Consider the following 57671-nt stretch of genomic DNA (forward strand, 5'->3'; position numbering starts at 1 on the left):
ACGGCCAGTTGCGCATGGCGGACGCCACTGCCGAGAAGGGCGCGGTGGCGATCAAGGCCGGCAGCCTGGAGGCCCAGGGCGCGGTCTACGCCGGCACCGATCTCAAGGTGCAAACCCGGGGCGACCTGAGCAGCCAGAAAACCCTCGCCGCCCGGGACCGCATCACCCTCGACAGCGGTGGCCAACTGAGCAACAAGGGCATCATCGAAGCCGGGGTCAATGCCGATAACTCTCGCAACGCCAACGGCGACATCAGCCTCAACGCCCGGGATCTCGACAACCGCGGCAAGAGCATTGTCGCCAGTCGCGACCTGACCCTGAACATGGCCCAGATCCTGGACAACCGGGGCGGGACCCTCAGTGGCCAGCATCAGGTGAAGGTCAGCGCCGGTACTCTGGACAACCAGAACCAGGGCCGAGTCCTGAGCAGCGACAGCCTGGTGCTGCAGGCCACCCAGGTGCTGAACCACAACGCCCTGATCACCAGCGACGGCCAACTCAAGGCCGAGATCGGCCACCTGGGCAATCGCCATGGCGAGCTCAGCAGCCTGAGCCGGGTTCGCCTGCAACTGGCGGCGCTGGACAACGTCGCCGGGTTGGTGATGGCCGGTGAAACCCTGGATATCAACGCCAGCGGGGCCATCGACAACCGTGGCGGTGCCCTGGGGGCGGAGCGCTTGCTGAAGGTGCAGGCCGCATCCCTGGACAACAGCAAGGCCGGTAACCTGCGCAGCGAGAAGCGCCTGGAGGTCCAGGTCGCCGGGCGTCTCGACAACCAGGACAGGGGCTTGATTCAGGCTAACCAGGCCATGGAAGTACAGGCCGGGCAACTGGACAACCGCAAGGGCAGGATTTCCGGCAGCGACACCCTGGTGGTGCGCGGTGAGAGTGCGGACAACCGCGGTGGGGTGATACGTGCCGATCAGGCCCTGGGCCTGCACAGTCGTGACGTGGATAACCGCGACAAGGGCCGCCTGGAAAGCCGGACCGCCGTCACCGTCGAAGGCAACCGCCTGGACAACAGCGGTGGCCTGCTCAGCGCCACTTCAACCCTGACGCTGAACAGCGGCGAGGTGCTCAACCACGCTGGCCGCATCGCCAGCAAAGGCGAACTCCATGCCCAGGTGGACAGCCTTGCCCAGCATGGCGGCGAGCTGGTGGCCGAAGGCACTCTGCATCTGCAGGGCCAGTCCCTGGATAACCGGGACCAGGGCCTGGTGGCCTCCCTCAAGGCCCTGACCCTGGACGTCGTCGAGGTGGATAACCGTGGTGGTGCACTGTCGGGCCAGGGGGAAGTGCAGGTCAACGGCCAGGGGCTGAACAACAGTGATGGCGGCAAGGTCCTGGCGGACCAGCGCCTGCTGCTCCAGGTGGCCCGGGTCATCAACCAGAACCAGGGGCTGTTGTTCAGCAAGCAAGGGCTGACCCTGAGTGGCGACAGCCTGGACAACAGCGGCGGCCAGCTGGTGAGCCAGAAGCCGTTGCTGCTGACCCTGAGCGCAGCCCTGGACAACCAGCGCGGCCTGATCAGCGGCGAAGACCTGCTGACCCTCAAGGTTGGCAGCCTGGACAACCGCGGCGGACGCCTGACCGGTGCCCGGGCCCTGAGCATCGACAGCCGCGGGGCGCTGCTCAACCAGGGCGGCTCGATCGTCGCCGAGCAGGGGCTGACCCTGGACAGCATCAGCCTGAACAACAGCGACAAGGGCGTGATCAGCGCCAAGGCCGATGCACGCCTGGGCACCGGCGCTTTCGACAACAGCCAGGGCGGCAGCCTGACCAGTGCCGGGCAGTTGACCCTGACCACTGCCCAACTGACCAACAACCAGGGCCGGATCGGCAGCGACCAGGCCCTCAATGCCAGCATCACTGGTCTGCAGCAGCAGGGCGGCGAGCTGTTCAGCAACGCCGACCTGACCTTGGACCTGAACCATGGCCTGCTGGACAACCAGGGCGGCAACCTGCACACCCCGGGGCAGTTGTTGTTGCGCAACCTCGACCGGGTGGACAACCGCAGCGGTGAAATCTCCGGGGCCAAGGCCTTCAGCCTCAACGCCCGGGAACTGGACAACGGTGCCGGCAAGCTCCTGAGCAATCAGGCCCTGACCCTGCGCATCGAGCAGGCCCTGGCCAACGTCAAGGGGCTGATCTCGGCTGCAGCCATCGACAGCCGCAGCGCCAGTCTGGACAACCGCGACGGCCAGTTGCACAGCCGTGGCGACAGCCAACTGCAGGTCAGCGGGCACGCCGACAACCAGGGCGCAATACTGCTGGCCGAAGGGCAGATGACCCTCAAGGCCGCCAGCCTGGACAACCGCCAGGAGGGGCTGGTGGGCGCCACCCGCGCCCTGGACCTGCAGGTCGGGCGACTGGATAACCGCGGCGGTGAAGTGTCGAGCCGGCAGATCGACCTGAGCGGCGAGCGCCTGGACAACAGTGACCAGGGCCGCCTGCTGGCCAGTGGTGACCTGACCCTGAAGGTGGCCCGGGTGCTCAACCAGAACCTGGGCCTGATTTCCGCGGACCAGGACCTGAGCCTCAGCGGCATCGGCCTGGACAACCGGGGCGGGCAACTGGTGGGGGGCCAGCGCCTGGACCTGGAACTGGGTGAAGACCTCGACAACCGCAAAGGCCGGATCAGCAGCGAAGGCCGCCTGGCGATCCAGGCCCGCAACCTGAACAACGACCGGGGCAGCCTGTCCAGTGGTGGTGCCTTGCAGGTCAGCGCCGGGCAGGCCCTGAGCAACCAGGGCGGCAAGTTGTTGAGCGACGCGGGCCTGACCCTGGCCAGTGCCCGGCTGGACAACCAGCAGCAGGGCATCATCAGCGCCAAGGGCCGGCTGTCACTCACTACCGGAGCGCTGGACAACAGCCAGGGCGGCAACCTCAACAGCGGTGATGAACTGAGCCTGAACGCTGCCCAGGTCAACAACGAGCAGGGCAGCATCGGCAGCGCCAAGGCCCTGACGGCCTCGGTCACCGGGTTGCAGCAGCAGGGCGGCAAGCTGTTCAGCAAGAGCCGCCTGAGCCTGGACCTGAACCACGGCACCCTGAACAACCAGGGCGGCCTGATCAATGCCCCCGGTGTGCTACTGCTGAGCAACCTCGGCGCGGTGGACAACCGTCAGGGGGAAATCTCCAGCCAGCAGGCTTTCGAACTGGCCGCCCGCAGCCTGGACAACAGCGCCGGGCAGTTGCTCAGCAACCAGGCCCTGACCTTGCGCATCGAGGGCGCGCTGACCGCGCTCAAGGGCAAGATCGCCGCCGCCGCGTTGCAGATCGATGCCGCTAGCCTGGACCACAGCGGCTCGCTGCTCAGCGACAGCGAACTGGACCTGCGGGTCACTGGCCCGTTGCGCAACCAGGGCCTGATCCAGGCCGCCGGGCCGCTGCAGATCAGCGCCAACGGCCTGGACAACCAGGGTGGGCGCCTGCTCGGCGGCACCCGTGTGGGCATCGACCTGGGGCCCCAAGGCTCGGACCTGGACAACCGCCAGGGCCTGATCAACACCCAGGGCGTGTTGAGCATTGCCGGGCTGCGGGACCTGCAGAACCAGGCCGGGGAAATCTCCAGCACCCAGGGCTTCAACCTGGCCGGGCGCAGCCTGGACAACAGTGGCGGCAAGCTGATCAGCCACCAGCAGCTTGGGGTCGAGGCCGTGAACCTGGGCAACCAGCAGGGCCTGATATCCGGCTGGCAGGGGCTCAAGGTCAGCGGCGGCAGCCTGGACAACCGCCAGCAAGGTACCTTGTCGAGCCTGCTGGGGGATCTGAATATCGACCTCAGCGGCGCCTTGCTCAACAGTGCGCAAGGCGGGCTGGCCAGCCAGGGTCAGCTGACCCTCAAGGCCGCGAGCCTGGACAACAGCGACAAGGGCATCGTCACCAGCAAGGGCGAGCAGCAACTGATCCTTGGCAGTGGAGGTTTGAACAACGCCCGGGGCGGGCTGATTGAAAGCAGCGCCAGCCTCGACATCGGCGCCGGCGACCTGGACAACCAGGGCGGCCGACTCAGCGCCGTGGGCGGCCTGAACTTCACCGGCAATAGCCTGAACAACCAGGGTGGCAACCTGCGCGGTGAAGGCGCGGTGACCCTCGATCTTCTGGGTGCCCTGGTCAACACCCAGGGCAAGCTGGCCGCCAGCGGCCCGTTGCTGCTCAAGCGTTCCAGCCGCATCGACAACCAGGACGGGCAGTTGGTCAGCCAGAACCTGATGACTCTGTTCAGCAACAGCCTGGACAACAGTAACCGCGGCACCCTGGCCGCCAACGGTGCGCTGCAGGTCAACGTCAGTGGCGAGGTGCGCAACCAGAATGACGGCCTGATCTACAGCCGCGACGCCGGCCTGAGCCTGAGCGCCGGCAGCCTGAACAATGCCAAGGGCGCGATCCAGAGCGCCAAGGCCCAGACCCTGGCAGCGACCGGGGGCATCGATAACCAGGGCGGCAAGCTGATTGCCGAGGATGGAGACCTGGACATTCAAGGCGCCAGCCTGGATAACCGCGCGGGTGTACTGTCCAGCCTCAAGGGGCTGTTCCAGGCCCGGATATCGGAGGTGCTGAACAACCATGGCGGCCAGGCCGAGGCCCAGCGCCTGGATCTGCAAGCCCTGGCCGGTTTCGACAACGGCGCCGGACGCATGGCGGCCAAGGGTGGCGACTTGCTGCTCAATGCCGGCAGCGCCGGGGTGGATAACAGCCACGGCGGGCTGTATGCCAGCGGGCGGGTCAAGGCCAGCGGCAATCAGCTCGACAACAGCACCGGGCAGATCAACGGCCAGCACATCGACCTGGATTTCAACGGTTCCCTGGTCAACCAGGGCGGCCTGATTGAAAGCCGCGAGAGCCTGGCGCTGCGCGGCGCCAGCCTGGACAACCAGGGCGGCAAACTGCGGGCCCTGGCCCCTGGCGGCAAGACCGACCTGCAGATCGGCGGGCTGTTCGACAACCGCAACGGCCTGCTGGAATCCGCCAACACCGACCTGACCCTGGCGGCGTCGGGTTTCCTCAATCAGGGTGGCAGCCTGCTGCACCTGGGCGAAGGCAACTTCGATATCGCCACCGGCAACGTGATCAATGCCGGCGGCAGCCTGGTCACCCGGGGCGGGCTGACGCTGACCGCCGACAGCTGGACCAACAGTAGCGTGATCCAGGCCGGGCGCCTGAACCTCGACGTCAACCACTTCAGCCAGACCGCCGCTGGCCAGTTGCTGGCCAGCCAGCACTTGCAGGCCCGGGGCGGCAACTGGAACAACGACGGGCTGCTGGCCAGCGATGGCAGCCTGGACCTGCAGATCGGCGGCACCTATTCCGGTAATGGCCGGGTATCCAGCCTGGGCACCCTTGGCTTTGGCGCGGCCCAGCTCAACCTTGGCGCCGCGGGCAGCATCGCCGGTGGCGGCGGTACCCAGGTCACGGTCGCCGGGCAACTGAACAACGCCGGGCGCCTGACCTCCAACGCCGGACTCTCGCTGAATGCCGGCGGCGTGCTCAACACCGGCACCCTGGGCGGCGCCCAGGGCCTGAGCCTGACCACCCCGACCCTGGTCAACGACCACGGTTTCGTATTCAGCGGCCAGAACGCCAGCCTCAACGTCAACACCCTGACCAACAGCTATGGCGAGTTCTACAGCCTTGGCGGCCTGACCGTGGCCGGCATGGCGGCAGGCACCTCGGCCCAAAACCTGAGAAACATCTCCGGCAACATCCAGAGCGGCGGCGATATCAATATCGCTGCACTGGATCTGGTCAACGACCGGGAAAAATACGAAGCCAGCCAGCAGATCACCGATGGCCGCATGACCATCCGCTGCGTCCAGCACTGCGGCGGTGGCGCCAGTTGGGTCCGGGGGCCGGTGTTTATCTACCGGACGGTGGAAGGCGTGGTGACCAGCGACTCGCCGCAGTCGACCCTGAACGCGGGGGGCAACCTGACGGTCAACAGCACCAGCTTCCTCAACCGCTACAGCACCGTGTCGGCAGGCAATGACCTGAGCATCACCAGCGGCACCATCACCAACCAGGCCTCCCTGGTGGCGTCCGGTTCTTCCGGCTATGAAGTCGGCGCCGGGGTCAAGATCAATCGCGGGCTGTTCTTCCAGCTGGCCCGTGACGTGCAGGCCTATGACCGGGCGCACCCGCAGGGCAGTGCCTTCAACCAGGAGGACTTCGCCGCCCTGGTGGCCAAGTTCAACCCGGGGATCTTCTATGGCATCGACCGGCCGGTAGAGACCTCGACCCTGAGCTCTTCGGCGGCGCCGGCCATCATCCAGGCCGGTGGCAAGGCCCGGCTCACGGCAGCCAACGACATCAGCAATATCAGCGTGGTCAAGAATGCCATCGCCGTGGGCGGTAGCACCCGCGACACGGCGGTGGGCGCCTCCAGCAAGCCGCTGATGGTAGTGCTCCACTCCCAGCTACCGCCGGATCTGGCGCAGCAGCAGGTCAACCCCCTGAGTCTGCCCAACTTCAGCCTGCCATCCGGGCAGAACGGCCTGTTCCGCCTGAGCGGCCAGGGCGGCGCAGCGCAGCCCTCGGCCCCGGCGCAGAGCTGGAGCATAGGCGGCGCCAGCCTGGAACTGAGCACTCGCCAGGCCGGTCCGGAGCCGGTCCAGCCCCGGGAACTGAGCAACCGGCCGCTGCCGCAAGTGGCCCTGGGCGCTCGCGACCTGAACCTGGTTGATCACCAGGCCACGGGCATCGATGGCCGCGCAGCGACGGTGCAGGTGAACGCCGTGGCCGGGGATTCGCCGGGGGGCGTGCTGCTGCCCACGGGCAGTGCTGGCAACCAGAGCGTCAACCGCGTCCAGGGCCTGCCGGACAGCAGTGTGCGCAGCAATCCGCACAAGTACCTGATCGAGACCAACCCGCTGCTCACCGACCTCAAGCAGTTCATGGGTTCGGACTATCTGCTGTCGAAACTGGGCTACGACCCGGACCAGAGCGCCAAGCGCCTGGGTGATGGTTTTTACGAGCAGCGCCTGATCCAGCAAGCGGTCACGGCCCGTACCGGCCAGCGTTTCCTCGATGGCCAGAATAGCGATGAGGGCATGTTCAAGTACCTGATGAACAACGCCATCGCCAGCAAGGATTCGCTCAACCTGGCAGTGGGCGTGACCCTGACCTCCCAGCAGGTGGCGGCCCTGACCCACGACATCGTCTGGCTCGAAGAGCAGGAGGTGAACGGCGAGAAGGTGCTGGTGCCAGTGCTGTACCTGGCCAACGCCAACAACCGCCTGGCGCCCAATGGCGCGCTGGTCCAGGGCCGCGACGTGACCCTGATCGCCGGCAAGGACCTGGTCAACTCCGGGACCTTGCGCGCCAGTGAGAACCTCAGTGCCACGGCGGGGACTGACCTGATCAACGGTGGCCTGATCGAGGCGGGCAATCGCCTGAACCTGCTGGCCGGGGACAACGTGGTCAACCAGTCCGGCGGTATTATCGCCGGGCGTGACGTGACGGTCCGCGCCCTGGCCGGGGACGTGATCAACGAGCGCAGCATCACCACCTTCCAGAGCAACCCTGGCTCCACTACCCAGCGCCTGGACTACGCCGACAACGCCGGGCGGATCGAGGCCCGCAACGACCTGAATGTCGGTGCCGGTCGCGATATCAATAACATCGGCGGGGTGCTGAGCAGTGGCGGCGACACGACCCTGATCGCTGCGCGCGACGTCAACCTGGTATCGGCCCAGGAGCACGACAAGCTCACCCGCGACCGCTACCTCAACGAAAGCATCACCCAGCACGGTTCAAGCGTCAGCGTCGGAAGGGATCTGGCGGTCAGCGCCGGACGCGACCTGACGGCAGTCGCCAGCCAGATCGAGGCCAAGCGCAACATCGCCATGGATGCGGCGGGTGACCTGACCCTGGCCTCGGCGGCGGATGAGCAGCACAGCTACTCCAAGACCAAGAAGGTCACCCGCCAGGAAGACCATGTCAGCCAGGTCGGCACTTCGCTGACCGCCGGCGCCGATGTGGTCCTCAGTGCCGGCAAGGACCTGAGCCTGATCTCCAGCCGTATCAGCGCCGGCAACGAAGCCTACCTGGTGGCCGGTGACAACCTGGAGTTGCTGGCGGCCCAGGACAGCGACTACTCGCTGTACGACATGAAGAAGAAGGGCAGTTGGGGCCGCAAGAAGACCCGCCGTGACGAGGTGACCCAGGTCACCAACATCGGCAGCGAGATCACGACTGGCGGCGACCTGACCCTCAAGAGCGGCGGCGACCAGAAATACCAGGTGGCCAAGCTGGAAAGCGCCAAGGACCTGACCCTGGACAGTGGCGGCGCGATCACCTTCGAGGGGGTCAAGGACCTGCACGACGAAAGCCACACCAAGAGCAACAACAATGCCTTCTGGAATTCCTCCAAAGGCCGCGGCAACACCGATGAAACCCTGCGCCAGAGCAGCCTGGTGGCCGGCGGCAGCCTGACCATCAAGGCCGTGGAAGGCTTGAAGATCGACATCAAGCACATCGACCAGAAAAGCGTCAGCCAGGCCATCGACGCCATGGTCCAGGCCGACCCGCAACTGGCCTGGCTGAAACAGGCCGAGGCCCGGGGCGACGTCGACTGGCGCCAGGTCAAGGAGATCCACGAGTCCTTCAAGTACAACAACTCGGGCCTGGGCCCGGCAGCGCAGTTGATCATCGCCATCGCCTTGTCGGCGGTGATGGGGCCGATGATGGCCGGGATGAACACCATGCTCCAGGCAGTGTCGGTCAGTGTGGCCACCAAGGCCACGGTCAGCACCATCGACAACCGCGGCAACCTGGGCAAGGTCCTCAAGGACGTGACCTCCAAGGAGAGCATCAAGGGCTACACCGTGGCCGCAGCCACCGCCGGAGTGGCCCAGGGGTTGAACTACAACCCGAGCGCCATGGGCCTGGATGCCAAGAGCCTGCAGACCGTGGCGGTCAAGGTCACGGCCGATGCCCTGATCAAGACCGCAGTCTATGGCGGCAGCTTCAAGGACAACCTGGCCAGCGCCGCTGCCGGCACCGCGGCGAGCATTGGCGGGGCCTATGGTGCCGGCAAGATCGGCGACCTGGGCCTGACCGAAGGCGGCCTGGCGAAAATCGCCCTGCATGCCGGGCTCGGCGGCCTGCTGTCTGAAGCCATGGGCGGTGATTTTCGCACCGGCGCCATTGCCGGTGGTGCCAACGAGTTGCTGGTGGGGGTGCTGGGGGACAAGCTGCTGCCGGACAACCTGATCCCCGGCTCGCCGGAGTACATCCAGGCCCAGGCCAACCTGATGGCGCTGTCGCAGATTGTCGGCGTACTCGGCGCGTCGGCGTCCGGTGGTGACATGAGCATCGCCTCGGCGGTGGCGGCCAATGGCACTCAGTACAACTACCTGACGCACCAGGCCTTCGACGAGGTGGGCAACTGCCTGTCGGGACGTACCTGCTCTACCGATGAGCAGAAGAAGGCTGCGGTGGCCAAGGCCGAGAAACTCAGCGAGTGGCTGGACTCGGAAATGCGCAGCCTCTGCGACAAGGCGCCGACCAGCGACAGTTGCCGCGCGGCGGTCAATGCCTCGATCAAGTACGTGGCCATGAAGGATGCCTGGAACATCATGAACAAGGATGTGACCCGTTCCTCGAAGAACACCTTCGACTATCTCTACAACACCGAAGGGGCTGCCGGGCGCCTGGTGACCTACTTGAACACCATCGACAACCGGGCCAATTTCTTTGGTGCCAGCCATGTCTACGAGCAGAACATGGGGATTGGTGCCAAGTGGTTCGGTGGGGCGGAAGAGGTGTCCAGGGCCGGTTGGACCGGCCTGGGAGCCGACGATAACCTCTCGTACATAACCTTTGGTGTCGGCCGGCTGATGGCGCCGGTCTATGACTGGCGCAAGGCAGCCGGGGATGCGCTGATCACCGGTGGCTTCGAGAACTTCAAGAACCTCTACAACAAGGCCACCAGCGATCCGGTCGCCTGGGACATCAAGCAATTGAAAGGCGAACAGACTATCCTGCAGCCGATTCATGAGCAGTACATGGGCGACCGGAGTGCATTCACCTGGCTTTCCGGGCTGGTGACCGATACGTCGATCATGCCCGAGATAATGATCGGTGATCGAAAAGGAATGGATGGCGGCGTGGATATTCTGGATTACAAGTCCCGGGTGGAGTTTGGCTGCAAATTGCTGGGCTACTCCAAGAGCCAGGGCTGTGCGCCATGAGTGCGGCGGCTTACCCGCGACGCCGGGTGTTCATGGCGTTTTTCTTCTGCCCGCTGGTGTTGGGGCTGGTGTTCGGCGCCTTCAAGTTCGTCACGCTGCTGGCCCACCTGGCCAGCAACCCGCGATTGCTGGGGGAGGTGCGGGGGGGCGAGTTGCTGCTGATGCCGGTGCTTGCACCGCTGGTGGCCCAGGTGGCGTTTCTGCTGCCGTTCCTGGTCTTCGCCCTGGGGGTGACGCTGATGAAGGTCTACCACAGCCCGCGCGCCTGTGCGGTGCTGGCCCTGGTGGGCGCAAGCGTGGCCAGCCTATGGGCGCTGATCTTCATCGCCCTGGTGGTCCATGGCGTGAAGAAGGCACAGTTCGCCGACTACCAGGTGGAGATGCTGGTGCTATTCGTGGCTGCCTGCCTGACCTGCTGGCTGGCGGCGCGCCTTTTCCTGCCCGAGAGCAATGCTGGTCCAGGGGTTGCTGACTGACCCCTTGCTCCGGCTGCCGTTATTGACAGCCGGGGCTGGCGCCGCGAATTATCCAGCCCCTGGATAATTTCGATGGGCATTATTCATGAAGCTCAATGTGCAGCGCCTGGACCTCAACCTGTTGCGGGTGTTCGACGCCTTGATGCAGGAGCAGAACCTGTCCCGGGCCGCGGTACGCCTGAACCTCAGCCAACCGGCGGTGAGCAATGCCCTGGCGCGCCTGCGTCGGCACCTGGACGAGCCGCTGTTCATTCGCACCGCCCGCGGCATGCAACCCACCTCCCGGGCCCTGAGCCTGCATGTGGCCGTGCGCCAGGCCCTGCACCTGTTGCAGCAGGGCCTCGATCCTGCTGCGGCGTTCGAGCCGGCGGCGGCCCAGCAACTGTTCACCTTGTCGATGAACGATTACGCCCAGGCGCGCCTGCTGCCGGCCCTGTCCCGGCGCCTGCAGCAGGTAGCGCCCGGGGTCCGGCTGGCGGTGCGCAGCGACAGCGCCGACGCCATCGCCGCCTGGCTCGGTGCCGGGATGCTCGACCTGGCGGTGGACTACCTGTATTTCGACAGCCCGGACCTGTGCTACCAGCCGCTGCTTGAGGAGCAACTGGTGGTGATCGGCCGTCGCGACCATCCGGCCTTTGCCCCGGAACTGAGCCTGGAGGCCTACCAGGCTTGCCAGCACGTGGCGATTCCCGATCGGGGTGGGCGCGGCTCGCCCCTGGAAATCGTTCTCGGCTCGGCCAAGGTCCAGCGCCAGGTGCAGGTGTTCGTGCCCAACTACCTGAGCATTCCGCTGATCGTTGCCCAGTCCGACCTGCTGGGCACCGTGCCACGCTACCTGGCGGAGCATTTCTGCGCCTTGCTGCCGATCCGCATCGCCAGCCTGCCGCTGCTGGCGGCGCCGGTGCAGGTCAGCCTGATCTGGCATCGCCAGCAGCAACAGGCGCCGGGCCTGCAATGGTTGCGCAGGGAGATTGCGGCCATTGCCAGTGCTCCATAGTCGCCATGCACTCCGGGTAAACGGGGCGCTGCCCAGGAGGGGCCGACCTCGGTCGACCAGCTCTGGCTCCGGAATTTCTTGAGAAAGTGCCAAGTCTCAGAAATTTCCCGCTTCCATTGGCGAAGTGTCTTGAACTCAGTTGAGTTCAATTTGGCTAGCATGGTTTTTTATCCGGAGCCGCGGTGATGTCGACGCTGAGCGTACTGTTGTTGTGTTCGAACGCTTTTCGGGTTCGACATTTTTCAAGAATTCTCGCGTCTTGCGGTTTTGCTCGGGTACAAGTGATCAGCGATGACTGCGACGGGGCTCAGTTCCCGCCCGCCCTGGATGAACTGGACCTGGTGATCTGCGACTCGCTGCACTCCCTGAACGCCATCCCCTACCTGCGCAGGCTCTGCGAGCACTACGGGTTTTTCTCGATGATGGAATGCGAGGCACTGCAAGCGCCGATCCGTTGGGGGCTGGCGAACTTTCGCATGCGTTCCGGCAAGTACTGCGTCGGCAGTTACAGCGAGCTGGACACGCTGCAGATCAGCGCCTTGCTGCTCAAGGCGCTGGCCATCAAGCGTACGGTGAAAGGCCATGCACGTGACGATGCTTCAGGGGCGGCGGGAGCTGGTTGCGCCAACAACGACTGGGTGGCCGAACTGGATGTTTCCCAGGCCCTGGAACAGCGGCAGATCGTGGCTTTTTTCCAGCCCCAGGTCTGTATCAAGACCCGGCGCATCACCGGCGTCGAAGTCCTGGCCCGTTGGCAGCATCCTCACAAGGGGGTGCTGGGGCCGCAGTTCTTTCTCGATCTGTTCGACAGCCCGCAGGGCCATCGCCAGTTGTTCGATTGCCTGTTGCAGCAGGGCCTGGCGCTGCAGCGGCAGTTGCAGGGCCACGCCAGCGGCGATGCCCTGATGTTCTCCTACAACATTGAGGCCAGCCAGCTGGGCGATCCGCAATTCGCCTTGCGGGTGTTGCAACAGATCGACGAGGCGCAGGTGCCCACACGCCAGGTGACCCTGGAGATCACCGAGCGCCAGGCTCTGGTCCTGAGCATGCAGAGCATCGAGAACATCAGTGTGCTGGTGCACAGTGGCGTGCGTCTGTCCCTGGATGATTTTGGCACCGGGCATTCCTCGATCATGCGCCTGGCGGACATTCCCTTTGGCCAGCTCAAGCTGGACTCCGGATTTGTCGCCAACGCTACGGGGGCCAAGGAAACCCGGATCATCGAGGCCATCGTGGGGATGGCCGGTGCGCTGAACCTGGAGCTGGTGGCCGAAGGCATCGAGACCGAAAAGCAACGTGCGCACCTGCAGCGCCTGGGTGTCGATGCGGCCCAGGGCTTTCTGTTTCACAAACCGATGAATGCAGCCGCCCTGGTCCGGGTCTTGACGTTGAGCCGGCCGCCGCAGCGACAGCTCAGCCAGAGCTAGGATGCAGCGCGGTCACTGCGTCTTGAGCATCACATAGGCTTCACCGCCACGACGGTCGTGCATGAGGATGAAGGTCTGCCCGTTGAGGGTGATCTTGCTCGGTACGCTCTGGGCCACCGGGGTGCTGGAGAACTTGCCGGCCACGCTGAGAAATTGCTGGGTCAGCGAGCTGTCGTTCTGGGTCGGGGTGGTGATCGCGCATTCCTTGTTGGCCTGTATCTGCACGCCCAGGCTTTGGTCCTCGTTCATGCCCATCTTGGCGAAGCCGGCATCGGTCAGGTCACTGATGCCATGGTTGCGCGCGGCGGTCTCGGCGCCGGCGAAGGACGGCGCGGACTTCAGGCAGATATCGCGAAAGGCCAGGATGCCGGCGGAAGTGATGGTGGGCTCCGGGTTGATCTCCCGGGTCACGCTGGAGCAGGCGCCAAGCAGCGCCAGGGCGGTGAGGGTTGCGGCAAGTGGTGCGGTGCGGGGCAGAGTGCTCATGGAAATCCTTGGAAGCAGACGGCAAGGGGGGCGGGGAGGGTTCTTGCCGAATGAGGCATCGGCGCCCTGGCAGGGTAGGCAGGGGCATCGTTCAGATCAATCTTTTGTGTGAAAACCGCGTGTTGAACGGTTCCGGGGCGCTGCGGCTGGCGCAGTAATTGCCTGCCTCATGGCTCAGTTCAACGATGGGGCCTGCGGCCATGCAATTACGAGCGTTGCGTTACTTCCACGAGGTGGCCCGGTGCGCCTCCCTGCGTCAGGCGGCGGAGCGCCTGTACGTGACCCCCACCGCAGTCAGCCGGCAGATCGAGCAACTGGAGCACTTCTTCGGCACCGCGCTGATCGAGCGCGGGCCCCGGGGCATTCGCCTGACCGTGGAGGGTGAATGCCTGGCCGAGCAGGTCACTTCCACCTTGCGCGGCTTCGACCAGGTGCGCGATGTGATCGCCAGCCGGCAGAGCCAGGTAGCGGGTAACGTCAGCATCCATGTGTCGGAAAGTATCGTTTCCAGCGTGCTGGCGCCGGTGCTGGCGGCGTTCAACCGGGCCCATCCGAAAGTCACCTTCAACATCGTCATCGCCAGTGCCGGCGCCACTCTGGATGCCCTGTGCAGCGGCGAGGCCGACCTGGGCCTGGCGTTCTACCTGCCGGAACGGGCCGAAGTGGAGGTGACCGCCCACTGCCAACTGTGGCACCGGGTACTGGTCAGCGCCGAGCACCCGTTTGCCCAGTGCCCGAGCATTCGCCTGCAGGATCTGGAGGGCCAGCCCCTGGCGATTCCCGACTCGGCCTACGGCGTGCGCCAGGCCCTGGAGGGCGCGGCGAAAAAGCGCGGAGTGAACATCCTTCCGGTATTCACCACCAGCTCCCTGGAGGTGCAGAAAAGCCTGGCCCGCCAACGTGCGGCAGTGCTGATCCTGCCCCAGGTGGATGCCGAGGCCCGGGATCTGGGGGATGGGCTGGTGGCCGTGCCGATCGACGACCAATACCTGGAGCGGATCCGGGTGGACCTGTGCGTGGTGCGCAACCGGCCCTTGTCGGTGGCGACCCTCAGGTGCCAGGAAATGCTTGTCCGGGCGATGCAACGCCATAGCCTGGCGTAGGAGCGGGCTTGCCCGCGAAAGCGTTTCCAAGAGCGCTGCACGGCTTACGGACCTCTTCGCCGGCAAGCCGGCTCCTACGGAGGAGGGGCGGTGGTCAGAACAGGTTGAACGGAAAATTCCCCACCAGGCGGAACTCGTCATAGCTGCCGTCGATCTGCCCGCCGCTGGCGCGGTGGTTGTAGACGATGGTGCGCAGCACCGCATCCTTGAGCCGTCCGGACTGCACCACATAGGCCAGCATCAGGCCGTTTTCGTTGTGCTTGGCGCCGTCCAGGCCGCGCACGTTGTAGCCGCGGTTGCGGCCATCGCGATCGCCGTCGTAGTGCGTGCCGTCGATGCCCCAGCCCTTGGCGTGCCACAGGCTGGCGCTCAGCCCCGGCACGCCGTAGGCGGCAAAATCCAGGTCATAGCGCAACTGCCAGGACTTTTCATTGGGGCCGTTGTAGTCCGAGTACAGGGAGTTGGCCATGTAGTTGCCGGTGGACTCCCAGATGTAGTCGAAGTACTCGTTGCCGAACACTTGCTGCCAGGCCAGGGTCAGGCTGTGGGCCTGATGGCTGCCGGTCAGCGCCAGACTGAAGGCGTCGTTATCGATGTAGCCCAGGCGCTGCTGGCCCTGGTCCCGGGTGTGGTAGTAGTTGAACGCGGTCTTCAGCGCCAGCCGGCTTTTGTCCCCGGCGCGGTGGGTCAGGCCCAGGTAGTACTGGTCCCACATGTTCTCGAAGCGCGAGGCATAAAGGCTGCCTTCCAGGCCCAGGCCGGGCTTTACCGTCGCCCCCAGGTAGCTGATGCGCTCGCCGCTGTAGGCGCGGTTGCCGAAGGTGGTGGTCAGGCGTTCGCTGCCGGTGCCGGTGCGCGGGATGGCCCGGTCGAAGCTGCCGGCCTGCAGCGACAACCAGTCGGTTTCATGGCTGTACAGGCCCACGCCCTGGAAGCTGGAGGGCAGGGCGCGGTTGTCCTTGTAGCGCAGCACCGGGTTGTCGGTCATCAGGCGCCCGGCCTTGAGTTCGGTGTTGGACAGGCGCAGGCGGACATCGCCGATGCCCAGGCGGCTCCAGGTGGGCAGGGCATCGCCGTCACTGTCCACCAGCACTCGGTCGCCGCCGTTGGCCACCCGGCCGTGGCCGCGCTCCAGGTTCACTGCGCTGAACAGGCCGGCGTCCACCCCAATGCCGATCAGCCCTTGGGTATAGCCGGAGCTGTACTTGAGCATGCCGGTCTGTACCCAGGTTTCCCGCACCCGGGTGCGCTGGTTGCCGTCCGGTTTCTTGATCGTCAGGTAGGTGTCGCGTTGGGTGTGCTGGTTGGAGTAGTAATGGCGCAGGTTGAGGTCCAGGCTGCTGCCTTCGATAAAGCCCGGGGCCTGGGCCTGCTGGCTTGGGCGCGGGTTGTCCTGGGCCAGCAGGGGGCTGCTGGCGCTCATGGCCAGGAGGCAAAGTACGAGCTGTTTCATGTCGCTTCCCCACAAATCAAAGGCGTCGAACCTCCGCCCGACCGCGGTCATGCGCGGCCGGCAGGGTAGAGGAAGACGCGGTGCCGGAAAAGAGTTTTGGGCAGTGAGGCGAATGCTCAGCGGGCGCGGGCTTCTGCGAGCCGTTGGCCGGGGTTGCTGCGCCCGGGTGCTTGCGGGCGGGTTTCCTTGGCGAACCAGGCGGCGGTCAGGCACACCAGGTTGGCCACCAGCAGGTAGCCCACTGGCGACATCGGGTTGCCGGTGGTGCCGATCAGCCAGGTGATGATGATCTGCGCCGTACCGCCGAAAGCCGCCACGCCAAAGGCATAGACGATGGAGAAACCGGTGGAGCGCACCGCCTTGGGGAAGCTCTCCACCAGCAGCACGATCAGCGCCGCGCCGCTCATGCCGTGCAGCCCGGAGAGCACCGCCAGGGTCAGCAGGAAGGTCGTCGGGCTGGGGTGCTCGGTCATCAACTGCAACGCCGGGAACAGCACCAGCAACAGCACCACCCGCGGCGCCATGAGGATGGTGCGGCGGCCGAAGCGGTCGCAGAGCATGCCGCCGGCAATCGCACACACCGCCATGGCTGCGCCGGCCACCAGGGTCGAGAGCATGGAGATGCTGGTGGGCAGTTTCAGTTCGGTGAGGGCGAAGGTGGTCATGTAGTTGATGAAGTACTGGGTGATGGTGCTGCCCGACAGAATCAGCAGCCCCAGCACCAGCGCCCGGCGATGCTCGCCGAACACCTGGCGCACCAGGCTACCGGTGCTGGCTGTCTCACCCTGGCCGTGGAAGGTTTCCGCCAGGTTGCGGCGGATGTAGATGCCGATTGGCAGCACCAAGAGGCCGAACACGAAGGGCACGCGCCAACCCCAGCTGTTGAGGTCCTCGGGGGACAGCACCTGGGTCAGGGTGTAGCCCACGGTGCCGGCGGCCATGGCGGCCACGCCCTGGGCCACCACCTGCCAGCAGGCGTAGGTGCCGCGTTTGTGGGCCGGCGCGGCTTCGAGGATGTAGGTGGTGGCGGGGCCGGCTTCTCCGCCCCAGGCCAGGCCCTGGATCAGCCGAGTGAGCACCAGCAGGATCGGTGCGGCGATGCCGATGCTTTCATAGCTGGGCAGGATGGCGATGCTGCCGGTGCCCACGGCCATCATCACCAGGGTCAGGAGCATCGCCGGCTTGCGCCCGACGCGGTCGGCGTAGGCACCGATCAGCACGGCCCCCAGGGGCCGCACGATAAACCCCACACCGAAGGCGGTGACCGACAGCATCAGGCTGACAAAGGCGCTGTCGGAGGGAAAGAAGGTGTGGCCGATCATCACCGCAAAGGTGGCGTAGACCCCGAAATCGAAGAACTCCACGGCGTTGCCGAGGATCACCGCAAACACACTGCGCTTGCCTCCCGCTGCATTGTGCGTTTCGGGCTCGGGTGTGGCGGATGGATTGGACGCTTGGCTGTGCATACTGGCCCCTCGAATTTTTATTCATAGGTTGCCCAGGCCCCGGGCGGCAAGGCCCGGGGCTGGGGTGAAGGTGGCAGTTTCGGTGTGTCAGTGGGACGGCGGATTTGGCCAGCTGTGGATTGCTCCGCGCCAGCTCTCATAGGCCTTGGCCACTTGCAGCAGCCATTGATCGGCAAAGCGCGGGGCGATCATCTGCAGGCCGATGGGCATGCCATCGGCGGCGAAACCGCAGTTGATCGACAGCGCCGGTTGTTCGCCCATGTTCCAGGGCAGGGTGAAGACGATGTGCTCGAACGGCTGCTGCGGATCATTGCTCGGTGACGGCCACTGGGCGGGAAAATGGTTGATCTGGTTGGTGGGTGACAACACCAGGTCGAACTCGCTGAACACCTGGGCGGCGCGGCGACGCATCTCGAAGGTCTGGTTGAAGCCCAGCACCGCCTCGACCCCGGACAAGTCGGCCCCCGGCGCCGCCCAGTCGCGGATATAGGGCAGCACCTTGGCGAACTGCTCGGCACCCAGGGCCGAGAGTTCCGCCCATTGTCGGGCGCGCCAGAAGCGGTCGAGGCCGTCCAATTGCGCGCGGTCCATGATCGGCGCCAGGGTGCGGACCTGGGCGCCGTGGCTCTCGAACAGCCGCGCAGCCTGTTCCACCGCTGCGCAGACAAAACCTTCCGGTTGCAGCCCCGCGCCGGGTTCCAGCATCAGGCCGATTTTCAAGCCGTTGACCGACACCGGCTCGTCGCTCCAGTCCGTGGTCAAGGGCGGCAGGCTGGTGGCGTCCCGGGCATCGGGTCTGGCCAGGTGGCGCATCAGCAGCACGGTATCCTCGACGCTGCGGGTCATGGGCCCGGCGCAGCGTCCGGTGTAATACGGGTCGATAGGAATCCGCCCCAGGGTCGGCTTGAACCCCACCAGCCCGCACCAGGCGGCCGGCAGGCGCACCGAGCCGCCGATGTCGGTGCCGATGTGCAGCGGTCCATAACCGGCGGCCGCTGCGGCCGCGGCACCGGAACTGGAGCCGCCGGTATTGCAGGCGGTGTTCCAGGGGTTGCGGGTAATGCCGTGGAAGCTCGACAGCCCCGAAGACAACATGCCGAAATCCGGCACCGTGGTCTTGGCCAGGATGATCGCCCCGGCTTCACGCATCCGCGCGGCGGGTGGAGCATCCTGCAACGCCGGCTTCAGTGTGGTGGCCGCGCTGCCCAGCGGAATCGGCGTGCCTTGGGTGGCGATCAGTTCCTTGATCGTCACTGGAATCCCGTCCAGCGGGCCGTTGGGGGCGCCCTTGTTCCAGCGCTCGGTGGCGGCCCGGGCCTGCAGGCGCACCTGCTCCGGATCGAAGGCGTAGAGCGCACGGATATGCGGCTCCCAGCGCCCGATATGGGCCAGCAGATGCTCGTAGTAGTCCAGTGGCGAGAGGGTGCGGCTGGCGAATTGCGCCAGCAGCTGGGTGGTGGATAGATTGTGCAAATCAGTCATCGAACGCATCCTTGTGTCGGGCGTCAGTCGGGTTGCTGATGGCCCGACTGTATCGCTTCCACCCTAGCCCAACCATCACAAAGGACGCAGCCTGGTGTTGCGTTTTTGTGAGCACTGCAGCGGCGTATCCCTCGGCCCGATTGAATACGGCCCCACCCAATCGCGACGTTCTGTAGGAGCGGGCTTGCCCGCGAAGGCGGCCTCAGGGGTTGCACAAGACTCGCGGGCCTCTTCGCCGGCAAGCCGGCTCCTACGGGATTTTGTGCGGGTCAGTGTCGCAGGACGGGGGCTTGGGGGTGGGGGCTGGGGAACGCTTGTTCATAGGCCCGGCACAAGCGCAGCACTTGCTCATCGGCAAAGCGTGCGCCGACTACGTGCAGGCCCACGGGCAGGCCGTCGTCGGCAAAGCCGCAGGGCAGTGACGCCGCCGGTTGCTGGGTCAGGTTGAAGGGGTAGCTGAAGGGCGTCCACTCCATCCACTCCCCCAGGCCCGAGTCCGGTGGGACGTTATGTCCGGCGGCGAAGGCGGTCAGGGGCAGCATCGGCGAGAGCAGCAGGTGGTAGCGCTCATGGAAGGCGGCCATGTGGGCCACCAGGGCGGCGCGCGCCTCCAGGGCGGCGCTGTAGTCGCTGAGGCTGATGCCTTCGCCCTGTTCGGCGATGCGCAGCAGGCCCGGGTCCAGCAAGGCGCGCTGGGCGGGGCTGAGGGCTGCGGTCAGGCGCGCCGCTCCGGAGAACCACAGGGTATTGAACATCTCCAGGGGATCACTGAAACCGGGATCGACCTGCTCGATCTGTGCCCCCAGTTGCGCCAGGCGCTCCACCGCCCGGGCCACCACTCGCGCCACTTGCGGGTCGACCTTGACGTAGCCGAAGTCCGGGCTGTAGGCGATGCGCAGGCCCTTGAGGCTGGCATTTTCCGGTAACCAGGGCGTGCTGCGCGGTGCGCCGAGCAGGCCGTCACGGGCATCCGGGCGGGCCACGGTCTGCAGCATCAGCACGGCGTCATCGACGCTGCGGGTCATCGGGCCCAGGTGCGAGAGGATGTTCATCGCGCTGGCCGGCCACTGCGGCACGTAGCCGAAGGTCGGCTTGATGCCGAAGGTGCCGGTGAAGGCGCAGGGAATGCGGATCGAGCCGCCGGCATCGCTGCCCTGGTGCAACACGCCGAGGTTCAGCGAGGCCGCCGCCGCTGCGCCGCCGGAAGAGCCGCCGGCCGTCAGGCGAGTGTCCCAGGGGTTGCGAGTGATGCCGTACAAAGGGTTGTCGGTCACGCCTTTCCAGCCGAATTCCGGAGTGGTGGTCTTGCCCAGCAGCACCGCGCCGGCCGCGCGCATGAAGCCGGAGAAGGGTGCATCGACCTCCCAGGGGCCGGTGGCCGCAGTGGTTTTCGAGCCCTTGCGGGTGGGCATGCCGCGGGTCAGGGTCAGGTCCTTGATCGACGCCGGCAAGCCGTCCAGGGCGCCGCAGGGCTGGCCCTTGAGCCAGCGCTGTTCGGAGGCCCGTGCCGCGTCCAGGGCCCCTTGGTGGTCGATATGGCAATAGGCGTTGACCAGCGGATTGAAGCGCTCGATACGCGCCAGGGCGTCTTCGGTGACCTCCACCGGTGACAGGCGCTTGTCACGGTAATGGCGCAGCAGTTCGACGCCGCTCAAGGCGGCGATGTCAGTGGCTTGCTTCATAGCGATTGAGCTCCTTGAGCGGCATTGACCATGGCCCGCAGCAGGACCGCGCAGCCGTCGGCCAGGTCCTGGGGCGCGGCGTTTTCAATTTCGTTGTGGCTGATGCCGCCCTCGCAGGGCACGAAGATCATCCCTGCCGGGCCCAGCTCGGCGATGAAGATCGCGTCGTGCCCGGCGCCGCTGACGATGTCCATGTGGCTCAGCCCCAGGTGCTCGGCGCCCTGGCGCACGGCGGCCACGCAGGCGGGGTCGAAGTCCAGCGGCGGGAAGTCGGCGGTGGCGGTCAGCTCGAAGCTCAGGCCGTGCTGGCGACAGCTGTCTTCGATCACTTGGCGCACTTCATCGACCATGGCTTGCAACCGATCGGCGTGCAGGTGGCGCAGGTCGAGGGTCATCTGCACCTGCCCGGGGATCACGTTGCGCGAGCCCGGGTGCAGGCTCAGGCAGCCCACGGTGCCGCAGGCATGGGGCTGATGGGCATGGGCGATGCGATTGACCGCGCTGACCACTTGCGCCGCGCCCACCAGAGCGTCCTTGCGCAGGTGCATCGGCGTCGGCCCGGCGTGGGCCTCGACCCCGCTCAGGGTCAGGTCGAACCACTTCTGGCCCAGGCAGCCCATGACCACGCCAATGGTGGTCTGGCGGTCTTCCAGCACCGGCCCTTGCTCGATATGCGCTTCGAAATAGGCGCCCACCGGATGGCCGAATACCGCACGCGGACCGGCATAGCCGATGCGCTGCAACTCGGCGCCCACCGACAGGCCCTGTTCATCCTGCTTGGCCAGGGTGTCGGCGAGGTCGAACTTTCCGGCGAACACCCCCGAACCCATCATGCACGGCGGGAAGCGCGAGCCTTCCTCGTTGGTCCAGACCACCACTTCGATCGGCGCCTGGGTTTCCAGGCCCAGGTCGTTCAGGGTGCGGATCACCTCCAGCCCGGCCATCACCCCGTAGCAACCGTCGAACTTGCCGCCGGTGGGCTGGGTGTCGATATGGCTGCCGGTCATTACCGGGGCGCGGGTCGGGTCACGCCCGGCGCGGCGGGCGAAGATATTGCCGATGCCGTCCACGCTGACGCTGCAGCCGGCCTCTTCGCACCAGCGCACGAACAGGTCCCGGGCCTGCCGGTCGAGGTCGGTGAGGGCCAGGCGGCACACGCCACCCTTGGCGGTGGCGCCCAGTCGGGCCAGGTCCATCAAGGACTGCCAGAGGCGCTCGCGGTTGATCAGCGGGGCATTGCTGTGCAAGGACTGCAGTGGGTCCAGTCGACTGTTCATGGCATTTCTCCCGTCAGGCGCTCAGGGCCAGGTAGCGGTTCTTGATGGTCGGGTCGGCGCGAAACTCGGCGGCGCTGCCCTGGTAGACCACGCGGCCCTGTTCGAGCACGTAGTGACGGTCGGCGAGCTTGTCGCAGACCATCAGGTTCTGTTCCACCAGCAGCACCGGAAGGCCGCCTTCCTTGAGGGTGCGCAGGATCTTCACCAGCTCGTCGACGATCACCGGCGCCAGGCCCTCAGTGGGTTCGTCGAGGATCAGCAGCTTGGGGTCATTGAGCAGGGCACGGGCGATGGCCAGCATCTGCTGTTCGCCACCGGACAGGGCGTGGCCGGCGTTCTTGCGGCGTTCCTTGAGCCGCGGAAACATTCGGTAGATGTCGTCCAGCTGCCAGCGGCTGGTCTTGCGTTGGGCGATACGCAGGTTTTCCTCGACGCTGAGCAGGCGAAAGATGCCCCGGTGTTCCGGCACCAGGGCCAGGCCCTGGCGGGCGATCTCGAAGATCTTCTGGCCCACCAGTTGCTGGCCGTTGAAGTGGATCTGGCCCTGGCGCGGGCAGATGATCCCCAGAATGCTGCGTAAGGTGGTGGTCTTGCCCGCGCCGTTGCGCCCCAGCAGGGTCACCAGTTCACCGGCCTCCACCTTGAGCGAGACGCCTTCGAGCACGTGGCTCTTGTCGTAGTAGGAATGGATGTTCTCGACGGTCAGCATCAGGCGGCTTCTCCCAGGTAGGCGACACGCACACGCTCATCGGCGCGCACCACATCCGGCGTGCCCTCGACCAGGATCTGGCCGTGGCTCATCACGGTGATGCGTTGGCTGATGGACATGACGATGCTCATGTTGTGTTCGATCAGCAGCACCGTGTGGTCGCGGCCCAGGTCGCTGATCAGTTGGGTCATGATCGGAATGTCGTCGATGCCCATGCCCGAGGTGGGCTCGTCGAGCATCAGCAATTGCGGCTTCGAACAGATCGACATGCCCACTTCCAGCACCCGTTGCTGGCCGTGGGACAGCTCGCCGGCCAGGGTCTGGGCCCGGGCCGTGAGTTGCAGGCGCTCCAGCACCTGGTCGGCCACCTCCAGGTGCTCGCGGCGGCTGTCCACGTGGCGCCAGAAGTTCAGCGCTCCCAGGCCGTCTCGGCCCTGGGCGGCCAGGCGCAGGTTCTCCCGCACGCTGAGGTTCTGGAACAGGCTGGTGAGCTGGAAGGAACGCGCCATGCCCAGGCCGACCCGGCCGTGGGCGGGTTTCTTGATGATGTTCTTGCCGTTGAAACGGATGGCTCCAGCGGTGGCCTGGCGTTCGCCGGTCAGGCAGTGGAACAGGCTGGTCTTGCCGGCGCCGTTGGGGCCGATGATGGTGTGGATGGTGCCGGCCTCGACCTTGAGGTTGACCCCGTTGACCGCGTGGAAGGCACCGTAGGCCAGCTCCAGGTTCTGGGTTTCCAGCAGGTACTGCGCAGGCTTGCTCATGAGCGTTTCTCCTCGGCCAGCAAGGCCGTCTTGCGTGAGCCTTTGAGGCGTTCCACCAGGCTCGACAAACCGCCCCACAAACCGCCGCGCATGAACACCACCACCAGGATCAGGATCACCCCCAGCAGAATCAGCCAGCGTGGCCACAGCTCGGAGAGGAACTCGCCCAGCAGTACGATGGCGCCGGCGCCGAGCAGGGAGCCGAACAGCGAGCCGGTGCCGCCGACGATGGTCATGATCAGGATGTTTTCCGACATCGCCAGGTCGATGTTCGACAGCGGCACGAAGTGCAGGAGCATGGCGTACAGCGCCCCGGCAATCCCGGTGACCGCGCCGGAGAGCATGAACACCAGGATCTTGAAATGCCGGGTGTCGTAGCCGATGGCGGCGGCGCGGGTTTCGTTCTCGCGGATGGCCATCAGGGTGCTGCCGAACGGCGAGGCGATCACCCGCCGGGCACCGATGAAGATCAGCAGGAACAGCACCGCGACAAAGCCGTAGAAATAGCGGGCGTCGGCCAGGGACAGCAGCACCGTGTCACCGATGCGGATCTCCGGGCGCGGCACGCTGAGCAGGCCGTTGTCGCCGCCGGTCCAGTCGCTGAGGGTGTAGGCGATGAAGTAGGCCATCTGGCTGAAGGCCAGGGTCAGCATGACGAAGTAGATGCCGGTGCGGCGGATCGCCAGGGCGCCCACCAGCAGTGCCAGCAAGGCTCCCACCAGCGCCGCGCCGAGCAGGGCACTGAACAGCCCCAGCTGCAGATGGATCATCAACAGGGCGGCGCAGTAGGCACCGGCGCCGAAGAAGATGCCCTGGCCGAACGACAGCAGCCCGGTGTAGCCCAGCAGCAGGTTACAGGCCAGTGCGGCTAGGGCGAAGATCAGGATCTCGCTGGCCAGGGTCGCCGACGGCAGCACCAGGGGCAGGCCGATCAGCACCGCGATCACCAGCCACAGCAGGCTGCGCGATTGAGTCTTGGCAAAGGGCAGGGGATTTTTCTCGCTCATGATCATGCTCTCCCGAACAGGCCGTAAGGACGCACCAGAATGACTGCCGCCATGGCGCCGTAGATCATCAGGCTGGCGCCCTGGGGCCAGAGGCTGGTCATCAGGCTTTGCACCACCCCCACCAGCAGGCCGCCCACCAGGGCGCCGCCGAACGAGCCCATGCCACCGATCACCACCACCACGAAGGCCACCCCGAGAATCTCCGGGCCGACAAAGGGCTGGGCGCCGCGCAAGGGCGCGAACAGCACCCCGGCGATCCCGGCCAGGGCCACGCCGAGGGCGAAGGTCATGGAAAACAGGCGAAAGATATTGGTGCCCAGCAGCGACACGGTCTCGGTGCTTTCACTGCCAGCCCGCACCAGGGCACCGAAGCGCGTGCGCTCCAGCAGCAGCCACAGGCCCAGCCCCACCAGGGCCGAGAACAGGATCAGGAACAGGCGGTAGTAGGGGTAGACGAAGTCGCCGATCACCAGCACTCCGCGCAGCAGTTCCGGCACCGCCACGGCCTTGCCCACCGGGCCCCAGATCATCACGCTGGCTTCCTGGATGATCAGCGCGATGCCCAGGGTCACCAGGATCTGGAACATGTGCGGCAAGTGGTAGATGCGCTGGATCAACAGGCGCTCGATGATCCAGGCCAGGGCCGCCACCACCAGGGGCGCTAGCACCAGGGCCAGCCAGAAGTTGCCGGTCAGGCTGACGGCGGTGTAGCAGATGTAGGCGCCGAGCACGAAGAACGCGCCATGGGCGAAGTTGACGAAGTTCAGCAGGCCGAAAATGATCGTCAGGCCCACCGCGATCAGGAAGTAGATCATCCCCAGCCCGAGGCCGTTGAGGATCTGGAACAGGTACAAATTAAGCATGCAGGAACCCTCGGCAGGGAGCCCTTGGACGGAGCCCGCTGCCTGTAGCCAGCGATAGAAGTGTCGAGCGTCAGGCCAGGGCGCAGCCGGTGGCGCTGACATCCGGGAACGAGCGACCGGCGCTGAGCACTTCGGCCAGGTCGTCCTTGTCGCGCATCGTGGCGGCGGCCTTGCCCACCAGCAGGTAGTAATCCTTGATCACCTGATGGTCGCCGGCGCGGATGCTCTCCTCGCCGGTGGGGCCCTGGTAGGTCAGGCCCTGCATGGCCTTGGCCACGGTAGCGCCGTCAAAGCTGCCGGTGGCGGCAATGGTGTCGAGGATGATCTTGCTGCCGATGTAGTCGGCGGCCAGCGGGTAGGTGGGGTTGATGCCGTATTTGGCCTGGGTCAGCTTCACCAGTTCGCGATTGAGCGGGGTGTCCACCTGATGCCAGTACTGCGCGCCGAGGTAGACGCCTTCCAAGACGTCGCTGCCCAGCTCCTGGAACTGGTCGAGCCCGGCGGACCACACCAGCAGCACCTTCATGCGTTCCTTGATGCCGAAGTTCACCGCCTGGCGCAGGGCGTTGGATGACTGGCTACCGAAGTTCAACAGCACCAGCACATCAGGGCGGGCGGCGATGGCGTTGGTCAGGTAGCCGGAGAACTCCTGCTCCTGCAAGGAGTGGTAGCTGTTGCCGATGTGCTCGATGCCATGTTCGGCACACACCTGCTTCGCCCCTTCCAGCAAGGCTTCGCCGAACACGTATTGCGGGGTGATGGTGTACCAGCGCTTGGCCTCGGGCAGCAACTTGATCAGCGGCACCATGGTTTCGCGGATGGCGCCGTAGGTTGGCACCGACCAGCGAAAGGTCGAGGCATTGCAGTCCTTGCCAGTGACCTCATCGGCGCCCACCGGGGTCATGAACACCCCGCCGACCTTGCCCACCTCCTTGGCCACCGCCAGCGCCGAAGACGACAGGGTGCAGCCCTGGAAGAACCGCGCGCCGTCCTGGGCAATCGCCTCCTGGACCCGGCGCACCGCCTTGCCGGCGTTGCCCTCGGTGTCGATCACCTTGTAGTGCAGCGGTCGCCCCAGCAGGGTCGGGTACTGCTCCACCGCCAGGCGCGAGCCCATGTCGGCGAACTTGCCGTAGCTGGCAAAGGCGCCGGACATCGACTTCAGTCCGTAGAAGGTAAAGGGTTCGGCGGCAAAGGCGTTGCGCACCCCCAGCCCGAGGCTGAGGGCACCGCTAACGGCCAGACCGGCTTTCAACAACGTACGACGCTGCATGGGGTAACTCCCTGGTTTAGTTATTGGCAGGAGTGGCAATGGCGAATCGACGTAGCAGCCTGTGTTCAGGCTTGTTATTGGCAAAGCGGTGGACGGCGGGCGCTATCGGTGGTGGTCGAACTCCAGCAGGAAGTGCTGGGTGACTTCGCCTTCCAGGGCGGTCATGTGGTGCTCGGCGTCGCACATGTGTTCGTGCATCAACTGGCGTACCGCGCGTTCATCTTCGGCGCGCAAGGCCAGCAGCAAGCGTTTGTGGTAATCCAGGTTGGCGGCGTCGAACTGCTTGCGCTTGGGCTTGTAGGCCTTCTTCAGCACCACCAGGTCGCGCAGCAAATCGTTGAGAAACTGCGCCATGAAACTCAGCAGCGGGTTGGGGCAGGCCCGCCCCAGCAGGTTGTGGAACTCCAGCTCGGCGATGCGCTGCTCGCGCTGGCCGGCCTCGCTGTCCTCGGGTTGGCTGCAGAAGTCGATGTTGTCCTGCAGGGCCTTGAAATCTGCCTCGCTCAGGCGCCCGATCACCGACACCGCCAGCTCCACCTCGATCACCTTGCGCAGTTGATAGACCTGCTCGCCGTCCATGTGCTGAAAGTGCAGGTAGTTGCGCAGCGCGCGGCTGGCCGGCTCGGTGCCGGCCTGGTTCAGGTAAGCGCCGCCGTTTGGCCCGGTGCGAGTGTTGACCAGCCCCTCCACCTCCAGCGCCTTGAGCGCTTCCCGGGCCGAGCCCTTGGAGCATTGGAAGCTTTCCATCAGCTCCTTCTCGGTGGGCAAGCGATCCCCGGGGCGCAGGGCATCGGTGACGATGGAACGCTTCACCGACTCGACAATCACGTCGGAAAGCTTCTGGCGTTTGCGGCGAACGGGGCGTTTCAGCATGGGCGGCTATTTATCGTATTAATGCGGATAAATAGTAATAAATAGAGATGAGGGCGGCGCGTCAACCGCCTGGGGTCAGGGGGTGTCGTTTTTGGTGTTGAGGGGTCGTAGCTGGATAACCGAGCGGCCTCCACCCCCGTCCCTACGGAATTTTGCGCGATGCCGGACGCTTGTGTAGGAGCTGGCTTGCCAGCGAAGGCGGTCGCAAGGCTTGCACAAGGCTGCGGGCCACTTCGCCGGCAGGGCAGGACTTCCTGAGTTTGCTGTAGGACTCAGGAGCGCGAGTGTGGATCAAGCGCGCCGCAGGTTTAATGGCCGGGCTCAGTCGAAGTCGATGATTGAACTGTGGCGGGTTTCGCGGTCGTGCAACTGGTCGATATTGGTTTCGTAGGTGCATTGGCCGCTGCAATGGTGCTCGTAGCTGATGCCTGGCTTGAATTGCAGTTTGAAGGTGGGCATGTCGCTCTGGGGCGCCGGGGTCTGGATGGGGGTGGCCGGTAACGGGGGCTGCGGGTAGCTCAGGTCAAGGCCTTCAGCCTGGGTCGAGAAGGCTGCCGCGAGCAGTGCGCCCGGGAAAAACGCTTTGCAACTGAACATCATTGAATCCGCATTGCCATAAAAGGGTTGCCGATTATAACGAGCCAGGGGCGAAAAATTTAGCCGTAATGGCTCTGGCCCGGATGCCTCGTGGGTTTTTAGGCACCTCGGGCCTTCGTACCGTGAAACATTTGTCACGGGGCAGCGAGACGGGCTACTCCTACACTGCAAGTCACCTCCATGGTCAAGGACACTCCCCGATGCCGGCAAAATCCACCACCAGCATTCTCGATACGGTTGAGGGCCGGCGCCTGCAAGGCAGTGAGGGCGAGCACTGGCGCCAGTGGGGGCCGTACCTGAGTGAACGACAGTGGGGCACGGTGCGCGAGGACTACAGCGCCGATGGCGACGCCTGGAGCTACTTCCCCCACGAACATGCCCGCAGCCGCGCCTACCGCTGGGGCGAGGACGGGCTGGCCGGGTTCTCCGACAAGGCCCAGCACTGGTGCCTGGGGCTGGCGCTGTGGAATGAACACGACAGCATTCTCAAGGAGCGCCTGTTCGGCCTGAACAACGCCGAAGGCAATCATGGCGAAGACGTCAAGGAGCTGTATTTCTACCTCGACGGCGTGCCCAGCCATGCCTATATGCGCATGCTCTACAAGTACCCCCAGGCGGCCTTTCCCTATGCCGATCTGGTGGCGGAAAACGCCCGGCGTGGTCTGTCTGATGCCGAGTACGAGATCCTCGACACCGGGGTCTTCGAGGACAACCGCTACTTCGATGTGACGGTGGAATATGCCAAGCACACGGCCGATGACATTTTCATGCTCATCACCGTGCACAACCGTTTCCACCAGCCGGCGCGGCTGCGGGTGCTGCCCCAGGTCTGGGCGCGCAACACCTGGAGCTGGGGTGGCGACGCGCCGCGACCGAGCCTGCGCCTGGAGGGCGACAGGGTGCTGGCGCGGCACGGGCAACTGCCCGAGCGGCAGATCACCGCCTGGGGCGCAGAGCCTTGCCAATGGTTGTTCTGCAATAACGACAGCAACTTCCCCAAGCTGGACGGGCTGGCGGCGCCGGGGCCGTTCAAGGACGGCATCAACGACTATCTGGTGGGTGGGCAAGCCAGTGCGGTGGCCTTCGATGGCGGCACACGGGCCGCGGCGCACTTTGTCCTGGAACTGGCGGGCGGCGAGCGCAAGAGTCTGTTCCTGCGGTTCGCCCCGGCGGGCAGTGAGCAGGTCAGTGCTCGCCACCTGTTCGAGCAGCGTCGGCGCGAGGCCGATGAGTTCTACGCGGCGCTGCAGCAGGGCATAGAAAGCGCTGATGCGCGCAACGTGCAGCGTCAGGCCCTGGCCGGGCTGCTGTGGTCCAAGCAGCTGTATTACTTCGACGTCAACCAGTGGCTCGATGGTGATCCCGGGCAGCCGGCACCGCCGACGGAGCGCGAGCACCTGCGCAATACCCATTGGCGCCATCTGTCCAACTGCGACATCGTTTCCATGCCCGATACCTGGGAGTACCCCTGGTATGCCTCCTGGGATCTGGGGTTCCAGGCAGTGGCCTTTGCCCTGATCGATCCCGGCTTTGCCAAGCAGCAGTTATTGCTGCTGGTGAAAGACCGCTTCATGCACCCCAACGGTCAGTTGCCGGCCTACGAGTGGCGTTTCGACGATGCCAACCCACCGGTGCACGCCTGGGCCTGCTGGCGGGTCTACCAGCAGGAAAAGTCCCTGACTGGCGTCGGTGACCTGGATTTTCTCGAACGCATATTCCACAAGCTGCTGCTGAATTTTTCCTGGTGGGTCAACCGCAAGGACGCAGAAGGCCGCAACCTGTTCCAGGGCGGCTTCCTCGGCCTGGACAATATCGCCTTGTTCGACCGCTCCGCCGCCTTGCCCGAAGGTTTCGCCCTGGATCAGGCCGATGGCACGGCCTGGGTCGCGGCCTACGCCCTGGACCTGATGCGCATCGCCCTGGAGCTGGCCAAGCGCAATGGGGTGTACGTGGACATTGCGGTGAAGTTCTTCGAGCACTTCCTCTATATCGCCGGGGCCATCAACCGCGTGGATGAAAGCGCCGAGGGGCTGTGGGACGAACAGGACCAGTTCTTCTACGACGTGCTGCACCGCCCTGATGGGCAGAACGAACCCCTGCGCCTGCGCTCCATCGTCGGCTTGATGCCGCTGTTCGCGGTGCAGGTGCTGGAGCAGCATGAGCACGAAAACCTGCCGGGGCTGGCCCAGCGCCTACTGGGTTTTTTGCATCATCGTCCGGACCTGGCGAGCCTGGTCTCGCGCTGGTACGAGCCTGGCAAGGGCAACCGCATGCTCCTGGCGCTGTTGCGCGGCGAACGCACCAAGGACCTGCTCAAGCGCATGCTCGACGAAAGCGAGTTCTTGTCTGCCTACGGCATTCGTTCCCTGTCCAAGGCCTTCGAGCAGCCATTCGCCATGCAGGTGGACGGCAAGCAGCTCTGCGCCCGTTATGAGCCGGCGGAGTCCGATTCACGGCTGTATGGCGGCAATTCCAACTGGCGCGGGCCGCTGTGGATGCCGATCAACTACATGCTGATCGAATCGCTGCGCGAGTTTCACCGCTATTACGACGTCAACTTCTCGGTGGAGTACCCGCGGGGCTCCGGGTATCTGGCGTCCCTGGAGGAAGTGGCCGACGGCTTGAGCCAGCGCCTGACGCGACTGTTTCTGCTGGACGAGGACGGGCGCAGGCCGTCCATGAGCGGTTACCCGCAGTTGCAGGTGGATGCCGAGGACCGCGAGCTGGTGCTATTCCATGAATACTTCCATGGCGAAACCGGGCGCGGCCTGGGGGCTAGCCACCAGACCGGCTGGACGGCGCTGGTGGCGTTGCTGTTGCAGCCACAGCGCTGAAGTTGTCACCCGGCGAACCGGGCGACGGTTCAGGGGGGGAGGCTTTGGGTCAGCCCACCAGGGCGATGTCCTGGGGTTTGGCCCAGGCTTCGATCAGCCGCTCCGGGGTGCAGCAGGTCTTGCGCTTGTAGACGAAGTTGCTGCACTTCTCGGCGAAGCCCTTGCGGTTCTGCACCATGTCCATGTGCATCTCTTCCAGCTCGGCGTTGCGGCAGTGCTGTATCAACTGTGGGTCGGCATCCAGCTTGCGCTGGCGCAGGTGCTGGTAGCGCGGGTCGTTGAGCACGCCGTTGGCCCGCTGCAGCAGCCACAGGCCGAATTCGTCCGGGCAGCGTGGGCCGATTTCCTGGACCATGCCCATCTGCAGGGCCTGGAGCGCGCTGATGGGCAGGCAGGCTTCGGTCAGTTGCTTGGCCATGGGCTGGCCGACGGCGCGGGGCAGGCTGTAGGTCCAGTACTCGGAGCCGTACAGGCCCATGCTCTTGTAGTGGGGGTTGTACACGGTGTCGGCGCGGGCCAGGACCACGTCCGCGGCCAGGGCCAGCATCAGGCCGCCGGCGCCGGCATTGCCGGTCAGGCCGCTGACCACCAGTTGGCGGGCGGTGAGCAGTTCCAGGCAGACGTCGTCGATGGCCTGGATATTGGCCCAGGCTTCCAGGCCCGGTACTTCGGCGGCCTGGATCACGTTGAGGTGCACGCCGTTGCTGAAGGCACCGCGGCCGCCACGCACCAGCAGCACCTGGGTGTCCCGGGCCTTGGCCCAACGCAGGGCGCTGACCAGGCGTTGGCACTGTTCGGTGCTCATGGCGCCGTTGTAGAACTCGAAGGTCAGTTCGCCGACCTTGCCCGTTTCGCGGTAGCGGATAGGTTGGTAGGCCTCGGTGCTGAACGGGCTGTTGGCCACCGACCAGTCCAGCACCGGGACATCGGCCAGGCGCTCGCCGAGCACGTGGCGGGCGGGGCGCTTGAAGGTTTCTTCGCTAGGCTGGGGCTTCTGGCGCAGGGAGCCGATCCACAAGCTGTGATCGCCGCAGGCCACCAGTACTGCTTCGTCGTGCACCGCCAGCAGTTGCCCGGGCATGCCGGTGCGTGAATCCAGGTGGGCGTCGTACACGTAGTACTGGCCGCCGGCGAGGCTGGCCAGGACGCCGGGCTGACCGTCGGCGGCATCGATGCTGCGCTTGATGAACTGGGCGCTGTCGTGCCAGCTGAAGGTGCGGTCGGATTGCTTCATGTTCGGTTGCAGGCGCCCGAGGACCGAGGGTTTGTCGTAGTCCAGGGGCTGGGGGGTGTAGCCGTTGCGGAATTTCTCCACCACGTCGCGGATACAGTGAATCGCCGCGTCGCTCACCAGGCCGTTGTACAGCTCGGACTTGCGCAGCCCGGCGGGCAGGTTGAATTCGTGGGTCGACCAGATCGGCCCGGCGTCCATTTCTTCCACCGCCTGCAACGCGGTGACGCCCCAGCGCTTGAGTTCCTTGCTGATGGCCCAGTCCAGGGCGCTGGCGCCACGGTCGCCGACAATCCCCGGGTGAATGATCACCACTGGACGCTTGGGGTGGCTCCACAGCTGCTGCGGAACACGGTCCTTGAGGAACGGGCAGATCACCAGATCAGCCTGGGCTTCTTCGATCTGCCGGCAGACCTCTTCTTCACCGGTGAACAGCACCACGCTGGGGCGATGCCCGGCCTGGCGCAGGTCGAGCCAGGCGCGTTGGGTCAGGCCGTTGAAGGCGGTAGACAGCAGGATGATCTTCAGTGATCGCATAATGCAGACTCTTCCGTGAGTGATGGCGGTATGGCAGGTGGCTCCGGCTGAGCCGTCCCTGGCCGCGATGGAAGGCGCAAGAGTAGAGGGGCGTTGCGGGGTGGGAACTGACCGAGATCAATCAAGCGTCTCGCCTGAAATGCCAGCCGCCCAGCGGTATTGATTCAGGGCAAAGGCACGGGCCAGAGCGGTTGCGGCAGCCAGAAACGACGAATCCCGCCACAGGGGCGGGATTCGGGTACAGCCGGACCTTGCGCGGTCTTAGGCTGGGAACAGCTCGCTCAGTTTCATGGCCAGCATCATGTCGCCTTCGGCGCGCAGCTTGCCGCCCATGAAGGCTTGCATGCCGTCGGTCTCGCCGCTGACGATGCCGTCCAGGGTCTCGCCGTCCATCACCAGGGTGACCTGGGCGTCCGGGTTCTCGCCTTCCTTGAGTTCGCAGGTGCTGTCCTTGACGACCAGCGAGAAGTGCTTGGAGTCATCGATGCGGAAACCGAAAACCAGGTCCAGGCCGGCAGCGGCAGCTGGGTTGAACTTGGCTTGCATGGCTTGTACGGCGTCAGCTACGGAGGTCATGGTTCGATCCTTTTATGGGGTGGTTACAGCAAGGGTCACAGTAAGCCGGGCTCAACGGAAGGTGATGAGCTCCGGGGCCTTCAACAGTTGCAGATGGGCATGACCGTTGAAGGAAGCCAGGGACACCTCGCGACCGCGGAACTTCAGCTGGTTGAGCGAGGTGTTGACGATTTGCCAATTGAGTTCGAAAGCCTGCTGGGCGGGCATCCGGGTAATCAGGTGGAGCAGGGCGGTTATGGTGCCGCCGGAGGTGAACACGGCGATCTTCTGCTGGTTGTTGGCTGCTTCGAGAATCCGTTGCAGGCCGCCCTGGACCCGTTCGACAAAACCCAGCCAGCTTTCCAGGCCCGGCGGGTCGTAGGTGCCGGCCAGCCAGCGCTGGATGATCAGGGCGAAGATGCGCTGGAACTCACCGCGGTTCTGCGCGGCGTTGCGCAGGATGTTCAGGGCTTCGGGTTCCTGGGGCAGCAGGTCGGGCAGCAGGGCGCGGATGATGGCGTCGGCATCGAATTCGTTGAAGGCGGAATCTATTTCCAGGGTCGGGCTGTCAAAGCCAGCGGCGCTCATCTGTTCCAGAGCGGCCTGGGCGGTGTGCTGCTGGCGCCGCAGATCGCCGGACAGGCAGCGATCGAAGCCGATGCCCAGCGCTGCCAGGTGTTCGCCGAGCACCGCCGCCTGGCGCACGCCAGTGGCCGACAGCACGTCGTAGTCGTCTGCACCGAAGGAGGCCTGGCCATGTCGAATCAAGTAGATGCTGCCCACGTCCGCGTCATCCCGGTACGTTGAAAGTTTTGCGAGGTTATGAGGATGCCGGTGAGCTGTCAATGAAAAAACATACGCTTGTTTGAAATGATTGTTGGAGCTTGGTTACACAAGGTTTCCCGACTGGTGGCCGACCAGTCGCGCCGGTATGCTTTAGCCCATTACGCCGCTCGTTGGCAGCGGTCCATGTTTGAGGAGTCCCTGTGGAGTTTATCGCCGAATATGCCAGTTTCCTGGCCAAGACCGTGACCCTGGTGGTCGCCATCCTGGTGGTGCTGATCACCGCCGCTGCGCTGCGCAGCAAAGGGCGGCGCAAGGGTGTGGGGCAGTTGCAGGTCAGCAAGCTGAATGATTTCTACAAGGAACTGCGCGAGCGCCTGGAGCAGAGTCTGCTGGACAAGGATCAGCTCAAGGCCCTGCGCAAGGCCAAGAGCAAGAGCGAAAAGAGCCAGAAGAAGCACAAGAAACAGCCGGCCGAGGCCAAGCCGCGGGTCTTCGTGCTGGACTTCAATGGCGACATCAAGGCTTCGGCCACCGAAGGGCTGCGCCATGAAATCACTGCCCTGCTGAGCCTGGCAACGCCCAAGGATGAAGTGGTGCTGCGCCTGGAGAGCGGTGGCGGCATGGTCCACAGCTACGGGCTGGCGTCGTCGCAGCTGGCGCGTATCCGCCAGGCTGGCGTGCCGCTGACGGTGTGCATCGACAAGGTAGCGGCCAGCGGCGGCTACATGATGGCCTGCATCGGTGAAAAGATTATCAGCGCGCCGTTCGCCATCCTCGGTTCCATTGGCGTGGTGGCCCAGTTGCCCAACGTCAACCGCCTGCTGAAGAAGCACGACATCGATTTCGAAGTGCTGACAGCCGGTGAGTACAAGCGCACCTTGACGGTGTTTGGCGAAAATACCGAGAAGGGCCGGGAGAAATTCCAGGAAGACCTGGACGTCACCCATCAACTGTTCAAGAACTTCGTTTCCCGCTATCGCCCGCAACTGGCCATTGATGAAGTGGCCACTGGTGAAGTCTGGCTGGGCGTGGCGGCGCAGGAAAAACTGCTGGTGGACGAGTTGCAGACCAGTGATGAATACCTGGCGGACAAGGCCAAGAGTGCCGAGGTCTTCCACTTGCACTATGCCGAGCGCAAGAGCCTGCAAGAGCGGGTAGGGCTGGCGGCCAGCGGCTCCATCGACCGCGTGCTGCTGACCTGGTGGAGCCGCCTGACCCAGCAGCGTTTCTGGTAACCCCCCGGCCTTGTAGGCGCTGGCTTTTTGTAGGAGCTGGCTTGCCAGCGAAGGCGGTCGCAAGCTTTGCACAAGGCCCGAGGGCCTCTTCGCCGGCAAGCCGGCTCCTACGGTGGAAGTGGTAGGCGGCACAAAAAAGCCCTGAACCGGTTTCCCGGTTCAGGGCTTTTTGTTGGCGCCAGGGCTTAGCGGCGACGGAACAGCGGCAGCGGTTCGTCGGTGGCGGCCTGGTAGGTCACCGAGAAGTCCTTGAGGCTTTCCAAGGCTTCGTAGGGGTCCTTGTCGGCCCGCAGTGCATAGGCATCGAAGCCGCAGCGGTGCAGGTAGAACAGCTGGTCGCGCAACACGTCGCCAATCGCTCGCAACTCGCCCTTGTAGCCGTAGCGGTCACGCAACAGGCGAGCGTTGGAGTAGTTGCGGCCATCGGTGAAGGCCGGGAAGTTCAGGGCAATCACCTGGAACTGCTCGACGTCGTCACCGATTTCCTCGGCTTCTTCGTCCGCATCCAGCCATACACCCAGGCCGCCATCGCGGGCCTTGAGGGCGTGAGCATGCTCGCGCCACAGGGCCAGTGGCACGATCAGGTCGTCGCAGTTGGAAATGCCGTCGAGGGTCGCGTCCTTGGGCAGCAGGTGCCAGGTTTCGTCGATGACCTCGTTGTTCTTAATGATTCGCTGCATAGACGCGCTCCTTGAAGAGGTCGATGCCAATACGTTGATAGGTGTCGATGAAGCGTTCGTCTTCGGTACGTTGTTCCACGTACACGTCGATCAGCTTCGAGATCACGTCGGGCATGTCGTCCTGGGCGAAGGACGGGCCGAGGATCTTACCCAGGCTGGCGTCGCGGCTGGCGCTGCCACCCAGGGACACCTGGTAGAACTCCTCGCCTTTCTTGTCCACCCCGAGGATGCCGATGTGGCCCACGTGGTGGTGGCCGCAGGCGTTCATGCAACCGGAGATGTTCAGGTCCAGTTCACCGATGTCGAACAGGTAGTCCAGGTCGTCGAAACGGCGCTGGATGGATTCGGCGATCGGGATCGACTTGGCGTTGGCCAGGGAGCAGAAGTCGCCGCCCGGGCAGCAGATGATGTCGGTCAAAAGGCCGATGTTCGGCGTGGCGAAGCCGTTCTCCCGCAACTCGCCCCACAGGGTGAACAGTTGGCTCTGCTCGACGTCGGCGAGAATGATGTTCTGCTCGTGGGAGGTGCGCAGCTGGCCGAAACTGTAACGGTCGGCCAGGTCGGCGATGGCGTCGAACTGCTTGTCGGTAACGTCTCCCGGCGCTACACCGGTGGGCTTGAGCGACAGGGTCACGGCCACGTAGCCCGGCTTCTTGTGGGCCAGGGTGTTGCGCGTGCGCCAGCGGGCAAAGCCCGGGTGCTGCTGGTCCAGGGCGGCCAGTTCGGCGTCCTGGTTGCTCAGGGTCTTGTAGTCCGGGTCGACGAAGTGCTTGGCCACGCGATGCACTTCGGCATCGGTCAGGGTGGTCTGGCCACCACGCAGGTGGGCCATCTCGGCCTCGACCTTCTCGGCGAACACTTCAGGGGTCAGGGCCTTGACCAGGATCTTGATCCGCGCCTTGTACTTGTTGTCACGCCGGCCGTAGCGGTTGTAGACCCGCAGGATGGCGTCGAGGTAGCTCAGCAGGTCCTGCCAGGGCAGGAACTCGTTGATGAAGGCACCGACCACCGGGGTACGGCCCAGGCCGCCACCCACCAGCACGCGGAAACCCAGCTCACCGGCGGCGTTGTACACAGGCTCAAGGCCGATGTCATGGACTTCGATGGCCGCGCGGTCAGAGGTCGAGCCGTTGATGGCGATCTTGAACTTGCGCGGCAGGTAGGCAAATTCCGGGTGGAAGGTGGTCCACTGGCGGACGATCTCGCACCAGGGGCGCGGGTCGATCAGCTCGTCGGCGGCGACACCGGCGAACTGGTCGGTGGTGACGTTGCGCAGGCAGTTGCCGCTGGTCTGGATCGCGTGCATCTGCACGGTGGCCAGTTCGGCGAGGATGTCCGGGATGTCTTCCAGGGCCGGCCAGTTGAACTGCACGTTCTGCCGGGTACTGATGTGCGCGTAGCCCTTGTCGTAGTCGCGGGCAATCTTGGCCATCATCCGCGCTTGGCGCGAGGTCAGTTGGCCGTAAGGCACGGCGACCCGCAGCATCGGGGCAAAACGTTGGATATAAAGGCCATTCTGCAGGCGCAGGGGGCGGAATTCTTCTTCGCTCAGCTCGCCTGCCAGATAGCGTCGGGTCTGATCACGGAACTGCTTGACGCGGTCCTCGATGATCCGCTGATCGTACTCGTCGTATACGTACATATAGGTCCAGTTCTCAGGCTACAGGCGGCGCTCAAGCGCACTTGGCAAATACTGCGGTGAACGGCTTCGGTACGCTGCTCGGACTGGCGTCCAGCGCGGTTTTCGCCGGTCTCACCTCGTCTTGCCTTCGTTCACGCTTCACGCCACCCATGTAAGCAAATCTGCGCGCACGGCCGCGCACTCCCAACGGAGCCGCCGAACGATACCAGTTTGCGGTTATGCGCAAAAGTGATGTTTGAGTATATGCACAGAACCAAAACGACTAACGGTAGGGGCGTGAGAGTAACCCCATTTGTGGTAGGGGCAATCCTGGTCTTAACTGTGGACGTGTCTTTGAGCAGTCACCGACAAAATCTACTAGAGGCGATGCTATGAGCCATCCAACCAAAGTAAGGAAAAGTGACAGTAGCGTTGATGCTTGGGCCATTCTCTTTCTGATCATACTGGTCGTGGGTACGGCCGTGTTCTGGGTCAGTCACCAGTAGTCGAGCGATAAAAAAGAGCCTGAATTGTCGGACAATCATGACAATTTGCCGCCGTTGGCCAGCACTTTGCCAGTTATACTGCCTGGGCGAAATTCTGGGGCTCTTCTCGTAATGTTCAAGCGTCTGTGCAAGTGGCTGTTGTGCCTGAGTCTGCCGTTCTGGGCGGTCGCTCATGCCACATCGGTGGTGTTTCTCAATCCCGGCAATTCCACGGAGACCTTCTGGGTCAGTTATTCGCAGTTCATGCAGGCCGCGGCCCGGGACCTGGGGCTTGACCTGCGCATCCTCTATGCCGAGCGCGATCCGCAGAACACTCTGCAGCAGGCCCGGGAGCTGTTCCAGGGCCGCGACAAACCCGATTACCTGATGCTGGTGAACGAACAGTACGTGGCTCCGCAGATCCTGCGTCTGTCCCAGGGTTCCGGGATCAAGCTGTTTATCGTCAACAGCCCTTTGACCCTGGACCAGCGGGAACTGATCGGGCAGAGCCGGCAGAACTATTCGGACTGGATCGGCAGCATGGTGGGCGACGATGAGGAAGCCGGCTACCGCATGCTCAAGGAGCTGCTGCACAAGCTTGGGCCGGTCCCGGCAGGGCACGGCATCGAACTGCTTGCATTTTCCGGGCTCAAGGTCACGCCTGCGGCGCAGTTGCGCGAGCGCGGCTTGCGCCGGGCCCTGGCCGAACATCCGCAGGTGCATTTGCGTCAGTTGGTCTATGGCGAATGGAACCGGGAGCGCGCCTACCGCCAGGCGCAACAGTTGCTCAAGCGCTACCCGAAAACCCAACTGGTCTGGTCGGCCAATGACGAAATGGCCCTGGGGGCCATGCAAGCGGCCCGGGAACTGGGCCGCAAGCCGGGAACGGATCTGCTGTTCAGTGGAGTCAACAGTTCGCCCGAGGCCTTGCAGGCCCTGATCGACGGCAAGTTGTCGGTGCTGGAGGCGGGGCACTTCACCCTGGGGGGCTGGGCCCTGGTGGCGTTGCACGATGATGCCCTGGGGCTGGACGCCCGGCGCCTGGGCGGGCCGGATTGGCAGCTGTCGCTGTTCCAGGCATTGACCCCGGCCCAGGCCCGGCAGTTGTTGCGCCTGGGGGATCAGGTGGGCACCAGGGTCGATTTTCGCGGGCTGTCCGTCCAAGGCAAGCCGGACAGCTACCGCTATCCCTTCGGTTTGCAGCTGTTGCTGCGCTGACGCCGCTTCAGACCCCCGCCAGGTGCATCGCCAGGTTGGCGATGCCCAGCAGCACCAGAACAAACAGGGTGGTGAACAGAATGCCCAGCACGATGAAGTGGCTGGGCTTGCCGTGGCTGAAGTCGCGGGCGCGGTTCTTCCCGCTCTGTACGCCGAAGGCGGCGGCCAGCACGCTTTGCAGCATCTGCAGGAAGGTCGGAGGCTGATTGTCCTTGCTTGGATCGTCCATAAATCCCTCGACACGGTTGGGTGTCAACAGAGCATAGACAATGCCGCCCGGGGTGGCGGGCGGTTGCAGGAATGGGCTTGCCAGCGAAGAGGCCCCGGGGACCGCCTTCGCCGGCAAGCCGGCTCCTACCGCGTCTGGGTCAGTTGTCGTAACCCAGGTTTGGTGCCAGCCAGCGTTCGCTTACGGCCAGGTCCTGGCCTTTGCGCTCGGTGTAGCTCTGCACCTGGTCCTTGTCGACCTTGCCCACGGCGAAGTACTGCGCCTGCGGGTGGGCGAAGTACCAGCCGCTGACTGCCGCCGCCGGGAACATGGCGAAGTGTTCGGTGAGGAACACGCCGCTGCGGCCGGCGCGGCCTTCGCTGGCCTCGGGGTCGAGCAGGGCGAACAGGGTGCTCTTCTCGGTGTGATCCGGGCAGGCCGGATAGCCCGGGGCAGGGCGGATGCCGCTGTACTGCTCCTTGATCAGCGCCTCATTGTCCAACTGCTCATCCTTGGCATAGCCCCAGTAGTCTTTACGCACCTGCTGGTGCAGCCACTCGGCGCAGGCTTCGGCCAGACGGTCGGCCAGGGCCTTGACCATGATCGAGTTGTAGTCGTCGCCGGCATCCTGGTAGGCCTTGGCCACTTCCTCGGCGCCGATCCCGGCGGTGGTGATGAAGCCGCCGACATAGTCGGTGACGCCGCTGTCCTTCGGCGCCACGAAGTCGGCCAGGGAGAAGTTCGGCTTGCCATCGGTCTTGATGATCTGCTGGCGCAGGTGGTGCAGGCGCGCCAGGGGCTGGCCGTCATCGCCGTAGACTTCCAGGTCGTCGTCCTGCACCTGGTTGGCCGGCCAGAAGCCGAACACGGCGCGGGCGCTGATCAGCTTTTCGTTGATCAGCTTGTCGAGCATCTCCCGGGCGTCTTTGTACAGCGCGGTGGCAGCTTCGCCCACCACTTCGTCTTCAAGGATGCGCGGGTACTTGCCGGCCAAGTCCCAGGAGATGAAGAACGGCGTCCAGTCGATGTATTCGGCCAGCACCTTGAGGTCGATGTTGTCCAGCACCCGGGCGCCGGTGAAGGTCGGTTTGACCGGCTGGTAGCTGCTCCAGTCGAACTGCGGCTTCTTGGCGATGGCCGCCGGGTAGCTCAGGCGCTCGGTGCGGGCGCTGCGGTTGGCGGTGCGCTCGCGCACTTCCACGTATTCCTCGCGGGTCTTCTGCACGAAGCCGGCCTTGAGCTCCTTGGACAGCAATTGGGTGGCCACGCCCACCGCGCGGGAGGCGTCGGTGACGTAGACCACCGCGTCATTGCTGTACTTGGGCTCGATCTTCACCGCGGTGTGGGCCTTGGAGGTGGTGGCGCCACCGATCATCAGTGGCAGGTGGAAATCCTGGCGCTGCATCTCGCGGGCGACGTGGACCATCTCGTCCAGGGACGGGGTGATCAGCCCGGACAGGCCGATGATGTCGCACTTGTGCTCCTTGGCCACCTGGAGGATCTTCTCCGCCGGCACCATCACCCCGAGGTCGACGATGTCGTAGCCGTTGCAGCCCAGGACCACGCCGACGATGTTCTTGCCGATGTCGTGCACGTCGCCCTTGACCGTGGCCATGAGGATCTTGCCCTTGGCCTCCGGCTTGTCGCCTTTTTCCAGCTCGATGAAGGGAATCAGGTGGGCCACCGCCTGTTTCATCACCCGGGCGGACTTCACCACCTGGGGCAGGAACATCTTGCCGGCGCCGAACAGGTCGCCGACCACGTTCATGCCGGACATCAGCGGGCCTTCGATCACCTCGATCGGGCGGCTGAAGCTCTGGCGCGACTCTTCGGTGTCTTCGACGATATGGGTGGTGATGCCCTTGACCAGCGCGTGTTCCAGGCGCTTGTTGACTTCCCAGCCGCGCCATTCCTCGGTTTCCGCTTCCTTGACGCTACCGTCGCCCTTGAACTGGTCGGCGATGGCCAGCAGCGCGTCGGTGCCGTTGGGCGTGCGGTTGAGCACCACATCTTCCACGGCGTCGCGCAGCTGTTGCGGGATCTGGTCGTAGATCTCCAGCTGGCCGGCGTTGACGATGCCCATGGTCAGGCCGTTGCGGATCGCGTACAGCAGGAACACCGAGTGGATCGCTTCACGCACCGGGTTGTTGCCGCGGAACGAGAACGACACGTTGGACACACCGCCGGAGCTCAGGGCATAGGGCAGCTCGTCGCGGATATAGGCGCAGGCGTTGATGAAATCAACGGCGTAGTTGTTGTGTTCCTCGATGCCGGTGGCCACGGCGAAGATGTTCGGGTCGAAGATGATGTCTTCCGGTGGGAAGCCCACTTCATTGACCAGGATGTCGTAGGAGCGCTTGCAGATTTCCTTCTTGCGCGCCTCGGTATCGGCCTGGCCGACCTCGTCGAAGGCCATCACCACCACGGCGGCGCCGTAGCGCTTGCACAACCTGGCGTGGTGAATGAACTGCTCGACGCCTTCCTTCATGCTGATGGAGTTGACGATGCCCTTGCCCTGGATGCACTTGAGGCCGGCCTCGATCACTTCCCACTTGGAAGAGTCGATCATGATCGGCACGCGGGAGATGTCCGGCTCGCCGGCGATCAGATTGAGGAAGGTCACCATGGCCTTCTTCGAATCCAGCATCCCTTCGTCCATGTTGATGTCGATCACCTGGGCGCCGGCTTCCACCTGCTGCAGGGCGACTTCCAGGGCCTCGGTGTAGTTGTCCTCGCGGATCAGCCGGGCGAACTTGGCCGAGCCGGTGATGTTGGTGCGCTCGCCGACGTTCACGAACAGCGAGTTGCGATCGATGGTGAAGGGCTCCAGGCCCGACAGGCGGCAGGCCTTGGGGATGTCCGGGATCTGTCGCGGGGCATAACCGGCCACGGCCTTGGCGATGGCGCCGATATGCCCCGGGGTGGTGCCGCAGCAGCCGCCGACGATGTTGAGGAAGCCGCTCTGGGCGAACTCTTCGATGATCTTGGCGGTTTGTTCCGGCAACTCGTCGTACTCGCCGAACTCGTTCGGCAGGCCGGCGTTGGGGTGCGCCGAGACGTGGGTGCTGGCCTTGTTCGACAGCTCTTCCAGATAGGGGCGCAGCTCGCTGGCGCCCAGGGCGCAGTTCAGGCCCACCGAGATTGGCTTGGCATGGGCCACGGAGTTCCAGAAGGCTTCGGTGGTCTGGCCGGAGAGGGTGCGCCCGGAAGCATCGGTGATGGTCCCGGAAATCATGATCGGCAGTTCGAAGCCCAACTCCTCGAACACGCCCTGCACGGCGAAGATCGCGGCCTTGGCGTTCAAGGTGTCGAAGATGGTCTCGATCAGGATCAGGTCGGCACCGCCTTCGATCAGGCCCTTGGTGGCCTCGGTGTAGTTTTCCACCAGTTCATCGAAGGTGACGTTGCGGTAGCCGGGGTTGTTGACGTCCGGCGACAGCGAGCAGGTGCGGCTGGTCGGGCCCAGGACGCCAGCGACGAAACGTGGCTTGTCCGGGGTCTCGAGGGTTTTCGCGTCCGCCACCTTGCGCGCCAGGCGGGCGCCTTCTACGTTCAATTCGTAGACCAGTTCTTCCATGCCGTAGTCGGCCTGGGACACTTGGGTGGCGTTGAAGGTGTTGGTCTCGAGGATGTCGGCACCGGCATCCAGGTAGGCTTTTTCAATGGCGCCGATCACGTCCGGGCGGGTCAGCACCAACAGGTCGTTGTTGCCCTTGACGTCGCTGGGCCAGTCGGCGAAGCGCTTGCCACGGTAGTCATGTTCTTCGAGCTTGTAGCTCTGGATCATGGTGCCCATGCCGCCATCGAGAATCAGAATGCGCTCTTTGAGGGCTTGCTGGAGGGCGTGGAGGCGAGCACTGCGATCGGACATGAGAACTACCTGGTAAGGCCATTACGAAGGGCGGCGATCATAGCAAACCTGCATGGTTTTGCGGCATGCGTGGTTTTTGCATGAATATCGCTCATGTTGGTCGAGGAGTGAGACCGGTAGAATCGCGGCGTTTTTTTCTTTCGGGACCAGGGACATGCCGTTTCGTTTTATCGTCAGCAGCGCGCTGCTGCTTCTGAGTTCAGTGTGCCTGGCACAAGGTCCGGCGCCGGTGATTTCCTATACCCGCGACATCCAGCCGATCTTTACCGAGAAATGCGTGGCCTGTCATGCCTGTTACGACTCCGCCTGTCAGCTCAACCTGGGCAGTGGCGAGGGGGCCAGCCGCGGTGCTTCGAAGATTCCGGTGTACGACGGCGAGCGCAGCAAGGCCCAAGCGCCTACGCGGCTGTTCTATGACGCCACTGGCCAGCGTGCCTGGCAGCAGAAGGGCTTCTATTCGGTGCTTGACGCCCAGGGCAGCCAGGCGGCGCTGATGGCGCGCATGCTGGAACTGGGCCATCGCACCCCGCTGCAACCCAACGCCAAGTTGCCCAGCGAGATCGCCCTGGGCCTGAGCCGCGAGAACATGTGCCCGCAGCCGGCGGAGTTCGACGCCTATGCCGGGGCTCACCCCAAGGAAGGCATGCCCCTGGCGGTCACCGGCCTGACCGATCAGCAATACCTGACCCTGCAACGCTGGCTGGCCTCGGGCGCGCCCATCGACGAGCAAGGCCTGGCCCCCAGTGCCCGGGAAAGCCTGCAAGTGGCTCAGTGGGAAAACCTGCTCAACGCCCCTGGCGCCCGGGAGAGCCTGGTGGCGCGCTGGCTCTACGAACACTTGTTCCTCGCCCATCTCTATTTTGAAGGCGGCGAGCCGGGGCATTTCTTCCAGTGGGTGCGTTCCCGTACCCCCAGTGGCCAGCCCATCGACCTGATCAACACCCGTCGCCCCAACGACGACCCGGGCACCCAGGTGTACTACCGCCTGTGGCCGGTGCAAGGGGTGATCGTGCACAAGACCCATATCACCTACCCGCTGAGCGCGGCGAAGATGGCCCGGGTCAAGACCCTGTTCTACAGCGGCGACTGGCAGGTCACGGCCCTGCCGGGCTACGGGCCGGCGCGCCGGGCCAACCCGTTCGAGACCTTCGAGGCGATTCCGGCCAAGGCCCGCTACCAGTTCATGCTGGATAACGCCGAATACTTCGTGCGCACCTTTATCCGTGGCCCGGTGTGCCGCGGGCAGATCGCCACCGACGTGATCCGCGACAACTTCTGGGCGCTGTTCCAGGCCCCCGAACATGACCTGTACATCACCGACCCGGCCTATCGCGGCCAGGCCACGCCGTTGCTGGCCATGCCCGGGCAGAACGACGACGTCGGCAGCGTGCTCAGCCTGTGGCTGGCCTATCGCGACAAGCGCAACGAGTACGAGGCCCTGCGCCGCGATTCCTATGCCGATTCGCCGGCGCCCAGCTGGTCGACCCTGTGGGCCGGCAACGACAACGCGCTGCTGAGCATCTTCCGCCACTTCGACAGCGCCTCGGTGACCAAGGGCCTGATCGGCGAAGTGCCACAGACGATGTGGCTGTTCGACTACCCGCTGCTGGAGCGCACCTACTATCAATTGGCGGTGAACTTCGACGTGTTCGGCAACGTCTCCCACCAGGCCCAGACCCGGTTGTACTTCGACCTGATCCGCAATGGCGCGGAGCAGAACTTCCTGCGCCTGATGCCCGCCGGCACCCGCGAGGATTTCCTCGACGATTGGTACCAGAACAGCGGCAAGTTCAAGATGTGGCTGGATTACGAGTCCATCGACGACGACAAGCGCAGCGCGCTGAAGCTCGACCTCAAGGACCCGAAAAAGGACTTCGCCAACCAGTTGCTGGCCCGCTATGGCGACCTCAACGCCAAGCCGGATCCGATCAACCGCTGTGACAGCGCCTACTGCTCACGCCCGAACATCGACCCGGCGCTGCAGGATGCCGAGCAGGCCCTGAGCCGCCTGGCATCGCGCCCGGCGGCGGGCCTCAAGGTCATCGAACAGTTGCCGGAAGCGACCCTGCTGCGTGTCCAGACCGCCAGCGGCAAGCGCGAGTTCTACAGCATGCTGCGCAACCGCGCCCACAGTAACGTGGCCTTCATGCTCGGCGAGTCGCTGCGCTACCAGCCGGGGCTGGACACCCTGACCATATTCCCGGGGATTCTCAGCAGCTATCCGAACTTCATGTTCAACGTACCGGCCGGGCAAGTGCCGGAGTTCGTCGACGCCATGCAGGCGGCCCGGGACGCCGCCAGCTTCGAGAAGATCGTCGAGCGCTGGGGCATCCGCCGCAGCCATCCGCAGTTCTGGCAGTACTTCCATGACCAGACCCGCTACCTGCAGGAAACCGATCCGGTGGAAGCCGGGGTCCTGGACATGAACCGTTACGAAAACCTCTGACATAGAGCTGTCATCGCCCCCGGACTGCGCCTTGGCGCGGCCCGGGGACGCTCTATACCAAAGTCTATCCCGACAAAAATACTAGGACTTTGTCAGCGGCTTGGATTGGCGTAAACTGCGCCCACGTCTGCGAGGAACCACCATGAGCGCCATAACCATTACCGACGCCGCCCACGATTATCTGGCTGATCTGCTATCCAAGCAGAACACCCCGGGGATTGGCATCCGCATCTTCATCACCCAGCCAGGGACTCAGTACGCCGAGACCTGCATCGCCTATTGCAAGCCGGGCGAAGAGAAACCCGAAGACAAGGCCCTGGGCCTGAAAAGCTTCACCGCCTACATCGACGCCTTCAGCGAAGGTTTCCTCGATGATGCGGTGGTCGACTACGCCACCGACCGCATGGGCGGCCAGCTGACCATCAAGGCGCCCAACGCCAAGGTGCCGATGGTCAATGCCGACAGCCCGGTCAACGAGCGCATCAACTACTACCTGCAAACCGAGATCAACCCGGGGCTGGCCAGCCACGGCGGCCAGGTCAGCCTGATCGACGTGGTCGAGGACGGCATTGCCGTGTTGCAGTTCGGCGGCGGTTGCCAGGGCTGCGGCCAGGCCGACGTGACCTTGAAGGAAGGCATCGAGCGCACCCTGCTCGAGCGCATTCCGGAGCTCAAGGGCGTACGTGACGTCACCGACCACACGCAGAAAGAAAACGCCTACTACTAAGGCGTTCGCTGCGACTTGAAAAAACGGCGCCCCGTGAGCGCCGTTTTTTTATGCCCCCAAGCCAGCTCCCCCCAAAAGCCTCCGTAGGAGCCGGCTTGCCGGCGAAAGGGCCCTAGAGCCTTGCACCAATTCCCAGATCGCCTTCGCTGGCAAGCCAGCTCCCGCAAAGGGAGTCAAGGGCGGTAGAGGTGTGCGTGCCCGGCGCGGTACAGCGACGATTCGCTGAATGCATCCGTGGCCAGCACCCGGCCCACCAGGATCAGTGCCGTGCGCCGAAAACCCTTGGCCGCCACCTGATCGACGATGTCCGCCAGGGTTCCCAGGGCCCAGTCCTGATCCGGCCAGGTGGCGCGGTGCACCACTGCAATCGGGCAATCTGCGCCGTAGTGGGGCAGCAACTCGGCAACGATCTTCGACAGGTGATTGACCCCCAGGTGGATGGCCATGGTGGCGCCGTGGGCCGCCAGGCTGGCGAAATCCTCGCCGGCAGGCATCGCGGTCTTGTCCGCGTAGCGGGTAAGAATCACGCTTTGGGAGACGTCCGGCAGGGTCAGTTCGGCCCCCAGCAGGGCAGCGCAGGCGGCGGTGGCGGTGACCCCGGGGATGATCTCGAAGGGGATGCCCAGCTCCCGCAGGCAGCGGATCTGCTCGCCGATGGCGCCATACAGGCTCGGGTCGCCGGAATGCACCCGGGCCACGTCCTGGCCCCGGGCATGGGCCTGCTTGATGGCCTCGATGATCTGCTCCAGGTGCAGTTCGGCGCTATTGATCACCCGCTCCGCGCGGTGCCCGTCGAGCACTGCCTGGGGGACCAGGGAGCCGGCGTAGATGATCACCGGGCAACGATGGATCAGGCGCTGGCCCTTGACGGTGATCAGTTCCGGGTCGCCGGGGCCGGCGCCGATGAAATAGACAGTCATGGCTGTGTCCTGTGAAAAAAGGTCGGGAGCCGTGCTTCAGATGAAGATTGCTCATGATCGAAGGCGGGAATTATCGGGGATTCTACCGGGCGGCGACCAATGCCAGGGTGGCCTGGGCGTATTTTTGCCGGGGAACAAGCAGTGTGGCCGGGCCGGGTGACAGCTGTTCGGCCAGGGCCAGGGCGGCACTTTCGGCCACGCCGTAGCAGCCGGTACGTTCGAAGGCGATTTGCGAGCGGTGGCTCAGGCGCAGGGCAAAGGGGGCGAGCTGGCCGCTGCTGAAACAGGTCAGCGGCAGTTCCAGTTGCTCCGCCAGTTGCAGCAGGCCGGGTTCGTTGCGCTTGAGGTCGATGCTGGCCAGGGCCAGGACCTGTCGGGCCTGCCACTGGTGCGCCGCCAGGACCTGGTCGAGCAAGGCGCGCAGCGTGGTCACCGGGCAGCCTTTCTGGCAGCCCAGGCCGACCACCAGGGTCGGCGCTGCGCTCACTTCGATCATGCCGAGTACTGGCCCGCGCTCTTGCGTCGGAACAACCAGGCGCTGATCAGCCCGAGGGCCAGCCAGAAGGCCGCATTGGTCAGCTGCGAGGCGATCTTGAATTGCGCTTCCAGTTCTTCCGGGGCCAGCATCGAATGCACTTCCGGCTGCGGCGCGCCGATCACGTGGGGTACGGCGATGATGGCCGCGCCCAGGATCTTCAGCAGCCAGTTGCGGGCGAACACGATCAGGGCAATGCCCAGAGCGGTGGAGGCGGCGGTGCCGACCCACCAGATCTGCCGCTGTGCCAGGTCGGCTGCGGCGGTGCCCGGCAGTTCCGGCGGCAGGCCCAGGGTCGGCGCCAGGCAGAAGGTGGCATAGCCGGCCAGGCCCCAGAGCAGGCCCTGGGACGTGCGGTTCGGCGCGCGCAGGGTGTAGAGGCCGGCCAGCATCAGGGCGAAGCCCACGGCCACCACCAGGTTGCCTCCGGTGGTGGACAGCACGCGCTGCCAGCCGTCTTCCGGCTCCCAGGCTTCGGCATCGTGGCTGTGGACGGCCATGGCGCCTTCGGCGTGCTCATGGACTTCGGCCGCGGGGGCCTTTTCATAGGTTTCCGCCTGCAGGATCAACGGGGCGACCCAGAAGCTTTGCAGCAGGGTCAGCAGCAGGGCGGCCAAGAGGCCGGTGAAACCTGCGGTTTGCGCGATACGCTTGATCATGTCGGCAGGTCTCAATGGCAAGGGAAGGCGGCGCTGTGGCGGGTGTCGTGAGCCGCGTTGTGCACCGCCTCGATGTGGGAGAAGCCGGCGAAGTACACCAGGCACGCGCCGAGGATCGAGGCGCCGATGGCGGCCACCAGGCGCTGGCTCAGGGTGGAGGTCGTGCTGGCGGAGTGGCTGGTGCTGCTGATGATCGACATGGCGCTTCCCTCTGGAGTGTCAGCGGGGTAGAGGCGCAGGAAAACCCCGCGTGATGGCCACGCAGGGTTTGCAACAGCGCCCGCCCACCGCGGGTTGTTATGTAAGTGTTGCGGGCCGGTCTCCGGGCTTGCGAGGGGCAGGGCTGTGTCATGCCGTGCCGGCAAGTGTCGCCTTCCCATGCCTTGGCACAGTGGATCTGACACTTCGCTCGCTTACCGTTGCGGGGGCAGCACCGGACTGGCCACGGCTTTTTAGTTAAGCACGTGATTCACCGGTTTCCCGTTTCACCCTGTAAAGGGCACCCGTAACAAGGTGTGTAGGAGATCATGGGCGGGGCAGGGGCGTCAATTGCCGTGACCGCTGCGCAGGTGTGCGCCGCGCTCGTGCAAGGTTCAATGGCTCTTTCGCCGGCAAGCCGGCTGCTACGGGCGCATTGTCGATTGACCGTCCCCCTGGCTCTGCGTAGCCTTGCGCTTTCGAGGTTCTTCGGCCATGGGTCGAAGCTAAGAAGGGAACGCGGTCGATGCCGCGGCTGCCCCCGCAACTGTGAAGGGTTCGATTGCTGCAAGGCCACTGCATGGGTGTCGACGACGCCGGTGGGAAGGCGCAGCAATCGCCGGTCCGACGACTGGCAAGCCCTCAGCCAGGAGACCTGCCTCGATCCAAGATTCTCACTACAACCGGGCGGGGTGATCCGGTGGCGAAATCTCCGCGCGCCCGGCGTTGCGGTTCTCGTCCCGTTTGCCCGCCTCCTTTTGCCAAAGGGCATCCGATGAAAACACTGGCCAAACTTCCCGTCACCATCGTCACCGGCTTCCTCGGCTCGGGCAAAACCACCCTGTTGCGGCACATGCTGGACAACGCCCAGGGCCGGCGCATTGCGGTGATCGTCAACGAATTCGGCGAGCTGGGCATCGACGGCGAAATCCTCAAGCAATGCGCCATCGGCTGCACCGAGGAAGAGGCCAGCGGCCGAGTCTACGAGCTGGCCAACGGTTGCCTGTGCTGCACCGTGCAGGAGGAGTTCTTCCCGGTGATGCGCGAACTGGTGGCGCGCCGCGGCGACCTGGACCACATCCTCATCGAGACCTCCGGCCTGGCGCTGCCCAAACCTCTGGTCCAGGCCTTCCAGTGGCCGGAAATCCGCAGTGCCTGCACCGTCGATGCGGTGATCACCGTGGTCGACAGCCCGGCCGTGGCCGCCGGCACCTTCGCTGCCTTCCCCGATCAAGTGGACGCCCAGCGCAAGCTCGACCCCAACCTGGACCACGAATCGCCCCTGCATGAGCTGTTCGCCGACCAGCTGTCCAGCGCCGACCTGGTGATCCTCAACAAGACCGACCTGATCAGCCCCGAAGACCTGGCCAAGGTGCGCCTGGAAGTGGCCGAGGAGCTGCCGCCGGCGGTCAAGGTCATCGAAGCCAGCAGCGGTCGCCTGCCCCTGGACGTGCTGCTGGGCCTGGGTGCCGGTTCCGAGGAACACATCGACGGCCGCCACAGCCACCACGACCATCACCATGACGGCGATGACGATCACGACGACCACGATCACGACGCCTTCGATTCCATCTCCATCGAGCTGCCCCAGGCCGACGAAAGCCTGCTGCTGGACGCCCTGACCCAACTGGTGGTCAAGCACGGCATCCTGCGGGTCAAGGGTTTCGCCGCGATCCCCAACAAGCCGATGCGCCTGCTGATCCAGGGCGTGGGCACGCGCTTCGACAAGCACTTCGACCGCAAGTGGGGCGCCGACGAGGCCCGTACCACGCGCCTGGTGCTGATCGGCCAGGAACTGGACGCCGCCCAGCTCGAAGCGCAACTGCGCGCCGCACTCAGCGTCTAAGCCATGCACCTGCTCAGGACCCAGCCCGGCGGTTTCGTGTCGGATGACAACATTGCCGACCTGGGACAAACCCCCGCCGAGCTGGTGATCCTGTGCAGCGGCGATTCCAGCCTGGCGCTGCTGGCGGACGCCGCCGAGCAATTGCCCGAGGACTACCCGAGCTTTCGCCTGGCCAATCCGATGCAGGTGCAGAACCACGCCTCGGTGGACCTGTATGTGGACCAGGTGCTGCGCCACGCCAAGGTCATCCTGATTTCCCTGCACGGTGGCATCGCCTACTGGCGCTACGGCGTCGAGCAGTTGGTGGAGCTGTCCAGGCGCGGGGTGCAGTTGATCCTGGTGCCGGGGGACGACCGCCTGGACCCGGAACTCAGCGACTTGAGCACGGTGGCTGCCGGCGAACGCGACCGCCTGTGGCAATACCTGCGCCAGGGCGGCCGCGATAACGCCTTGAACTTCTATCGCTGCCTGGCCAGCGGCCTGCTGGGGCGCAACTACCCCTGGAGCGAGCCGCAGGCCCTGCCACGCACGGCGATCTACCACCCGCACAAAAGCCAGGCTGCCCTCAGTGACTGGCAGGCCGACTGGCAGCCGGGGCAAGCCGTGGCGGCGCTGCTGTTCTACCGCTCCCACCTGCAGGCGGCCAACACCGGCTTTATCGACCTGTTCTGCCAGCGCTTGCTGGCGGCGGGCCTCAACCCCTTGCCGATAGCGGTGGCCAGCCTCAAGGAACCGGGCTGCCTGAGCCAGGTGGAAGACTGGCTGGATGAAACCGCGGCCGGGGTGATCCTCAACACCACAGGCTTCGCCCAGTCCAGCCCCGAAGCCCCGCACCTGCGGCCGTTCCGCCGCAATATCCCGGTGATCCAGGCGATCTGCGCCCAGGACAACGAACCGGGCTGGCGTGACAGCGAGCAGGGCCTGGGGCCGCGGGACCTGGCCATGCACATCGCCTTGCCGGAACTGGACGGGCGCATCATCAGCCGGCCCATCAGCTTCAAGGACCTGGCCTGGCGCAGCGAGCGCAGCCAGTCGGACGTGGTCTGCTATCGCGGCCAGCCCGAACGCATGGATTTCGTCGCCGAACTGGCCCGGCGCTGGGTCGAACTGGGGCGCCTGGACAACGGCCACAAACGCGTGGCCCTGGTACTGGCCAACTACCCGACCCGGGACGGGCGCATTGGCAACGGTGTAGGCCTGGACACCCCGGCGGCGGCGCTGAACATCCTCAAGGCACTGCACGCCGAAGGCTATCCGCTGCCGGCCGAACTGCCCGCCAGCGGCACCGAGTTGATCCAGCAGTTGCTGGGTGGGGTGAGCAACGACCTGGACAGCCTCGACCAGCGCCCCTGCCAGCAAAGCCTGGCCATGGCCGACTACCTGACGCTGTTCCAGGCCCTGCCCGAAGCCAACCGCCAAGCGGTGCTGGCGCGCTGGGGCACGCCGCAGCAGGACCCGATGTGCCGCAACGGGCGGATGATGATCGCCGGCCTGCGCTTTGGCCTGACCTTCGTCGGTATCCAGCCGGCCCGGGGTTACCAGGTGGACCCCAGCGCGGTCTACCACGACCCGGACCTGGTGCCGCCCCATGGCTACCTGGCGTTCTACTTCTGGCTGCGCCAGGCCTACGGCGCCCACGCGCTGATCCATGTCGGCAAGCACGGCAACCTGGAATGGCTGCCGGGCAAGGGCGTGGGGCTTTCCGAGCAATGCTGGCCGGATGCGCTGCTGGGGCCGTTGCCGAACATCTACCCGTTCATCGTCAACGACCCGGGGGAGGGCGCCCAGGCCAAGCGCCGCACCCAGGCGGTGATCATCGATCACCTGATGCCGCCCCTGACCCGCGCCGAGACTTATGGCCCGCTGCGCAACCTGGAACTGCTGGCGGACGAATACTACGAAGCCCAGTTGCTGGACCCGCGCCGGGCCCGGGAGCTGCAGCGGGACATTCTCAAGCTGGTGCGCGAGACCCATATCGACCGCGAGCTGCAATTGGGCGAACAGCTCGACAGCGACGCCGACGCCGCGCTCTGGCTGCCGCGCCTGGACACCTACCTGTGCGACCTCAAGGAGTCGCAGATCCGCGATGGCCTGCACCTGTTCGGCGAGTCCCCCGAGGGGCGCTTGCGCATCGACACCCTGTTGGCCCTGCTACGCATTCCCCGGGGCGACGGCAAGGGCGCCCATGCCAGCCTGCTGCGGGCCCTGGCCAAGGCTTTCGGCCTGGGTTTCGACCCCCTGGACTGTGCCCTGTCCGAGCCCTGGACCGGGCGCCGCCCGCCCGTGCTGCAACAGTTGAGCAAGGCGCTGTGGCGCACCGCCGGTGACGTTCGCGAGCGCCTGGAGCTCTACGCCGCCGGGTTGATCGAAGCGGCGCTGCAAGGGCCCGTCCCACAGCTGGACGAACCCGGCTGGGAGCCGGTGCAGAGCATCATCGACGGCCTGCGCGAGGTGGTCGCACCGCGTTTGGACGCCTGTGGCCCGGCGGAAATGCGCGGCCTGCTGGACGCCCTGAACGGGCGTTTCGTGCCTGCCGGCCCCAGTGGCGCGCCAAGCCGCGGGCGCCTGGACGTGCTGCCCACCGGGCGCAACTTCTACTCGGTGGATGTGCGCAACCTGCCCACCACCACCGCCTGGCGCATCGGTTTCCAGTCGGCCAACCTGATTCTCGAACGCCACTTGCAGGATCACGGCGACCACCTGCTGCAATTGGGCCTGTCGGTCTGGGGCACCGCCACCATGCGCACCGGTGGCGACGACATCGCCCAGGCCATGGCCCTGATGGGGGTACGCCCGGTGTGGGCCACCGGCAGCCAGCGGGTCGATGACTTCGAGATCCTGCCCCTGAGCCTGCTGGACCGGCCGCGGGTCGATGTGACCCTGCGTGTTTCCGGGTTCTTCCGCGATGCCTTCGCCAACCTGATCCGCCTGTTCGATGCGGCGGTGCAGGCGGTAGCGGCTCTCGATGAACCCGAGGACTTGAACCCGCTGGCGGCCAGGGTGCGTGCCGAGCGCGCGGCCCTGGAGGCTTCTGGGCTGGATGCCGACGCCGCCTCGCGCCAGGCCGGCTGGCGGATCTTCGGCGCTAAGCCGGGGGCCTATGGCGCCGGGGTCCAGGGCGCCATCGACGGCCGCCTGTGGCAGAGCCGCGAGGACCTGGCAGAGGTCTACCTGAACTGGGGTGGCTACGCCTATGGTGGCAGCGACGAAGGCACTGCCGCCCGCGAGCAGTTCGCCACCCGCCTGAGCCGGGTGCAGGCGGTGCTGCAGAACCAGGACAACCGCGAGCACGACCTGCTGGACTCCAACGACTACTACCAGTTCCAGGGCGGCATGCTGGCGGCGGTGGAAAGCCTCAGCGGCGCCAAGGCCGCCAGCTACCACGGCGATCACAGCCAGCCGGACCTGCCGAAGATCCGTACCCTCAAGGAAGAACTGAACCGGGTGATCCGTTCCCGGGCGGCCAACCCGAAGTGGATCGAAGGGGTCAAGCGCCATGGCTACAAGGGCGCCTTCGAAATGGCCGCGACCCTGGACAACCTGTTCGCCTTCGACGCCACCACCGAACTGATCGACGATCACCAGTACGCCTTGCTGGCCGATGCCTATCTGCTCGATGGCTCGACCCGCGAGTTCGTCCGCCAGCATAATCCCCACGCCCTGCGGGACATGACCGAGCGCCTGCTGGAAGCTCAGCAGCGTGGCCTGTGGCAAGAGCCCGGCGATTATCGTGAAGCCCTGGAAAACCTGCTGCTGGATATAGAAGAAGATTCCTGAGGCGGCGAGTGCTGCGCACTCGATCGCCAGCAAGCTCGCTCCTACAGGGCTGGCATTGCCGTTGTAGGAGCGAGCTTGCTCGCGAAAGCGTCCTGCGGGACACCCCCCGACCCAAGCGAGACCCTGACATGAGCGACACCCCACATTTCCCGCTGTCCGCCGTGGTCGGCGCCGAAGCACTGAAACTGGCCCTGTGCCTGACCGCCATCGACCCGAAGATCGGCGGCGTGCTGATCGAAGGCCCACGGGGCATGGCCAAGTCGACCCTGGCCCGGGGCCTGGCGGACCTGTTGGCCAGCGGGCAGTTCGTCACCTTGCCCCTGGGCGCCACCGAAGAGCGTCTGGTGGGCACCCTGGACCTGGACGCCGCCCTGGGCCAGGGCCGGGCGCAATTTTCTCCGGGGGTGCTGGCCAAGGCCGACGGCGGCGTGCTCTACGTCGATGAAGTCAACCTGCTGCCTGACCACTTGGTGGACCTGTTGCTGGACGTGGCCGCCAGCGGCACCAACCTGATCGAGCGCGACGGTATTTCCCACCGCCATTCGGCGAAGTTCGTGCTGATCGGCACCATGAACCCGGAGGAGGGCGAACTGCGTCCGCAACTGCTGGACCGTTTTGGCCTCAACGTCGCCCTCAGCGGCCAGCCCGCGCCCCAGGAGCGCGGGCAGATCATTCGCCGCCGCCTGGATTTCGACAGCGATCCCCAGGGCTTCTGCGCCCAGTGGGCCGAACCCCAGACGGCATTGCGCGAGCGCTGCCAACAGGCGCGGGCCGCCCTGGCCAGCATCCCGCTGGACGACCAGGCCCTGGCGCTGATTACCGAGCGCTGCTTTGCTGCTGCCGTGGACGGCCTGCGCGCCGACCTGGTCTGGCTGCGCGCGGCCCGCGCCCATGCCGCCTGGCGTGGCGCCCCGGCGATTGCCGAGGAGGATATCGACGCCGTGGCCGAGTTCGCCTTGCGCCACCGGCGGCGGGAGACACCGCCCAGCGCGCCACAGTCCGGGCAAAGCCCCCAGGCACCGGCGCCATCCAACGCCAACCCCAGCGAAGGCCAGGGCCAATGGGGCGAAATGCCGGCCCAGGCCCTGCCCACCGGCGCCCGTCGTGAAGTGCCCAGCTGGCCAAAAAAGCCCTAGGCATCCGCCCCCGCACTGACCGGGGGGCGGATGCCAAGCCCCGGGCGGGGCACCTGGATCACGGCCGGCAAGGCAAAAGCCGCGAGGCCAGCGCCGGTTCGGTCAACTGGCCCGGCACCTTGCTCAAAGGCCGTCCACGGTTGCGTGCAGACCTGCTGTTTCGCTTGCGCAGCCGCTCGCCCCATGAGCTGTGGCTGGTGATAGTCGACGCGTCGGCCTCGACCCGCCGGCACAGCGCCCTGAGCGATGCCAAGGGCCTGCTGGCGCAACTGTTCGACGACGCCTACCGACAGCGTGCACGCCTGGCCCTGCTCACTGCCAGCGGCCGTGCGCCGAGCTGGCAGGTCCAGGGCCTGAAGGCCTCCAGGGACCTGCGGCACTGGCTCGACGGCCTGGGTGCCGGCGGCGGCACGCCCTTGCCCCAAGCCCTGAACGAAGCGGCCCAGTGGCTGGAACAACGCCAACGGCGCCTGCCGGCGGAGCAGCAGCGCGTGCTGCTGATCACCGATGGCCGGCTGAAGAACCTGCCACCGCCCAGGCCCCTGAACTGCCCGACCTTGCTGCTCGACATCGAACGAGGCCCGATCCGCCTGGGCCGCGCCCGCGAACTGGCGACTCTCCTCAACGCTGTTTACCAGCATATCGACTGACTACCTCCCCGACACACCGCACATCCCCCGTAGGAGCTGGCTTGCCAGCGAAAGCGTCCGGCCTGGCGGTGCAAGTCTTCAAGGGCCTCTTCGCCGGCAAGCCGGCTCCTACAGGGATTTGCCTTGGCATGCCGGGGCGGGAAGCGGCTACGCTTTGCGCTGTCTTTCACAGGAGTGACTTCATGCGGGTACTGGTGCGTAACGACAAGGACGATTTCCGGGTCAAGGCCTATGCCGGAACCAACGGGGTGCTGCTGGCCATGGACCTGGATGCGTCGCGGCGCCAGGGCCTGTTGGGTTTTGCCATCGAAAAACAGACCGGCAGCAAGCCCTGGCTGTTTCTGTTCAACAGCCTGACCTTCCCCGGCAAGGCCCATACCTTCCCCCAATACAACGCCACCCCCAGCGATCAGGCGCCCCTGCAGAAATTCCGCTGGGCCGACTACGCGGTCAACCCCGGCGCCACCCTCAACTACCGGGTGCACCTGGCCTATGGCAACCCGGACGCGCCGCAACTGGGCGAGTCCCTGCAGTTGAGCATCACCGCCGACAACGGCCAGCCTCCCGGCCAGCGGGTGATCTTCAACCGTGCGGTGGCTGCCAGCCAGGCGTTCTCGCGCAAGTTTCCCGAGCTCGATGCGTTGCTCAGCGCCAACAAGAACCTGCCCATCGAAAAGTGGCCGGACGCGCCCCGCCAGTGGCTGGAAAACGGCCTGCTGGAGGCGCTGCTGGGGTTCATTCAGCGCGCCACGGACGCCAGCTGGAGCCTGGACATCGCCATCTACGAGTACCAGTTGCAGGCGATCATCGATGCCGTCAACGCGGCTTTCGACCGCGGCGTACAGGTGCGGGTGCTGTACCACGCCGCCCCCGGCGATGCCGACACCACGATGAACCAGGCCAGCCTGCAGCACCTGCCCGAGGCCAATAAGCGCGGGCGGGTGACCCACGCGATCTTCCACGACAAGTTCATCGTCCTCGGCCGCCTCGACGCCGCCGGCCAGCGCCAGCCACAATCGGTGCTGTGCGGCAGCACCAACTTCACCGCCAATGGTGTCTACCGTCAGGCCAACGTGTTGCACAGCCTCGACCACGTGGACATCGCCACGCGCTACCTGGAGGTGTTCGAGCAGGTCTGGGCGACGCCGGCGGATGTCGGCGCTACGCGCACCTGGCTGACCCGGAACAACCCCATGCAGCCGCAGGCACCGCTGTTCGCCGGGTTTTCCCCGCGCAGCGGCCAGGGCGACCTCGCGGAGTTCGTCGATATCATCAACGGCGCCCGCCGCGACCTGCTGTTCGTCACCGCCTTCGCCTTGCCCGACAGCATTCTCGATGCCTTGCTCGGCCAGCCCCACGACGATGTGTTGCGCTACGGCCTGCAGAACACC

General features: G+C 65.2%; 39 protein-coding genes and 2 riboswitches (1 of these 41 running past the window's edge). Of the genes, 15 read left to right on the top strand and 24 right to left on the bottom strand.

The window, feature by feature from the left end; genetic code table 11:
• The first annotated feature begins 14 nt into the window (after positions 1-14).
• The 4 genes from BM382_RS00005 to BM382_RS00020 all read left to right on the top strand — a co-directional run bounded on the left by BM382_RS00005 (position 15) and on the right by BM382_RS00020 (position 13093).
• Entirely contained in the window at positions 15-10193 is a 10179-nt protein-coding gene (locus BM382_RS00005; protein ID WP_239690782.1) for a DUF637 domain-containing protein, read from the top strand.
• Complete coding sequence (locus BM382_RS00010; RefSeq protein WP_227454146.1) at positions 10190-10669, top strand: hypothetical protein; 480 nt, start codon at positions 10190-10192, stop codon at positions 10667-10669. Before BM382_RS00005 ends, BM382_RS00010 begins: the two co-directional genes overlap by 4 nt.
• Positions 10670-10754: 85 nt before the next feature.
• Positions 10755-11666, top strand: coding sequence for a LysR family transcriptional regulator BsrA (locus BM382_RS00015; protein ID WP_019095452.1), 912 nt, complete (start codon positions 10755-10757; stop codon positions 11664-11666).
• Positions 11667-11947: 281 nt separating this feature from the next.
• Positions 11948-13093 carry an EAL domain-containing protein gene (locus BM382_RS00020; protein ID WP_072441196.1) on the top strand — a complete coding sequence of 382 codons (1146 nt, stop codon included), beginning with the start codon at positions 11948-11950 and terminating at the stop codon, positions 13091-13093.
• A 12-nt stretch (positions 13094-13105) separates the two neighbouring features.
• Here the strand turns inward: BM382_RS00020 and BM382_RS00025 are convergent, their stop codons facing one another.
• Positions 13106-13579: a hypothetical protein gene (locus BM382_RS00025; RefSeq protein ID WP_015636104.1), complete on the bottom strand. Its 474-nt coding sequence runs from the start codon at positions 13577-13579 to the stop codon at positions 13106-13108.
• 200 nt (positions 13580-13779) lie between these two features.
• On the opposite strand from BM382_RS00025, the gene BM382_RS00030 reads away from it, so the two are divergent.
• Positions 13780-14682 carry a LysR family transcriptional regulator gene (locus BM382_RS00030; protein ID WP_015636103.1) on the top strand — a complete coding sequence of 301 codons (903 nt, stop codon included), beginning with the start codon at positions 13780-13782 and terminating at the stop codon, positions 14680-14682.
• 94 nt (positions 14683-14776) lie between these two features.
• On the opposite strand, the gene BM382_RS00035 is transcribed toward BM382_RS00030, so the two are convergent.
• The 12 genes from BM382_RS00035 to BM382_RS00090 all read right to left on the bottom strand — a co-directional run bounded on the left by BM382_RS00035 (position 14777) and on the right by BM382_RS00090 (position 28125).
• Positions 14777-16135, bottom strand: a complete 1359-nt coding sequence (locus BM382_RS00035; RefSeq protein WP_072441200.1) for an OprD family outer membrane porin — start codon at positions 16133-16135, stop codon at positions 14777-14779.
• A gap of 116 nt (positions 16136-16251) precedes the next feature.
• Entirely contained in the window at positions 16252-17601 is a 1350-nt protein-coding gene (locus BM382_RS00040; protein WP_072441204.1) for a citrate-proton symporter, read from the bottom strand.
• Positions 17602-17688: 87 nt separating this feature from the next.
• Complete coding sequence (locus BM382_RS00045) at positions 17689-19083, bottom strand: amidase (protein WP_072441207.1); 1395 nt, start codon at positions 19081-19083, stop codon at positions 17689-17691.
• Between the two features lie 269 nt (positions 19084-19352).
• A complete protein-coding gene (locus BM382_RS00050) occupies positions 19353-20765 on the bottom strand; it encodes an amidase (RefSeq protein WP_011061956.1) in 1413 nt (470 codons plus the stop codon).
• The gene (locus tag BM382_RS00055) at positions 20762-22042 is read right to left on the bottom strand and encodes a Zn-dependent hydrolase (protein ID WP_072441210.1); all 1281 of its coding nucleotides are present in this window, start codon (positions 22040-22042) and stop codon (positions 20762-20764) included. The genes BM382_RS00050 and BM382_RS00055 overlap by 4 nt, the downstream gene beginning before the upstream one ends.
• A gap of 13 nt (positions 22043-22055) precedes the next feature.
• Positions 22056-22751, bottom strand: a complete 696-nt coding sequence (locus BM382_RS00060) for an ABC transporter ATP-binding protein (protein WP_015636097.1) — start codon at positions 22749-22751, stop codon at positions 22056-22058.
• Positions 22751-23512, bottom strand: coding sequence for an ABC transporter ATP-binding protein (locus BM382_RS00065; protein WP_011061953.1), 762 nt, complete (start codon positions 23510-23512; stop codon positions 22751-22753). The genes BM382_RS00060 and BM382_RS00065 overlap by 1 nt, the downstream gene beginning before the upstream one ends.
• A complete protein-coding gene (locus BM382_RS00070; protein WP_072441213.1) occupies positions 23509-24519 on the bottom strand; it encodes a branched-chain amino acid ABC transporter permease in 1011 nt (336 codons plus the stop codon). Before BM382_RS00070 ends, BM382_RS00065 begins: the two co-directional genes overlap by 4 nt.
• 2 nt (positions 24520-24521) lie before the next feature.
• On the bottom strand, positions 24522-25382 hold the full coding sequence (locus BM382_RS00075; RefSeq protein WP_011061951.1) for a branched-chain amino acid ABC transporter permease: 861 nt from the start codon (positions 25380-25382) through the stop codon (positions 24522-24524).
• 70 nt (positions 25383-25452) lie between these two features.
• Positions 25453-26655 carry an ABC transporter substrate-binding protein gene (locus BM382_RS00080; RefSeq protein WP_015636094.1) on the bottom strand — a complete coding sequence of 401 codons (1203 nt, stop codon included), beginning with the start codon at positions 26653-26655 and terminating at the stop codon, positions 25453-25455.
• A 102-nt stretch (positions 26656-26757) separates the two neighbouring features.
• A complete protein-coding gene (locus BM382_RS00085) occupies positions 26758-27528 on the bottom strand; it encodes a FadR/GntR family transcriptional regulator (RefSeq protein WP_019094327.1) in 771 nt (256 codons plus the stop codon).
• Between the two features lie 321 nt (positions 27529-27849).
• Complete coding sequence (locus BM382_RS00090) at positions 27850-28125, bottom strand: hypothetical protein (protein WP_169893492.1); 276 nt, start codon at positions 28123-28125, stop codon at positions 27850-27852.
• A gap of 200 nt (positions 28126-28325) precedes the next feature.
• Between BM382_RS00090 and BM382_RS00095 the strand changes: the two genes are divergently transcribed.
• The gene (locus BM382_RS00095) at positions 28326-30959 is read left to right on the top strand and encodes an MGH1-like glycoside hydrolase domain-containing protein (protein ID WP_072441216.1); all 2634 of its coding nucleotides are present in this window, start codon (positions 28326-28328) and stop codon (positions 30957-30959) included.
• A gap of 49 nt (positions 30960-31008) precedes the next feature.
• Here BM382_RS00095 and BM382_RS00100 read toward each other — a convergent pair whose 3' ends face one another.
• The 3 genes from BM382_RS00100 to BM382_RS00110 form a co-directional block, all read right to left on the bottom strand.
• Positions 31009-32727, bottom strand: coding sequence for a hydrogenase maturation protein (locus BM382_RS00100; RefSeq protein ID WP_072441219.1), 1719 nt, complete (start codon positions 32725-32727; stop codon positions 31009-31011).
• Positions 32728-32988: 261 nt separating this feature from the next.
• Complete coding sequence (locus BM382_RS00105) at positions 32989-33303, bottom strand: SCP2 sterol-binding domain-containing protein (protein WP_011061945.1); 315 nt, start codon at positions 33301-33303, stop codon at positions 32989-32991.
• Between the two features lie 51 nt (positions 33304-33354).
• The gene (locus BM382_RS00110) at positions 33355-34065 is read right to left on the bottom strand and encodes a histidine phosphatase family protein (RefSeq protein WP_072441222.1); all 711 of its coding nucleotides are present in this window, start codon (positions 34063-34065) and stop codon (positions 33355-33357) included.
• A gap of 203 nt (positions 34066-34268) precedes the next feature.
• Between BM382_RS00110 and sohB the strand changes: the two genes are divergently transcribed.
• The gene (gene sohB, locus BM382_RS00115; protein WP_019094331.1) at positions 34269-35303 is read left to right on the top strand and encodes a protease SohB; all 1035 of its coding nucleotides are present in this window, start codon (positions 34269-34271) and stop codon (positions 35301-35303) included.
• 185 nt (positions 35304-35488) lie between these two features.
• Here sohB and BM382_RS00120 read toward each other — a convergent pair whose 3' ends face one another.
• Together BM382_RS00120 and BM382_RS00125 are read right to left on the bottom strand one after the other, a co-directional pair.
• Positions 35489-35983, bottom strand: coding sequence for a DUF934 domain-containing protein (locus BM382_RS00120; RefSeq protein WP_011061942.1), 495 nt, complete (start codon positions 35981-35983; stop codon positions 35489-35491).
• A complete protein-coding gene (locus tag BM382_RS00125; RefSeq protein WP_011061941.1) occupies positions 35967-37625 on the bottom strand; it encodes a nitrite/sulfite reductase in 1659 nt (552 codons plus the stop codon). Before BM382_RS00125 ends, BM382_RS00120 begins: the two co-directional genes overlap by 17 nt.
• Before the next feature lie 596 nt (positions 37626-38221).
• Between BM382_RS00125 and BM382_RS00130 the strand changes: the two genes are divergently transcribed.
• On the top strand, positions 38222-39307 hold the full coding sequence (locus BM382_RS00130; RefSeq protein WP_072441225.1) for an ABC transporter substrate-binding protein: 1086 nt from the start codon (positions 38222-38224) through the stop codon (positions 39305-39307).
• 7 nt (positions 39308-39314) lie between these two features.
• On the opposite strand, the gene BM382_RS00135 is transcribed toward BM382_RS00130, so the two are convergent.
• Both BM382_RS00135 and metH read right to left on the bottom strand, forming a co-directional pair.
• On the bottom strand, positions 39315-39536 hold the full coding sequence (locus BM382_RS00135; protein ID WP_015636084.1) for a DUF2970 domain-containing protein: 222 nt from the start codon (positions 39534-39536) through the stop codon (positions 39315-39317).
• Between the two features lie 139 nt (positions 39537-39675).
• Positions 39676-43386, bottom strand: a complete 3711-nt coding sequence (gene metH / locus BM382_RS00140; protein WP_072441228.1) for a methionine synthase — start codon at positions 43384-43386, stop codon at positions 39676-39678.
• Positions 43387-43540: 154 nt separating this feature from the next.
• On the opposite strand from metH, the gene BM382_RS00145 reads away from it, so the two are divergent.
• A complete protein-coding gene (locus BM382_RS00145; protein WP_019094334.1) occupies positions 43541-45832 on the top strand; it encodes a fatty acid cis/trans isomerase in 2292 nt (763 codons plus the stop codon).
• A gap of 142 nt (positions 45833-45974) precedes the next feature.
• Positions 45975-46559: a Fe-S biogenesis protein NfuA gene (gene nfuA / locus BM382_RS00150; RefSeq protein WP_011061936.1), complete on the top strand. Its 585-nt coding sequence runs from the start codon at positions 45975-45977 to the stop codon at positions 46557-46559.
• 173 nt (positions 46560-46732) lie between these two features.
• Here nfuA and cobM read toward each other — a convergent pair whose 3' ends face one another.
• From cobM to BM382_RS00170, 4 genes are all read right to left on the bottom strand, one after another.
• A complete protein-coding gene (cobM, locus tag BM382_RS00155; RefSeq protein ID WP_019094335.1) occupies positions 46733-47479 on the bottom strand; it encodes a precorrin-4 C(11)-methyltransferase in 747 nt (248 codons plus the stop codon).
• Positions 47480-47561: 82 nt separating this feature from the next.
• Positions 47562-47975 carry a cobalamin biosynthesis protein gene (locus BM382_RS00160; RefSeq protein ID WP_011061934.1) on the bottom strand — a complete coding sequence of 138 codons (414 nt, stop codon included), beginning with the start codon at positions 47973-47975 and terminating at the stop codon, positions 47562-47564.
• Entirely contained in the window at positions 47972-48673 is a 702-nt protein-coding gene (locus tag BM382_RS00165; RefSeq protein ID WP_072441231.1) for a CbtA family protein, read from the bottom strand. Before BM382_RS00165 ends, BM382_RS00160 begins: the two co-directional genes overlap by 4 nt.
• An 11-nt stretch (positions 48674-48684) precedes the next feature.
• Positions 48685-48873, bottom strand: a complete 189-nt coding sequence (locus BM382_RS00170) for a CbtB domain-containing protein (RefSeq protein ID WP_011061932.1) — start codon at positions 48871-48873, stop codon at positions 48685-48687.
• Between the two features lie 95 nt (positions 48874-48968).
• A riboswitch (cobalamin riboswitch) is annotated at positions 48969-49195 on the bottom strand.
• Between the two features lie 141 nt (positions 49196-49336).
• Positions 49337-49549, top strand: a riboswitch (cobalamin riboswitch).
• 97 nt (positions 49550-49646) lie between these two features.
• Here BM382_RS00170 and cobW point away from each other — a divergent pair.
• From cobW to BM382_RS00195, 5 genes are all read left to right on the top strand, one after another.
• Positions 49647-50717, top strand: coding sequence for a cobalamin biosynthesis protein CobW (cobW, locus tag BM382_RS00175; protein ID WP_011061931.1), 1071 nt, complete (start codon positions 49647-49649; stop codon positions 50715-50717).
• A gap of 3 nt (positions 50718-50720) precedes the next feature.
• Positions 50721-54494: a cobaltochelatase subunit CobN gene (gene cobN / locus BM382_RS00180; protein ID WP_072441235.1), complete on the top strand. Its 3774-nt coding sequence runs from the start codon at positions 50721-50723 to the stop codon at positions 54492-54494.
• Positions 54495-54622: 128 nt separating this feature from the next.
• Complete coding sequence (locus BM382_RS00185) at positions 54623-55630, top strand: magnesium chelatase ATPase subunit I (RefSeq protein WP_011061929.1); 1008 nt, start codon at positions 54623-54625, stop codon at positions 55628-55630.
• 53 nt (positions 55631-55683) lie between these two features.
• Entirely contained in the window at positions 55684-56280 is a 597-nt protein-coding gene (locus BM382_RS00190) for a vWA domain-containing protein (protein ID WP_026020114.1), read from the top strand.
• A gap of 182 nt (positions 56281-56462) precedes the next feature.
• On the top strand, positions 56463-57671 hold the 5' portion of the coding sequence (locus tag BM382_RS00195; RefSeq protein WP_011061927.1) for a phospholipase D-like domain-containing protein. The gene runs 438 nt beyond the window's last position; the window shows 1209 of its 1647 coding nt (coding positions 1-1209); its start codon is at positions 56463-56465; its stop codon lies off the right edge, out of view.

It is taken from the genome of Pseudomonas sp. NFPP25, from assembly GCF_900116505.1.
Classification (GTDB): Bacteria; Pseudomonadota; Gammaproteobacteria; order Pseudomonadales; family Pseudomonadaceae; genus Aquipseudomonas; species Aquipseudomonas protegens.

What these genes read in the sequence shown, in the direction of transcription:
- BM382_RS00005 (WP_239690782.1), top strand. Translation starts at nt 15, where the DNA reads ATGGCGGACGCCACTGCCGAGAAGGGCGCGGTGGCGATCAAGGCCGGC.
- BM382_RS00010 (WP_227454146.1), top strand. Translation starts at nt 10,190, where the DNA reads ATGAGTGCGGCGGCTTACCCGCGACGCCGGGTGTTCATGGCGTTTTTC.
- BM382_RS00015 (WP_019095452.1), top strand. Translation starts at nt 10,755, where the DNA reads ATGAAGCTCAATGTGCAGCGCCTGGACCTCAACCTGTTGCGGGTGTTC.
- BM382_RS00025 (WP_015636104.1), bottom strand. Translation starts at nt 13,579, where the DNA reads ATGAGCACTCTGCCCCGCACCGCACCACTTGCCGCAACCCTCACCGCC.
- BM382_RS00030 (WP_015636103.1), top strand. Translation starts at nt 13,780, where the DNA reads ATGCAATTACGAGCGTTGCGTTACTTCCACGAGGTGGCCCGGTGCGCC.
- BM382_RS00035 (WP_072441200.1), bottom strand. Translation starts at nt 16,135, where the DNA reads ATGAAACAGCTCGTACTTTGCCTCCTGGCCATGAGCGCCAGCAGCCCC.
- BM382_RS00040 (WP_072441204.1), bottom strand. Translation starts at nt 17,601, where the DNA reads ATGCACAGCCAAGCGTCCAATCCATCCGCCACACCCGAGCCCGAAACG.
- BM382_RS00045 (WP_072441207.1), bottom strand. Translation starts at nt 19,083, where the DNA reads ATGACTGATTTGCACAATCTATCCACCACCCAGCTGCTGGCGCAATTC.
- BM382_RS00050 (WP_011061956.1), bottom strand. Translation starts at nt 20,765, where the DNA reads ATGAAGCAAGCCACTGACATCGCCGCCTTGAGCGGCGTCGAACTGCTG.
- BM382_RS00055 (WP_072441210.1), bottom strand. Translation starts at nt 22,042, where the DNA reads ATGAACAGTCGACTGGACCCACTGCAGTCCTTGCACAGCAATGCCCCG.
- BM382_RS00060 (WP_015636097.1), bottom strand. Translation starts at nt 22,751, where the DNA reads ATGCTGACCGTCGAGAACATCCATTCCTACTACGACAAGAGCCACGTG.
- BM382_RS00065 (WP_011061953.1), bottom strand. Translation starts at nt 23,512, where the DNA reads ATGAGCAAGCCTGCGCAGTACCTGCTGGAAACCCAGAACCTGGAGCTG.
- BM382_RS00070 (WP_072441213.1), bottom strand. Translation starts at nt 24,519, where the DNA reads ATGAGCGAGAAAAATCCCCTGCCCTTTGCCAAGACTCAATCGCGCAGC.
- BM382_RS00075 (WP_011061951.1), bottom strand. Translation starts at nt 25,382, where the DNA reads ATGCTTAATTTGTACCTGTTCCAGATCCTCAACGGCCTCGGGCTGGGG.
- BM382_RS00080 (WP_015636094.1), bottom strand. Translation starts at nt 26,655, where the DNA reads ATGCAGCGTCGTACGTTGTTGAAAGCCGGTCTGGCCGTTAGCGGTGCC.
- BM382_RS00085 (WP_019094327.1), bottom strand. Translation starts at nt 27,528, where the DNA reads ATGCTGAAACGCCCCGTTCGCCGCAAACGCCAGAAGCTTTCCGACGTG.
- BM382_RS00090 (WP_169893492.1), bottom strand. Translation starts at nt 28,125, where the DNA reads ATGTTCAGTTGCAAAGCGTTTTTCCCGGGCGCACTGCTCGCGGCAGCC.
- BM382_RS00095 (WP_072441216.1), top strand. Translation starts at nt 28,326, where the DNA reads ATGCCGGCAAAATCCACCACCAGCATTCTCGATACGGTTGAGGGCCGG.
- BM382_RS00100 (WP_072441219.1), bottom strand. Translation starts at nt 32,727, where the DNA reads ATGCGATCACTGAAGATCATCCTGCTGTCTACCGCCTTCAACGGCCTG.
- BM382_RS00105 (WP_011061945.1), bottom strand. Translation starts at nt 33,303, where the DNA reads ATGACCTCCGTAGCTGACGCCGTACAAGCCATGCAAGCCAAGTTCAAC.
- BM382_RS00120 (WP_011061942.1), bottom strand. Translation starts at nt 35,983, where the DNA reads ATGCAGCGAATCATTAAGAACAACGAGGTCATCGACGAAACCTGGCAC.
- BM382_RS00125 (WP_011061941.1), bottom strand. Translation starts at nt 37,625, where the DNA reads ATGTACGTATACGACGAGTACGATCAGCGGATCATCGAGGACCGCGTC.
- BM382_RS00130 (WP_072441225.1), top strand. Translation starts at nt 38,222, where the DNA reads ATGTTCAAGCGTCTGTGCAAGTGGCTGTTGTGCCTGAGTCTGCCGTTC.
- BM382_RS00135 (WP_015636084.1), bottom strand. Translation starts at nt 39,536, where the DNA reads ATGGACGATCCAAGCAAGGACAATCAGCCTCCGACCTTCCTGCAGATG.
- metH (WP_072441228.1), bottom strand. Translation starts at nt 43,386, where the DNA reads ATGTCCGATCGCAGTGCTCGCCTCCACGCCCTCCAGCAAGCCCTCAAA.
- BM382_RS00145 (WP_019094334.1), top strand. Translation starts at nt 43,541, where the DNA reads ATGCCGTTTCGTTTTATCGTCAGCAGCGCGCTGCTGCTTCTGAGTTCA.
- nfuA (WP_011061936.1), top strand. Translation starts at nt 45,975, where the DNA reads ATGAGCGCCATAACCATTACCGACGCCGCCCACGATTATCTGGCTGAT.
- cobM (WP_019094335.1), bottom strand. Translation starts at nt 47,479, where the DNA reads ATGACTGTCTATTTCATCGGCGCCGGCCCCGGCGACCCGGAACTGATC.
- BM382_RS00160 (WP_011061934.1), bottom strand. Translation starts at nt 47,975, where the DNA reads ATGATCGAAGTGAGCGCAGCGCCGACCCTGGTGGTCGGCCTGGGCTGC.
- BM382_RS00165 (WP_072441231.1), bottom strand. Translation starts at nt 48,673, where the DNA reads ATGATCAAGCGTATCGCGCAAACCGCAGGTTTCACCGGCCTCTTGGCC.
- BM382_RS00170 (WP_011061932.1), bottom strand. Translation starts at nt 48,873, where the DNA reads ATGTCGATCATCAGCAGCACCAGCCACTCCGCCAGCACGACCTCCACC.
- cobW (WP_011061931.1), top strand. Translation starts at nt 49,647, where the DNA reads ATGAAAACACTGGCCAAACTTCCCGTCACCATCGTCACCGGCTTCCTC.
- cobN (WP_072441235.1), top strand. Translation starts at nt 50,721, where the DNA reads ATGCACCTGCTCAGGACCCAGCCCGGCGGTTTCGTGTCGGATGACAAC.
- BM382_RS00185 (WP_011061929.1), top strand. Translation starts at nt 54,623, where the DNA reads ATGAGCGACACCCCACATTTCCCGCTGTCCGCCGTGGTCGGCGCCGAA.